Source organism: Paludibaculum fermentans (assembly GCF_015277775.1).
GTDB lineage: Bacteria > Acidobacteriota > Terriglobia > Bryobacterales > Bryobacteraceae > Paludibaculum > Paludibaculum fermentans.
On the sequence record NZ_CP063849.1, the window covers coordinates 3,573,636 to 3,631,306 of the forward strand.

At 63.5% G+C, this 57,671-nt stretch carries 46 protein-coding genes (2 of these 46 cut by a window edge); 30 read left to right on the top strand and 16 right to left on the bottom strand.

What is annotated here, in order from left to right; translation table 11 throughout:
• Positions 1–1,461: the 3' portion of an ABC transporter ATP-binding protein gene (locus IRI77_RS13925; protein ID WP_194452648.1), read on the top strand. 276 nt of this gene lie to the left of the window's left edge; 1,461 of the gene's 1,737 nt are visible here — the last part of the coding sequence; the start codon falls outside the window, past its left edge; the stop codon is at positions 1,459–1,461.
• A gap of 123 nt (positions 1,462–1,584) precedes the next feature.
• Positions 1,585–2,379: a sugar phosphate isomerase/epimerase family protein gene (locus tag IRI77_RS13930; protein ID WP_228486735.1), complete on the top strand. Its 795-nt coding sequence runs from the start codon at positions 1,585–1,587 to the stop codon at positions 2,377–2,379.
• 68 nt (positions 2,380–2,447) lie between these two features.
• On the opposite strand, the gene IRI77_RS13935 is transcribed toward IRI77_RS13930, so the two are convergent.
• The 3 genes from IRI77_RS13935 to IRI77_RS13945 all read right to left on the bottom strand — a co-directional run bounded on the left by IRI77_RS13935 (position 2,448) and on the right by IRI77_RS13945 (position 5,230).
• Positions 2,448–3,989 carry a hypothetical protein gene (locus IRI77_RS13935; protein WP_194452650.1) on the bottom strand — a complete coding sequence of 514 codons (1,542 nt, stop codon included), beginning with the start codon at positions 3,987–3,989 and terminating at the stop codon, positions 2,448–2,450.
• 196 nt (positions 3,990–4,185) lie between these two features.
• Positions 4,186–4,560 (bottom strand): PilZ domain-containing protein, encoded by a 375-nt coding sequence (locus IRI77_RS13940; RefSeq protein WP_228486736.1) that lies wholly within the window; start codon positions 4,558–4,560, stop codon positions 4,186–4,188.
• 148 nt (positions 4,561–4,708) lie between these two features.
• Positions 4,709–5,230, bottom strand: coding sequence for a peptide deformylase (locus IRI77_RS13945; RefSeq protein WP_194452652.1), 522 nt, complete (start codon positions 5,228–5,230; stop codon positions 4,709–4,711).
• Between the two features lie 50 nt (positions 5,231–5,280).
• On the opposite strand from IRI77_RS13945, the gene IRI77_RS13950 reads away from it, so the two are divergent.
• From IRI77_RS13950 to IRI77_RS13960, 3 genes are read left to right on the top strand one after another with little or no spacing between them, the layout of a single operon-like run.
• Positions 5,281–6,300, top strand: coding sequence for a GHMP family kinase ATP-binding protein (locus IRI77_RS13950; protein WP_194452653.1), 1,020 nt, complete (start codon positions 5,281–5,283; stop codon positions 6,298–6,300).
• Positions 6,301–6,316: 16 nt separating this feature from the next.
• Positions 6,317–7,210, top strand: a complete 894-nt coding sequence (locus IRI77_RS13955) for a CPBP family intramembrane glutamic endopeptidase (protein WP_194452654.1) — start codon at positions 6,317–6,319, stop codon at positions 7,208–7,210.
• A gap of 4 nt (positions 7,211–7,214) precedes the next feature.
• Entirely contained in the window at positions 7,215–8,030 is an 816-nt protein-coding gene (locus tag IRI77_RS13960) for a DUF2845 domain-containing protein (protein WP_228486737.1), read from the top strand.
• A 38-nt stretch (positions 8,031–8,068) separates the two neighbouring features.
• On the opposite strand, the gene IRI77_RS13965 is transcribed toward IRI77_RS13960, so the two are convergent.
• The 4 genes from IRI77_RS13965 to IRI77_RS13980 are packed head-to-tail and all read right to left on the bottom strand — an operon-like array spanning position 8,069 to position 10,578.
• Positions 8,069–8,275, bottom strand: a complete 207-nt coding sequence (locus IRI77_RS13965; protein WP_228486738.1) for a hypothetical protein — start codon at positions 8,273–8,275, stop codon at positions 8,069–8,071.
• A gap of 50 nt (positions 8,276–8,325) precedes the next feature.
• Positions 8,326–9,444, bottom strand: a complete 1,119-nt coding sequence (locus tag IRI77_RS13970) for a hypothetical protein (protein WP_194452656.1) — start codon at positions 9,442–9,444, stop codon at positions 8,326–8,328.
• Positions 9,428–10,012, bottom strand: a complete 585-nt coding sequence (locus tag IRI77_RS13975; protein WP_194452657.1) for a hypothetical protein — start codon at positions 10,010–10,012, stop codon at positions 9,428–9,430. The genes IRI77_RS13970 and IRI77_RS13975 overlap by 17 nt, the downstream gene beginning before the upstream one ends.
• Positions 10,009–10,578 (bottom strand): RNA polymerase sigma factor, encoded by a 570-nt coding sequence (locus IRI77_RS13980; RefSeq protein WP_194452658.1) that lies wholly within the window; start codon positions 10,576–10,578, stop codon positions 10,009–10,011. The genes IRI77_RS13975 and IRI77_RS13980 overlap by 4 nt, the downstream gene beginning before the upstream one ends.
• Before the next feature lie 231 nt (positions 10,579–10,809).
• Between IRI77_RS13980 and IRI77_RS13985 the strand changes: the two genes are divergently transcribed.
• Both IRI77_RS13985 and IRI77_RS13990 read left to right on the top strand, forming a co-directional pair.
• Positions 10,810–11,973: a pyridoxal phosphate-dependent aminotransferase gene (locus IRI77_RS13985; protein WP_194452659.1), complete on the top strand. Its 1,164-nt coding sequence runs from the start codon at positions 10,810–10,812 to the stop codon at positions 11,971–11,973.
• 186 nt (positions 11,974–12,159) lie between these two features.
• The gene (locus IRI77_RS13990; protein ID WP_194452660.1) at positions 12,160–12,543 is read left to right on the top strand and encodes a helix-turn-helix transcriptional regulator; all 384 of its coding nucleotides are present in this window, start codon (positions 12,160–12,162) and stop codon (positions 12,541–12,543) included.
• A gap of 63 nt (positions 12,544–12,606) precedes the next feature.
• On the opposite strand, the gene IRI77_RS13995 is transcribed toward IRI77_RS13990, so the two are convergent.
• The 4 genes from IRI77_RS13995 to IRI77_RS14010 form a co-directional block, all read right to left on the bottom strand.
• Positions 12,607–14,430, bottom strand: a complete 1,824-nt coding sequence (locus IRI77_RS13995; RefSeq protein WP_194452661.1) for a glycosyl transferase family protein — start codon at positions 14,428–14,430, stop codon at positions 12,607–12,609.
• Between the two features lie 69 nt (positions 14,431–14,499).
• Entirely contained in the window at positions 14,500–14,727 is a 228-nt protein-coding gene (locus IRI77_RS14000; RefSeq protein ID WP_194452662.1) for a hypothetical protein, read from the bottom strand.
• Between the two features lie 98 nt (positions 14,728–14,825).
• Positions 14,826–15,050: a hypothetical protein gene (locus IRI77_RS14005; RefSeq protein ID WP_194452663.1), complete on the bottom strand. Its 225-nt coding sequence runs from the start codon at positions 15,048–15,050 to the stop codon at positions 14,826–14,828.
• A gap of 156 nt (positions 15,051–15,206) precedes the next feature.
• Positions 15,207–15,779, bottom strand: a complete 573-nt coding sequence (locus IRI77_RS14010; protein WP_228486739.1) for a helix-turn-helix domain-containing protein — start codon at positions 15,777–15,779, stop codon at positions 15,207–15,209.
• Positions 15,780–15,972: 193 nt separating this feature from the next.
• On the opposite strand from IRI77_RS14010, the gene IRI77_RS14015 reads away from it, so the two are divergent.
• The 9 genes from IRI77_RS14015 to IRI77_RS14055 all read left to right on the top strand — a co-directional run bounded on the left by IRI77_RS14015 (position 15,973) and on the right by IRI77_RS14055 (position 22,878).
• Positions 15,973–16,596, top strand: a complete 624-nt coding sequence (locus IRI77_RS14015; protein WP_194452664.1) for a sigma-70 family RNA polymerase sigma factor — start codon at positions 15,973–15,975, stop codon at positions 16,594–16,596.
• A gap of 135 nt (positions 16,597–16,731) precedes the next feature.
• Positions 16,732–17,751: a PhoH family protein gene (locus IRI77_RS14020; RefSeq protein ID WP_194452665.1), complete on the top strand. Its 1,020-nt coding sequence runs from the start codon at positions 16,732–16,734 to the stop codon at positions 17,749–17,751.
• Positions 17,748–18,206, top strand: coding sequence for an rRNA maturation RNase YbeY (gene ybeY / locus IRI77_RS14025; protein ID WP_194452666.1), 459 nt, complete (start codon positions 17,748–17,750; stop codon positions 18,204–18,206). Before IRI77_RS14020 ends, ybeY begins: the two co-directional genes overlap by 4 nt.
• Positions 18,203–19,465: a hemolysin family protein gene (locus tag IRI77_RS14030; protein WP_194452667.1), complete on the top strand. Its 1,263-nt coding sequence runs from the start codon at positions 18,203–18,205 to the stop codon at positions 19,463–19,465. Before ybeY ends, IRI77_RS14030 begins: the two co-directional genes overlap by 4 nt.
• Positions 19,466–19,496: 31 nt before the next feature.
• The gene (gene era / locus IRI77_RS14035) at positions 19,497–20,465 is read left to right on the top strand and encodes a GTPase Era (RefSeq protein WP_194452668.1); all 969 of its coding nucleotides are present in this window, start codon (positions 19,497–19,499) and stop codon (positions 20,463–20,465) included.
• Positions 20,466–20,469: 4 nt separating this feature from the next.
• The gene (locus tag IRI77_RS14040) at positions 20,470–20,763 is read left to right on the top strand and encodes a BON domain-containing protein (RefSeq protein ID WP_194452669.1); all 294 of its coding nucleotides are present in this window, start codon (positions 20,470–20,472) and stop codon (positions 20,761–20,763) included.
• Between the two features lies 1 nt (position 20,764).
• Entirely contained in the window at positions 20,765–21,562 is a 798-nt protein-coding gene (tsaA, locus tag IRI77_RS14045) for a tRNA (N6-threonylcarbamoyladenosine(37)-N6)-methyltransferase TrmO (RefSeq protein ID WP_194452670.1), read from the top strand.
• A gap of 27 nt (positions 21,563–21,589) precedes the next feature.
• Positions 21,590–22,372 (top strand): helix-turn-helix transcriptional regulator, encoded by a 783-nt coding sequence (locus IRI77_RS14050; RefSeq protein WP_194452671.1) that lies wholly within the window; start codon positions 21,590–21,592, stop codon positions 22,370–22,372.
• Positions 22,373–22,425: 53 nt separating this feature from the next.
• The gene (locus IRI77_RS14055; RefSeq protein ID WP_194452672.1) at positions 22,426–22,878 is read left to right on the top strand and encodes a DUF6265 family protein; all 453 of its coding nucleotides are present in this window, start codon (positions 22,426–22,428) and stop codon (positions 22,876–22,878) included.
• Between the two features lie 225 nt (positions 22,879–23,103).
• On the opposite strand, the gene IRI77_RS14060 is transcribed toward IRI77_RS14055, so the two are convergent.
• Positions 23,104–24,546, bottom strand: a complete 1,443-nt coding sequence (locus IRI77_RS14060; RefSeq protein WP_194452673.1) for a DUF1501 domain-containing protein — start codon at positions 24,544–24,546, stop codon at positions 23,104–23,106.
• Between the two features lie 5 nt (positions 24,547–24,551).
• Positions 24,552–27,071: a PSD1 and planctomycete cytochrome C domain-containing protein gene (locus IRI77_RS14065; RefSeq protein ID WP_194452674.1), complete on the bottom strand. Its 2,520-nt coding sequence runs from the start codon at positions 27,069–27,071 to the stop codon at positions 24,552–24,554.
• Between the two features lie 64 nt (positions 27,072–27,135).
• Here IRI77_RS14065 and IRI77_RS14070 point away from each other — a divergent pair, with 64 nt between their 5' ends.
• Genes IRI77_RS14070 through IRI77_RS14100 form a run of 7 tightly spaced genes read left to right on the top strand, consistent with a single transcriptional unit; the run spans position 27,136 to position 35,350 of the window.
• Positions 27,136–28,494, top strand: coding sequence for an alpha/beta hydrolase family protein (locus IRI77_RS14070; protein WP_194452675.1), 1,359 nt, complete (start codon positions 27,136–27,138; stop codon positions 28,492–28,494).
• A 2-nt stretch (positions 28,495–28,496) separates the two neighbouring features.
• The gene (locus IRI77_RS14075; protein ID WP_194452676.1) at positions 28,497–30,572 is read left to right on the top strand and encodes a M1 family metallopeptidase; all 2,076 of its coding nucleotides are present in this window, start codon (positions 28,497–28,499) and stop codon (positions 30,570–30,572) included.
• Between the two features lie 11 nt (positions 30,573–30,583).
• Positions 30,584–31,549, top strand: coding sequence for a hypothetical protein (locus IRI77_RS14080; protein ID WP_194452677.1), 966 nt, complete (start codon positions 30,584–30,586; stop codon positions 31,547–31,549).
• Positions 31,550–31,567: 18 nt separating this feature from the next.
• Positions 31,568–32,590: a S66 peptidase family protein gene (locus IRI77_RS14085; RefSeq protein WP_194452678.1), complete on the top strand. Its 1,023-nt coding sequence runs from the start codon at positions 31,568–31,570 to the stop codon at positions 32,588–32,590.
• A gap of 6 nt (positions 32,591–32,596) precedes the next feature.
• Positions 32,597–33,430, top strand: coding sequence for an alpha/beta hydrolase (locus IRI77_RS14090; protein WP_194452679.1), 834 nt, complete (start codon positions 32,597–32,599; stop codon positions 33,428–33,430).
• A gap of 49 nt (positions 33,431–33,479) precedes the next feature.
• On the top strand, positions 33,480–34,631 hold the full coding sequence (locus tag IRI77_RS14095) for a hypothetical protein (RefSeq protein WP_194452680.1): 1,152 nt from the start codon (positions 33,480–33,482) through the stop codon (positions 34,629–34,631).
• Positions 34,628–35,350, top strand: a complete 723-nt coding sequence (locus IRI77_RS14100; RefSeq protein ID WP_194452681.1) for a hypothetical protein — start codon at positions 34,628–34,630, stop codon at positions 35,348–35,350. Before IRI77_RS14095 ends, IRI77_RS14100 begins: the two co-directional genes overlap by 4 nt.
• On the opposite strand, the gene IRI77_RS14105 is transcribed toward IRI77_RS14100, so the two are convergent.
• A complete protein-coding gene (locus IRI77_RS14105) occupies positions 35,322–36,002 on the bottom strand; it encodes an SEC-C metal-binding domain-containing protein (RefSeq protein WP_194452682.1) in 681 nt (226 codons plus the stop codon). The two genes, IRI77_RS14100 and IRI77_RS14105, sit on opposite strands and share 29 nt — an antisense overlap.
• 238 nt (positions 36,003–36,240) lie before the next feature.
• Here IRI77_RS14105 and IRI77_RS14110 point away from each other — a divergent pair, with 238 nt between their 5' ends.
• Entirely contained in the window at positions 36,241–41,199 is a 4,959-nt protein-coding gene (locus IRI77_RS14110; protein WP_194452683.1) for a choice-of-anchor C family protein, read from the top strand.
• A 6-nt stretch (positions 41,200–41,205) separates the two neighbouring features.
• Here IRI77_RS14110 and IRI77_RS14115 read toward each other — a convergent pair whose 3' ends face one another.
• Together IRI77_RS14115 and IRI77_RS14120 are read right to left on the bottom strand one after the other, a co-directional pair.
• Positions 41,206–42,171, bottom strand: a complete 966-nt coding sequence (locus tag IRI77_RS14115) for a sigma-54 interaction domain-containing protein (RefSeq protein WP_194452684.1) — start codon at positions 42,169–42,171, stop codon at positions 41,206–41,208.
• A gap of 374 nt (positions 42,172–42,545) precedes the next feature.
• Positions 42,546–44,315: a S8 family peptidase gene (locus IRI77_RS14120; RefSeq protein ID WP_194452685.1), complete on the bottom strand. Its 1,770-nt coding sequence runs from the start codon at positions 44,313–44,315 to the stop codon at positions 42,546–42,548.
• 524 nt (positions 44,316–44,839) lie between these two features.
• Here IRI77_RS14120 and IRI77_RS14125 point away from each other — a divergent pair.
• The 6 genes from IRI77_RS14125 to IRI77_RS14150 form a co-directional block, all read left to right on the top strand.
• Positions 44,840–47,284, top strand: coding sequence for a diguanylate cyclase (locus IRI77_RS14125; protein ID WP_194452686.1), 2,445 nt, complete (start codon positions 44,840–44,842; stop codon positions 47,282–47,284).
• Between the two features lie 91 nt (positions 47,285–47,375).
• A complete protein-coding gene (locus IRI77_RS14130) occupies positions 47,376–47,984 on the top strand; it encodes a site-2 protease family protein (RefSeq protein WP_194452687.1) in 609 nt (202 codons plus the stop codon).
• A 7-nt stretch (positions 47,985–47,991) separates the two neighbouring features.
• Positions 47,992–49,908, top strand: coding sequence for a CocE/NonD family hydrolase (locus IRI77_RS14135; protein WP_194452688.1), 1,917 nt, complete (start codon positions 47,992–47,994; stop codon positions 49,906–49,908).
• A gap of 124 nt (positions 49,909–50,032) precedes the next feature.
• A complete protein-coding gene (locus IRI77_RS14140) occupies positions 50,033–52,783 on the top strand; it encodes an InlB B-repeat-containing protein (protein WP_194452689.1) in 2,751 nt (916 codons plus the stop codon).
• A 690-nt stretch (positions 52,784–53,473) separates the two neighbouring features.
• Positions 53,474–55,954 carry an InlB B-repeat-containing protein gene (locus IRI77_RS14145; protein ID WP_194452690.1) on the top strand — a complete coding sequence of 827 codons (2,481 nt, stop codon included), beginning with the start codon at positions 53,474–53,476 and terminating at the stop codon, positions 55,952–55,954.
• A gap of 131 nt (positions 55,955–56,085) precedes the next feature.
• On the top strand, positions 56,086–57,671 hold the 5' portion of the coding sequence (locus tag IRI77_RS14150) for an InlB B-repeat-containing protein (RefSeq protein WP_194452691.1). Its footprint extends 1,099 nt past the window's final position; only the first 1,586 of its 2,685 coding nucleotides appear in the window; the start codon lies at positions 56,086–56,088; its stop codon lies beyond the right edge, outside the window.

Sequence of the window (57,671 nt, forward strand, 5' to 3'; positions counted from 1 at the left end):
CGGAACGACATCTTCCGCAACCTCGTCCGGCTGAACCACGATTTCTACTCGCGCTACCGCACGGGCGACGTGATGGCGCGCGCCACCAACGACCTGAACGCGGTGCGCATGATGCTGGGTCCGGCGGTGATGTACTGGGCCGAGACCTCGCTCACGTTCATCCTGGCGCTGAGCATCATGTTCACGGTGGACTGGCAACTGACGCTGTGGGCGCTGACGCCCGCTCCGGTCGTGTCCGTGGTCGTCATGGTGTTCGGCAAACGGATCCACGACCGCTTCGAGGCCATTCAGGAGCTCTTCTCCGACATCAGCAGCCGCGTGCAGGAGAACCTGGCCGGCGTGCGCGTGATCCGCGCCTATGTCCAGGAAGACGCCGAGATCGCTCGATTCGAGGAGCTGAACAAGCGCTTCATCGCCCAGAACCTGAAGCTGGCCACGCTCTCGGGCCTGTTCATGCCGCTGCTGCAGGCCCTGATCGGCCTGACCTTCATGTTGGTGCTGGGCGTGGGCGGGCTGCGGTTGATGCAGGGCAAGATCTCGCTGGGCAGCTTCGTCATGTTCAACACCTTCATGGGCATGCTGGTATGGCCCATGATCGCCTTCGGCTGGGTGGTGAACCTGATGCAGCGCGGCAAAGCGTCGATGAGCCGCATCCAGGAATATCTGCAGCAGGAACCTTCGATCACGGCTCCGGCGCACCCCAAGGCCATGCCGGAGACGGCGGACATCGAGTTCCAGGCGGCCGGCCTCAGCTTTGAAGGACGCGCGGTCCTGGACGGTCTCGCGCTTCAGATCCCGGCCGGGCAGACCATCGCGATTGTCGGCCGGACGGGCAGCGGCAAGAGTTCATTGGTGCAACTGATCCCGCGGATCTACGACGTCACCTCGGGCGCCGTGCTGATCGGCGGCGTGGATGTGCGCGAACTGGATCCGGCGGACCTGCGCCGGCAGATCGGGTTCGTCCCGCAGGAGACATTCCTGTTCAGTTCCACCATCGCGGAGAATATCGCGTTCGGCGTCGAGTCGGCGACCGATGAGGAAGTGCGCGAGGCGGCCGCCATCGCCGGGCTGGCGCATGACATCGAGGAGTTCCCGGACGGGTTCCAAACCAAGGTGGGCGAGCGCGGCATCACGCTCTCGGGCGGCCAGAAGCAGCGCACCGCCATTGCGCGTGCCCTGCTGCGAAAGCCGAAGATCCTGATCCTCGACGATGCGCTGTCCGCCGTCGACACGATCACGGAAGAGCGGATCCTGCACGGCCTGCGCAACCAGAGCGGCAGCCGCACGACGATTCTCATCTCGCACCGTGTCTCCACCGTGCGCGATGCCGACTGCATCTACGTGCTGGACGAAGGACGCGTTGTCGAACGCGGCACTCACGCGGAGCTCATTGCGACCGGCGGCTACTACGCCGAACTGCACCAGAAGCAGTTGCTGGAAGAAGAGCTCGAGCAGATCTGACGCGCGGCACGCCATTCGAATTCTGTGTCGACCGGCAATACCGGACTTCCTTAACTGATATATCATCGGAGCATGTTCTCCGAATCCAGCCGTCGATCTTTTCTTCAGGGAGTTCCTGCCGCCATGGCCGCGGCTTCCGCAGTCCCCGTCTTGAATGCCGCCGTTGACCCCGTCCCCGGCGATGTCCGACTTGGTGTGGCCAGCTACTCCTTCCGTGAATTCAGCCGCTCCCTCGCGATCAAGGGCACGAAGGCGCTGAATACGCCCTACCTCTGCATCAAGGAGTTTCACGCGCTCTACCGCTCCACCCCCGAGGAACTGGACAAGGCCAAGGCCGACTTCCAGAAGGCTGGCCTGACGCTCACCGGCGGCGGCACGGTCTACATGCTGAAGGACGACATGGCCGACATCAAGACGTACTTCGAGTACGCCAAGCGGCTGGGCATGCCCATGATGAACATCGGCGCCACGGCCAAGTCGCTGCCGATGATTGAGAAGACCCTGAAGGATTACGACATCCAGATCGCGGTCCACAACCATGGTCCGGAGGACAAGCACTTCCCCGCCCCGTCCGACGCGCTGAAGCTGATGAAGGACATGGATCCGCGCATGGGCGTCTGCATCGACGTGGGCCACACCACCCGCACGGGCAAGAATGTCATTGAAGAGATCCAGGCCGCCGGACCGCGCCTGCTGGACATGCACATCAAGGATCTGCGCGACCTGATGAACCGCGACAGCCAGGTGGATGTAGGCGACGGCCAGATGCCGATCGTCGGCATTTTCAAACAACTGAAGAAGATGAACTACAAGGGCATCGTGCATCTCGAGTACGAGATCAATGCCGACAACCCGCTGCCCGGCATGCAGAAGAGCTTCGCCTACATGCGCGGCGTCAACGCAGCCCTGCGGGCGTAGCCGGAGCGTTCCCAATCAAGACCGGAGCCATCGCCGTAGCTCCGGTCTTTTGCTGTCCGGACCCGCCGCTACTTCTTCTTCGGCCGGCTGGACGGCGCGAACCAGCCCGTCGACGGGGCACCGATCCACGCGGCGGCCATCTCCACCCTGGCGATGATCTGGATCTCCGTGTCGGGCACCTTCTCCAGCAGCGGCTCGGCCGCCAGGCCCAGTGAGCGCGCGGCGCGGTGGAACAGCAGTTTGAAGAGCTGGGTCGAGGTCCAGACCGCCTTCGTATAGGGGTTAGGGTCGTCCGGATTCGCCTCCTGCTTGTAGACCACACGCGCGTCCGCAATGCCCTTCTCCAGCGCCTTCAACGCCAACTCCGGATCCTGGATCTTCGCGGCCGACACCGCCACCGCGCCCCAGCCATTCGCCCGCCAGTCCGGCGTCTTGATCGCTTCGAGCGTCTCCACGCACTTGCCCAGCAGGCTGTGCGCTTCGGCCGGATCCTTGGAGCCCGCCATCATGGCCACCATCTCGATCACCCGCGCCTGCAGTTGCGGTGAAGGCAGTTGCGCGGCCGCCTCCAGGGTCCTCGCCGGATCCTTATTGATGGAGCGCATGGCTTCGGTCATCTTCTGCGTCTCGAAGGCCAGTACCCCGGCGCGCTGTTCGATCTCCGCCTGCGACTGGCCGGGCCGGATGGTGCCGCGCGTCGTCACCGTCTCCCCCTGCCCGGCTTCGATGGACGCCTTGCCGCGCGGATAGCGTTCCAACACGGCCTGCAAGCCTGGCCGCCGCGCAATCTCCTTGGCCCAGGCGGGATCGACGTCCGCGATGAGATCCAGCGCATTGAAGATCTCGACGTCCTTCGGATCTGTGAGCGTCACCGTACCGCTGGGGGCCACCATGGTCTGGCTGTGGGGTTCCGGCAGCCCTTTGCCATCGAGCACCGCCTTGCCCAGCAGCCGCACGGCCTGCTGAAAGGTCTGCTCCGGCATCTCCTTCCGGAAAGTGCGGATGAAGCGCTCGAACGGCTCAGTCTGCGGACGCTGCTGGAAGCCGACCAGCGCCTGGGAGAACAGCAACTGGCGGCGGTCGTCGCCCGGCGGTTGGGCCTGGACCACGAGTGCGATGGCGTCGAAGGGATACGCTCCGCCCACTACCATCTGGTCGAGGAACTCAGCGGCCCGTTCGAGACGCTTCTTCGCCAGCAACTGGCGTGTGATCTCGATGAGCGCGCCGGAACGCGGATCCACCTCGCCGGCAGCCGGAGGTGTCATGGCGGTGATGAGCTGGATGGCGCGCTCCACCTCCACCTTGGCGACGTGTCCGGCCAGCATCGACTGGAACTCTTCGCGTAGACGATATCCGGACTGCGTGGGCAGCAGCGCGCTGGCCGCAAACGCCTGCTCATAGAATTCGAGCGCCTTTTTCGGGTCATTTCTCGAGGTGACGATGCCCAATTGCAGCAGCGCCCCGGCCTGGAAATCGGGCGGCGCGGCGGCAATCATGCCGGCGGCGGTTTCGAGGTAGAGCCTGGCCTTCGAGGAGAGTTCAGAGGGCTCCGGCGGACCAGCCCAGGCAGCGGAACAGACGGCCGCGGCGAGACAGAGGCATAGCTTCATGGCTACTCCAATCACCTGCTGACAGGACCCGGATCGGCCCCGTGAGCGGAAAGGAGTGGCACACGAGCTGCCGCGCGCAAACGCCCCGGCGGGACATTGCACGGCCAGCACCAAACCCGAATCCTCCGCTCAGCTCTCTAAGACGGAGTTTCAGACCAGATTGTTCCTGTTGTAGCGGAAGAATGAAGGAGGGCCGTCAACTCATTGCACTGAAGGGACCTGCTTTGGAGCGCGGAGTCGTCTTCTTTGACAAGGAACGTGGATCCAGAAGGTGCAGGGGCTTGAAGCTGTTCCTCGACCACTTGCAGCCGGCTTCGAACTGGATGCCGACGAAGTAGCCGATTTCGCGGAACTGGCAGTAGCGAACCAGGCCGGCAAACTCACCCTTGGGATAGGAGATGCGAACCAATGTTCCGATAGGGATCTGCATGTCCAACTGGATACAGGCTCCCGACAGGGAGATGTCCTCCAGGTTGGCCACCGCCCGCCTGCTGCGGTTGGCTCTGTCCCTCCACCGGACATCCACCAGGTCCGCACACAGCATTCTCGGTTCTGCGCGCCGCTCAATCATACAGTTAATTGATCGGCATCCCCCGGCATTTGATGCATGCGGAATGCCTGTACAATTTCGCCCTAATTGGGTCTAGGTAAAGGAGCTAAGGTAGTGCCCATACAACCCCAACCAGCTCCATAGTAATCCCAAGGTACTGCATTTGGTACTACAAAATCGATCCGGACCCGTACCCCTGGTACTGCCTCGCCCATTCCTCGCGCGTGGCCAGCGGATGCGGCCCCTCCGCCCGGTCCACCGCCAGGATTCCATCCAGGTGATCCATCTCATGTTGGATGAGCTCAGAGAGCGCGCCCTCCGCCTCCAGTTCGACCCACGCGCCGGCTGCATCCTGATACCGGATGCGGATCCGCTGATGCCGCCGCAAATGCACCATCAGGTCAGGAAACGAGAAGCAGTCGTCCCACAGCGGGAACCTCTCCGGGCTCTGCCAGGAGTACTCGGGATTGATCAGTTCGTACCGTACGCCCTCCACCTTAAGGAAGATGAGACGGAGGGCGGAACCGATCTGAATCGCGCTGATGCCCCGTCCAAAACCGTGGGTGCGCCGGAACTCGGCCAGCGTGTCTTCCAGATCCAGCAGCACCTCCTGGGACTGGGCGGGCTCGGCTGGAGTGGAGATCGTACGCAGAAGGGGATCGCCCAACTGCAGAATGCGGCGAACTGGCATATTACTTATGGTAGTGCTGCCGGAGCAGGGGATCGGCTAAGCTAGACCTGATGCAAGTCTTCGCAAAATCACCCTGCCGTGTGGATCTGGCCGGTGGCACCCTCGACATTTGGCCGCTGTACCTGTACCACCCGAATGCCGTCACCCTGAATTTCGCGGTGAGCGTGTACACCAGTTGCCGGATCATGCCGCATGAGGGGAACGCGATCACGTTGCGCTCGCAGGACCAGAACATGGAAGAGACGTTTGACTCGCTCTCCACGCTTCTGGCCGCGCCCAAAGTCCGGAACGTCCTCGCCGCCAACGTGGTGAAGCACTTCAAACCCGCCGGCGGCCTGGTGGTGGAGACGAACTCGGAGTCGCCCCAGGGCGCCGGGATCTCCGGCTCCTCCGCGCTGCTCATCTCGACGGTAAGCGCCTTCAACAAGTTCTGCGGCACCCGGCACAACATCGAACGGGTTCGCGAGATCGCCCAAAACATCGAGGCCCAGGTGGTCAACGTCCCCACCGGCTGCCAGGATTATTACCCTGCGATGTACGGTGGCGTCAGCGCGATCGACCTGACGGTGGCCGGCATCCAGCGCAGTTCGATGCCCGTGGATCTGGCCGAGTTGAACAGCCGGTTTGTGCTGGCCTACACCGGCAAGCCGCGCAACTCAGGCATCAACAACTGGGAAGTGATGAAGCTCCACATCGACGGCGATAAGAAAGTGCTCAAGAACTTCGAGCGCATCGCCGAGATTGCCCACGGGATGCGCGGCGCCCTGCACAGTAAGGATTGGAACGAAACGGCGCGCCTGCTGCGCGAAGAGTGGTCGCACCGCAAGAAGAACGCCCCCTCCATCTCGACGCCCCTGATCGACCACCTGATCGCCTCGACGAAGAAGGCCGGCGCCAAGGCGGCCAAGGTGTGCGGCGCGGGCGGCGGCGGCTGCGTGGTGTTCCTGTGTGAACCGGATGCCCGCGAGCGCGTGGCCCAAGCCATCGAGACCGAAGGCGCCGGCCAGGGCGTGAAGGTGCTGCCGGTGGAGGTGGCGCCGAAAGGCGTCGTCGTAAAGACCCTGTCCTAAGCGGACAAAGGCGCGGATGCCGGACGCAACTCCTTATTCCAAGCCGGGGCTGTTCGGACTGCTGCTGCGCGGCGGCCTGTTTCTGCTGTTCATCCGCTATGCCGGCGGACTGATCGGCTGGCTGCTGAGCGGCTCCAGCATCCTGGTGGCCGCGGCCATGAGCCTGTTCATCGCCGCTACGCTCGCCAGCCTGTTCGTCGTCCGCACCTTCGAGCGCGGCCGACTGGAAGACATCGGCATGGCCTGGAGCCCGTCCAGCCTGCGCCACCTCTGGCTCGGCGTGGGCGGCGGCATCGTGGCGGCCCTGGTCACACTCGTTGTGCCGGTCGGGATCCGCATGGCGTCCATCGAACCGTCCACCGATCCCGCCAACGCTTTCACTCCGGGGAAACTTCTTCTCGTCTCGGTCGTCCTACTGTTCGGGGCCGTCGGAGAAGAGATGATGTTCCGCGGATACGCCTTCCAGATTCTGCTGCGCGCTTACGGCCCGTGGTGGGTGATTCCGCCCTTCGGCGTCCTCTTTGCGTTGGCGCACCTCGAAAACATGGGGACCAACCCGCTGGGCATCCTCAACACCGGACTGTGGGGCATCCTCTTCGGCTATGCCTTCTACCGCAGCGGCGACCTCTGGCTGCCCATCGGCCTGCACTTCGGCTGGAACTGGACGCTGCCCCTGTTCGGCGTGAACCTGAGCGGGTTTACCATGGGACTGTCGGGCTACACTCTGCGCTGGAAGGCCGGACCGCTCTGGAGCGGCGGCGACTACGGCGCCGAAGGCAGCATCCTGGCAACGATCAGCGTCCTGCTGCTGGGCGTCTGGCTGTGGCGGGCTTCCCTGGAGCGGCAGACGGCTCCGCTGGTGGACGCAGTGCCGCCAGAGCCGGAATCCGGCCCGGGAAAGGAGTTGTGAGGACATGAAGCGCTTCCCGCTCCTGATGGTGCTGCTGGGCATCAGTTCCTGTCTTGCGCCCGCGCAGACCGGCAAGGCGGACCCGATCCGCAAGCTCACCGACGAGGAGAAGGTGGAGCTGATCCGCGGCCTCACCGCCGAGTACGCCACCGTCAAAGCCTACCTGCCCCGGTCCAAGAAGGCGGTACCCTTCCCCAGCGACGGCAAGTACGACAAAAAGGAATGGCTGGCCATCGGGGACGAGTATGGGCCCGTGGCGCGCGTCGGCGAACTGGTGCAGGTCACGAAAATCGACTTCGACGACAACAAGCTGATTCTCCAGATCAACAACGGCCTGAACGTGAAAGGCAAGTGGTACGAGCGCATCGAGGGTGGCGTGGGCGGCGGGCAATCGACCGTACCCATGAGCCGCAACCAGTCGCGCAGCGCCGGCACCACCATTGCGGTGGTCTTTCCCGGCCGCATGCCGGCCGTGAAGCCGGCCGAAATCAAGACCATGCTCGCGCCGGTGCTGGATTTCGAGAAGCGCAGCGCCACGGAGAACTACTTCGAAACCCTGCCGCCGGAGATCCAGGAGGCGATCAAGGCCAAGCGGGCCGAGATCGGCATGAACCGGGATCAGGTGAAGATGGCCATGGGACAGCCGCGCGACCGCATCCGCGAGAGCAAGGACGGCCTGGAGTCAGAGGACTGGATCTATGGCTACCCGCCCGGCAAGATCACCTTTGTGACCTTCGCCAACGGCAAGGTGACCAAGGTAAAGGACAGCTACGCCGGCTTGGGCGGAGCCACGGCGCCGCAACCGAAACCGCAGCAGTAGAGCCGCGAGCGTGAGCGCGCCCCCATCCGCCGGCAGCTTCAGCTCTGCAGCGCCACAAACTCGAAGTTGAGGGGATCCAGGCCTCTGGATTTGAGCTGCTTCACGCACTCGACAACATTGCGGCCCGCCGCCTCAATCCGCTTCAGCGGCAAAGTCTCGGGCGTGTATAGTTCAAGCGCGATCCAAAGTCCGGCAAAATTGCGGCGCTCGACCAGCGACAACCGGTCGGGCGAACGGCCAATCAACCCAGATATATCCATCTGCTAGAAGCTTAGCGCAATGAGCGAAGTGAAGATTAGCGCAGCGACCGCAGTTGCTGAACCACGGCATCCAGGCCCTTGCGGCGGTAGAGTTCCGCCAGGCGGCGCTCTTCTCCGGAAGCAGGCAGCGCGGCCGCCAGTCTGGGATCCTTCAGCGCGGCGTAGGAGGGCACCCACAGGTCGCCATCCGAGAACTCCACCGCGGTTGGGAAGGCCGTCAGGCTGTTCACCGGTTTCGCGAAGCGGAGCGTATTCTCTTTGCGGATGGTCGAGTGCTGCCCAGGCGGCAGGTTCAGGTCGGCCGGCAGCGTCCCGGCCATGAATTCCCTGCCCTGTTCGTCCTTGGCCAGCCAGCCGAGCTCGACGAAGCGGATGGCCCGCTTGGCCTTGCTTTGCAGTTCGATGCGCGGAGCGCGCGCCTCGGTCCCGGTCATGCGGACGTCTCCCGACAGCAGTTCCACCGGCGAGTCAGGGAATTGCAGGAACGCGAACTCGACACTGCGGCCCGCTTCCACATTGGTGGAGGGCATGGCGCGGGCCACCTGCATCCCCATGACGAGGTTGTCGGAGGGCCGGGCCAGCACGGACAGCAGTTGCTTGCGCAGATTCTCGGGACCGCCCTGGTTCAGGGCCGCCAGCATCGCCTTGCGGTCGCGCCGGGCGCTGAGTTCCCACGAGAGCATGTCGCGCCGCGCGTTCAGCCGGTTGGGTCCATAGAACGTCAGGTCTTCGAACAGAACTCCGTCCAGGCCCACCTGGACCAGGACGCCCGTGCCTGTGTTGAGAGGCCGCATTAGGCGCAAATCCACACGGATCGGGAAACTTTCGCCGGGCTGGACATCCAGGCTCGGCACCGTCACGGACGCCTTGCCGCCCGGAGTGACCTCCTGGGCCAGCACCAGCAGCGAGACGCCGCGGATGGCGCGGGACGAGGAGTTCTTGAACACCAGCGTCGAATGGAGATCCACCAGCATGGCGCCGCCGCGGGCCGTCGCTCTTGTCCGGCCCCAATCGGCCGAAACCCACGACAGCGGTCCGTCGCCCGGCAGGTTCACCTGGAACGAGTTGCTGGGGTCAACGGGCACCTCCGGCCCCTGCGCGTAAAGCGCGGCCGCCATGCCCAGAACGAGCAGGATACTATTGCGCGGAGACATGGTGGATGGTCACCTGACCGGTTTCAGAGTCGACAAAGCTGGCCCGCGCGCCGCCGTCCCAACTGACGGTGGTCACGGCAGGCTGTTTCGAATGATTCAGTAAAGTCAGCGCGGCGCCATGGTTCTGCAGCGCCAGCCCGTCCGGGCGGGCTTCGGAGAGCACGGCGGCAGCGGGATCCGCGATGGGCCGCAGATTGGCGGGATTCCTCAGCCACCAGCCGGCTGCCGCCACAAACGAGAGGGAGGCAAGAACAACCGCCAGGCGCCAACCGGCCGCTTCGGGCACCGGCGCGGGTTCCAGCACAACGGGACGGCCGACAATCGCGCCGGCCGAGAGGCCCAGGCGGATATTCGCGCTCATCTCCGCTTCCAGGAGGCTCCAATCGAGGTCTTCCGGCAGCTCATCGGCCCGGTCATGCAATTCCTGTCGCGCCGACCGCAGGACGGCTACCTCGGAGGCACACTGCGCACATCCATATAGATGGATACGCACTTGCAGCGCCGGCCAGAAGTTCAGATCGTTTCCGGCGAAAAGCGCGAGTTGTTCCGGCCCAGGATGGCTCTTCATGGGCGTTTCAACTCCTGTCGATTCCGCTCCAGATACTTCCGGAGCTTGGTTCGGGCATTGGCAATGTGGGACCGCACGGTCGCCTTGCCGCAGTTCAACCGCCGGGCCACTTCCTCGGCCGGCAAGTCCTCGACGTCGCGCAGGATAATGGCGGCCCGCTCCCGCGCCGTGAGGCGGCTCAGGCCCTCTGCCAGGTAGTCCTGATGCTCCGTGCGCAGGACCAGCGATTCCGGGCTGCGTTCCGGAGCCGTCGTGATCGGATCGGCGATTTCATCGATCTCGGTGAAGCTCGCCCGCCCCTGGCGGCGCAGGAAGTCGATGGCCGTGTTCGAGGCGATGCGCGACAGCCAGTGGGCCGCTTTCTCCAGGTCCTTCAACTGGTCCTGGCGCTGCAGAGCCTTGATAAACGCTTCCTGTGTAAGGTCTTGCGCGTCGGCCACGTTGCCGACGATGCGGTAGATGATCAGGAAAACGCGGCGCATGTTGGCCTGAACGAACTGGTCCTGCTTTTCCCGCCATTCCGGGGAAACCGCCGGACACAAAGGCAGTTCTCGTGGCTCGTTCATTGCCAGACCAAGACTGAGGGCCGGTATCTGCATGGGCTCCGCTGAAATGTCTGACGCTGGGAGCCCGCCGGCCGTGCAAGTCTTTCTATCGGCGCTATTCTGTGATTGTATGAGACCGGCCACGCCGAGGGAAGCGCCCAGTTTGACGCGCCTCGATCCGCCGGGTCCGGATTCTATCTATACTTTTTCGCTTCTCCGGCCCCCGTCCGGCCGGACAAGAAAGGCGCCTTCATGAAGTTAGCAGCAAGCATGACGCGGATCGGCATCGAAACCGCGTTCGAAGTACTTGTGCGCGCCCGGGGCCTCGAAGCCCAGGGCAAACACATCATCCATCTGGAAATAGGGGAGCCTGATTTCGCCACCCCCAGCCACATCGTCGAAGCGGCCAAACAGGCGCTGGACGAGGGGTGGACCCACTACGGCCCCACGCAGGGCCAGCCCGAATTGCGCACCGCCATCGCCAGCTATGTTTCCCGTACCCGCGGGATCGAGGTCGGCCCCGAACGCGTCTGCGTCGTGCCCGGCGGAAAGCCGATTATCTTCTTTCCAATGATGGCTTTAATCGACCCGGGCGACGAGGTGATCTACCCCAACCCCTCGTTCCCCATCTACGAGTCGATGATCAACTACCTGGGCGGCGTCGCCGTGCCGATGCCCCTCGTCGAAAGCCGCGGCTTCAGCTTCAACCTGGACCTCTTCCGGGAGAAACTGTCCGATCGCACGAAAATGGTGATCCTGAATTCGCCCGCCAACCCGACCGGCGGTGTGATCCCCAAGGAAGACATCGCCGCCATCGCCGAAATGCTGCGCGACCGGGACGTCATCGTGCTCTCGGACGAGATCTATAGCCGCATGAGCTACGGGCGGGAAGTTGTCTCCATCTCGACGTTCCCCGGCATGCTGGAGAAGACCATCATCCTCGACGGTTTCTCCAAGACCTACGCCATGACCGGTTGGCGCATGGGGTATGGGGTGATGCCGCCGATGCTGGTCGACGCCGTGAACAAACTCATGGTGAACTCCAATTCCTGTACCGCCAGCTTCACCCAGCGCGCCGGCATCGCCGCCTTGAACGGACCCCAGGAACCCGCCGAGGAGATGATCGCCGAGTTCCGCCGCCGCCGCGACGTCTTCGTCCAGGAGCTGAATACGATCCCCGGTTTCCGCTGTCCGATGCCGGAAGGAGCCTTCTACGCCTTCCCCAACATCGAGGGCACCGGCTGGAAATCCAAGCCGCTGGCCGACGCCCTGCTCGAACAAGAGGGGGTCGCCTGCCTGAGCGGAACGGCCTTTGGGGCCTTCGGGGAGGGTTACATCCGGTTCAGCTACGCCAACTCAATGGATAACCTCAGAGAGGCTGCGGATAAAATTCGCCGTTTCTTTGCCTCCACTTAGGCGAAGATACGCGAATTCACATGTTAAACATGTCCCAAACCGAGACATTTCTGCGCTAATACATGCGTGGAACTCCTCGGATTGGTCCTCATCGGCCTTGACGGTCAAATTTCGGCTATGAATTCGCTGGCGCGGGACCTGCTTGCCACGCCGGACGGGATTTACATCGAAAGAAGAATTCTCAGCTTGCCTGACTCGGAAGATCGGGCGGGCGGTTTGGTGCAGATCGAACGGTCCGCCGGCCAGGCTCCGTTACTGGCGTGGGCGACACCATTGGTCAATGGTTCGCCTACGCCTACCTATCGGGCCGTGGCCATCGTCGATCCTGCCCGGCGGCAGCTCACTGCGTCCGCCGCGCTGGAAGCCACCTTCCGCTTCACGAAAGCGGAGATGCGGTTGGCTGAGCAGATGATGAATGGCAAGTCGCCCGCGGAAGCAGCGCAGGCGCTTGGCATCACCATTCATACTGTGCGCACTTATCTGAAGCGCCTCTATCATAAGGCGGGCGTGCGGACACAGGCGACGCTGGTGCGGAGACTCCTGCAGGCGGCTCAAGCCCTGCCCTCCTAACCGGCGCGGTCCCATATCCTTCTCCACCCGGTAAGGTATCGGCGCGCCCCCGTCAGGCCGTGCCTACAGGAACTCCTTGTGCAGCGTCTTGAGCGCCGTCGGGGTGACCAGGTGAAACCGGATCTGCAGACGCGTAAAGCGCTGTAGCGACACATGCATTTCGTCATTCGGAATGCGCGGGGAAGCGACGTCCAGGGCACCGTCCTGAATCCGGAAAGGCAGTACGCCCCAGTCCCGCATCACCTTCTGCGGCAGCGACCGGGCGACCCGGGGTGTGAGCGTGGGGGCGTGGATCTCCGCCAGCGGCAGGCATTGTTGAATGCCCAGCACCTGGTACAGCCGGGCCTCCGTCAGTAACCCGAGTTCCACCAGGTAGTTACCCAGCAGCGTGCCAGACGGGCGCGTGGTCAGGGCCATGTTGATATCCGCCTGCGAACAATCGCCCATGCTCACCAGCAGCTCCCCCAGCCGCCGCTTGTGCGGCATCAGCGCCTCCCTGCTGGGGTAGAAGTGCTCCGTCTTCAGCCAGCGCAGCGGCTCGCTCGTCCAGTAGTGCCGCACCCACAACCTCAGCGCCGACACCGTCGCGCCCGTATTAATCCAGTTGCCCCACAGCATCCTGGCCGGCACGCCCAGCGCGAATCCGAAGCCATAAATGCGCGCGACGGCCGCCATGCGGACCGTCAACCGGGCCACCAGCAGCGACGCGTTCACCATCAACAGGCCCAGCATGCCCGGCGTGGAATGCACCAGCAGCCGCAAGGGCCACGCCCGATGGGCCAGCGTGTTGCCGCACCACGAGGCGACACCGTAGGCCAGCAGCAGATTGCACAGCAGGCTCAACGGGTTACCCCAGATTCCCTTGCGATCGCGCCACAGAAACCAGCGTTGCGTCCACTTGCCGGGCAGGTCCCTTCCCCACCCGAAGCGCTCCCACGATTGCAGCGCGTTGCCGGTCACCCAGCGGCAGCGCTGGCGCATCGCCTGGGCCGAGCTGCGGGGGAAGTACTCCCTGGTGGCTAGGAGAGTACCACTGGCCTGCTCCAGGGGCAGCATGACCTGCCTGCAACCCAACCGGAACATGCGTAGCCCGTTGTCGTAATCCTCCGTCAGGGAAGTGGGGTTGAAGATGCAGTTCTGGCTCGCCTCCGCCAGTTTGTCCAGCGCCTCCCGCCGGAAAGCGGTTCCCACGCCACATCCGGGCAGGAATCCGCCCAACATGACGCGCGTCTCCAGATCTTTCCCCTGGCTTTCAGCGAAATCGTCGCAGTAGACGCCGTGCGTCCACTCAAGCACTCCGGTGGGCAGCGCCAGCACCGGCACCTGGATCATGTCGTATGTGGCGGAGTACTGGCCGATGCGGCGGAACGACTGGGGATGAATGAGATCCTCGGCGTCGTGCATCACCACCAGGTCGAACCGGCAGTCCTGCTGATCCTCGTGCAGCAGCATTCGCTGCCGGATCCAGTTGAGGCAATCCGCCTTGGAAGTCGGACCGTCGTGCGGGACCTCGGCCAGGTGAACCCGATGGTGCCGCGCGGCGAGGGCCAGGACGGCCGCGCGTGTGGCGGCGTCGTTCCTGTACACCCCGACAAACACCTCGTAGTTCCGGTAGTCGATCGCCGACAGGTTGTGGTCCAGCATCGGACCAATCACTTCGGCTTCCTGCCACAGGGGAATGTAAACGGCGATGGACGGATCAGCGGGAACAGGGGGGACCAGCGGGGCGGAGCGCAGCAACTTGCGCCACAGCCAGCAGGCATCCAGGACGAGATCGTCCAGCCCACTGGCGAGCAGATACAGGCCAAGCGGAAGCAGAGTGGCGGCGGCGAGACGGGCCAGACCCTGGTCTACAGAGCTAAGCCACACGTTCAGAATCTCAGGCACTTCTCCCAACTAGTGCCGGAAGGGCCCGAAATCTCTTACCTATTTCGCAACCGCCACTTCGAAAAAGAGCTACTTGGCGGCCGGGGCGCCTTCCAAGGTCTTCTTCTCGTGATAGTACTTGCCTACTTCTGTCAGGGCGGGAGCGTCCTTGGTGGGCTTCGCACCCTTCTCATGACAGGTTGCGCAGGGCTTCTTTTCCTTCTTTTGGTAAACCGGAGTAGCGGAAGAGACGCCCATGGTGGCAAAGATGGCGGCCACAAGCGTGGCAGCCGGCAGAATCAGACGGAGTGCTTTCATTTCAATCTCCTAAGTATGGCCGCGGCAAGCGGTCCACGCGGATTTTAACATTTCGCCCAAGGCCGATCCAGCCGGCCTCACACACCAGACCAGGCCCGTTACTTCTTCGGTGCACCCTCGAGGGTCTTCTTTTCCTTGTAGAATTTTCCAACTTCGTTCAGAAGCGGCGCTTCCTTCGTCGGAGCCTTGCCCTTCTCGTGGCACGTAACGCAGGGCTTCTTTTCCTTGCCGGCCATCTCCTTCGTCGCGAAAGAAATGCCACTGGTGGCGAGGAACGCGGCCACAAGCGTGGCGGCGGGTAGAATCAACCGAATAGCCTTCATAGACCTGAATCTCCTTAATAGTGCCGCTGGTCGCAGCACCCCCAATATATCACCGCTTTACAAGACGCGAACCGGGGTCAACCGGTTCCTAATGTGGATTGGGGGCGCTGGGCATCCCTTGAATTCGGTATGAATGATTTCTCTACAGTTGGCCACCTACAGCCGCGGCGGGGTCGTCACCACGATCGCCGTAGCCGGCGCCGTGCCCAGCGCCCGGTATCCATGCGGCTGCGACCCGTCGAAGTAGGCACTGTCGCCCTGCTTCATCTGGATCTCTTCCTCCGCATACGTGATCGCCAAGGAGCCATTCAGCACGTACAGGAACTCCGCCCCGTCGTGCACATGGTCGATGACATGCTCCCGCTCGCGCGGTTCAATCGTCGCCAGATAGGCCTGCAGGCTCTTCTCCTGCGTTGAGAAGGCAAGGCACTCGAAGAACCACGCCGGCGAGGGAGCATCCGCCCGGTCAGGGAACCGCATCCGCTCACCAGCCCGGATCACCGAGCACAGCGACCGCTTCGTCCGATTCGTAAAAAAATGGTCCAGCCCCACATCGAAGACCATGGCAATGCGCGCCAGGGTCGGCAGCGTCGGCACCAGCTTGCCGTTCTCCAACTGCGAAAGCATGGAGGCCGACAAGCCCGTATGCTTGCCCAGATCCACGAGACCGATCTTCTTCCTCAGGCGCAGGTGCCGCAGCTTGCGGCCCAGATCGTAAGAGGAGAGCACCCGTTGAACCGTTTCGGGCCCCGTCTCAGTGGATGCTGAATCTTGTTTTATCGGAACTGAATCCTCGACCACTCTGTTTATTTCCACTGAAGTTCATTTTAGCGATACACACAATCACACCGCAACTCCTGTTAGCTTGGAGTTGGTGGCCGGGCCGCAGTCCAGCTCGAACCCACCAGATTGAGGGCCCAGCTTGGATCGAATCTACAATCCCGTCTTTGCCGGCGTTCCTGACAGCACACTGGTCGCTCTCGCCCAGCGCGGCGACAACCAGGCCTTCACCGAACTAATTGAGAGGCACACCCCCCTTGCCAAGCGCATGGCGTTCTCGGTCCTGCGCGACGAAACGAATGCCGAGGACGAGGTCCAGAACGCGTTCTGGAAGGCCTACGAACATATCGGGCAGTTTCAGCAGGATGCGAAGTTTTCCACGTGGCTTTCGCGCATCGTGGTGAACGAATGCCTGATGCGCCTGCGCAAGGAACGCCGCATGCGGGTAATGTACCTGGACGACGGGCTCGACGGCGAGGAGACGGTGACCCTCGATTTGCCCGACCAAGCCCTGACGCCGGAGTCGGCGCTGGCCAAAACCGAGATCGGCGCGGTCCTGCGCGAGGAAATCCGCAAAATCCCCACGCTCCTGCGGGATGTCTTTATCCTGCGGGAAGTGCAGGAGTTATCCATGGATGAAGTAGCCGGGAAACTGGGCATCACGGTCGCCGCGGCCAAGAGCCGGCTGCTGCGCGCCCGGCAGGAACTGCGCGTCCGCCTCCACCGCCACTGCGGCCGCCAGGGCGCCGCCACTCTGACGGCTTAGCCGCCTGGAAGTAACTGATAATTCACCATCCGGCGGAGTTTCCTGCCCGCACAGTCATTCCTTGAATTACTGGATAGTGCTATATTGGGGCAGAATGCCAGTCCGGGCCTTGCGCGGAAGCTTCCGCATCCTTCGATGAAAGCCCGCGTCCCCCTCATCCGCGGCCTCGAGTCCTTCTTCGGTACCCGAGACGAGAACATTCGTCTGCTGGAGTCGGGCCTCTCCGTCACCACGCGCCTCACCCACGATGCGTTCGAGATCGATGGCGACGACGCGCAGGTGGCCCGCGCCGAGCAGATCATCAAAGAGTACGTCGCCCTGATGGAGGGCGGCACCAAACTCTCGGGCGAGGACGTCAACAGCTTCCTCAAGATCCTGGTCTCCGACTCGACGGCCAGCCTCAAAATGCTGTCCGACAGCGGCAAGTCCCGCAATTTCGGCAAGAAGCGCATCAACCCCAAGACCCCCAACCAGCGCGCCTATCTGGACATGATCGAACGCAATGACCTTGTGTTCGGCATCGGTCCGGCGGGCACCGGCAAGACCTACCTTGCCGTGGCGATGGCGGTCTCGGCCCTGCTCAACAAACAGGTGACGCGCATCATACTCACTCGTCCGGCGGTGGAAGCAGGCGAACGCCTGGGCTTTCTGCCCGGCACCCTCCAGGAAAAGATAGACCCCTATCTTCGCCCGCTGTACGATGCCCTCTTCGACATGCTGGACACGGAACGCGTGGAGAAGTCGCTGGAGCGCAACGTGATTGAAGTTGCTCCGCTGGCCTTCATGCGCGGCCGTACCCTAAACGACAGTTTCATCATTCTCGACGAAGCCCAGAACTGCACCGCGGAACAGATGAAGATGTTTCTGACGCGGCAGGGTTTCAATTCCAAGATGGTTGTGACCGGTGACTTGACGCAAATCGACCTTCCCCCGGGACGCCGCTGCGGGCTGAGCGAGGCCCTGGAAGTGCTCCGCGGCCTGGAAGGCGCCGGTTTCCTGTATTTCGACGAGCGCGACGTGGTGCGGAACCCCTTGGTGCAGCGCATCGTAAAAGCTTACGAAAAATTCGGTGAACAGAATGGCACGGGCCGTCAATTGTCCCTGAAGCTGGCTGACGGTCAGGTGCCGCCCGAAGAGCCGAAGCCCGGCGCATGAGCCCTGAGCCTTTATTGATCTTCGAGACGCGGGCGCGCGGCCTCCAACGCCGTGCACTCCAGAAGTACGCTTGGGAACTGCTGGAGAATCTCGCTCCCGGCCGCTCGTATTGCGCCCTGGTCACCGGCGACGAGGAACTGCGGCGGCTCAACCACGAGTTTCGCGGCCAGGATTACGCCACCGACGTCCTCTCCTTCCCTTCCGACAGTCCGGCCGGGCCGCTGGGCGACATCGCCATCTCCGCCGATCGCGCCGCCGCCCAGGCCGCCGAACACGGCCACGACACGCCCACCGAGATCCGCATCCTGCTGCTGCACGGCCTGCTCCACCTGCTGGGCCACGACCATGAGACCGACAAAGGCCAGATGCGCCGCCTCGAAGCCAAGTGGCGGCAAAAGCTCGGTCTGCCCACGGGCCTGATCGAACGCGCCAGCCGCCAGAGGGCAAAGCAGTGATCTTCCTGCTGGCGTTCATCCTCTCCTGCGCGCTCTGCCTGGTGAGCTTCATCCAGGTGCTCTACCTGGAATCGCTCCGCCTGCGTACTCGCGAATTTGAGTCGCTGGGCTACTTCAAAGAGACGTTGCAGGCGAAACTCGGCTACGAGACCGAGCAGGGCGCTTTCGTCTACTCTCTGATCAAGCACAGCCTGCTGGTCTTCTCCGGTTCGGCCTTCGTAGCCGCCGCCGCCACACGCGGCGAGGACTGGAAAGGCCTGCTGGAAGGCTTTGTGGTCGGCTGGCTGGTGATGATGATCGCCAGCTACATCATTCCGCAGGCGCTTTACCGCCGCTCCTCCGGCCACTGGGCCCTGCCGCTGGTGCCGCTGCTGTTGTTCCTGGCCCTGCTGTTCAAACCGCTGACGGCGTTCCTGGGGTTCCTGCAGTCCGTCTTCGAGTTGAGCGAGCCCGACTCCAACGAAGAGAAGCAGGACCCGTCCGAAGAGATTGAGGCGCTCATCTCCGCCGGCGAAGAAGAAGGCATCATCGAGAAGGAAGACTCCCGCCTCATCCAGAATGTCGTCGCGTTCGGCGACAAGCGGGTGTTGGAAGTGATGACGCCGCGCCGCGAGATTGTCGCCATCGAGGCGTCGGAACCCCTGCAGGCCCTCCGCAAACTGGTCAAGGAACAGCAGTTCTCGCGCATCCCGGTCTTCGAAGGCGACATCGACCACATCATCGGCTTCGTGCACGTGCGCGACCTGTATGAGCTGGACGACGAGCAGCGCAAGACGAAGACCCTGCGCGATCTCATCCGCGAGCTCCAACCCGTGCCCGAGATGAAGCCGGTGCCCAAACTGCTGCGCGAGATGCAGGAGCGCGGCATCCACATCGTCTATGTCGTGGACGAGTACGGCAGCGTCGCCGGCCTGGCCACCATGGAAGACCTCGTCGAAGAGGTCTTCGGCGAGATCCGCGACGAGCACGAACCGCAACACGACGTGGAGCGCGGCAACGATGGCTCCATCACCGTCTCCGGCTCGTTCGACGTCGATCACCTGCAGGAATACTTCGGCTACCGCCCCGGCGAGGGCATCCAGTCGACCACCGTGGGCGGCCTGGCCAGCGAATGGTACGGAGCCGTACCCGCGGTCGGCACTATAGTGGAACAGGACGGTCTGAAGATCGAAATCCTGGCCGCGGACGATTTCCGGGTCGACAAAGTCAGGATCCGGGCCGCTGATCCGGTGACGGATCCCGAAGTGGAAACCGCCTGAAACAGCCTCCCGTGCGCGAGGCAGAGATTGCATGAGTAAGAACAGAAGTAAGAGCAAACAGAAACACCGTTCCGGCTTCGTGTCGATCCTGGGCCGGCCGAATGCCGGCAAGTCGACGCTGCTGAATGCCCTGCTGGGCACAAAACTTTCGATTGTCGCCGACAAGCCGCAGACCACCCGCACCACGGTGCAGGGGGTGATGACGCTGCCCGAGGCGCAGATCGTCTTCGTCGACACTCCGGGCATTCACGAGGCGGACACCATCTTCAACCGCCGCATGATGGAATCCATCAAAGAGGCGCTGGAAGAGCGCGACCTGCTGCTGTACCTCATCGACGGTACGCGGCGCCCGGGCCCCGAAGACGAGAAGTCGCTGGAACTGATCAAGGACACCAACACCAAGGTGTTCGCCCTGTTCAACAAGATCGACCTGATCGAAAAGAAGAACGACCTGCTGCCGGTGATCGAGGCCTACAGCAAGCTGCGCGAGTTCACCGAATACTTCCCCATCTCCGCCGAGACCGGCGAGGGGCTGGAAGCGCTGCAGGCCGCCATTCTCGAGCAGATGCCCGTCGGCCCGGCCTACTATCCGGAAGACTACATCACCGATCAGCCGGAGCGCTTCATGGCCTCCGAGATCATTCGCGAGAAGATCCTGCTCACCACCCGGCAGGAGGTGCCTCACTCCGTCGCGGTGCTGGTGGACGAGTGGAAGGAAGAGGGCCGACTGACCCGCATCTCCGCCACCATCCACGTGGAACGGCCCGGGCAGAAGGCCATCATCCTGGGCGCGCGCGGAGCGCTCATGAAGGAGATCGCCACCGAAGCGCGTCTCGAGATTGAGAAACTGCTCGAGAAAAAGGTCTTCCTCACGCTGTTCGTCAAAGTGAATCCGAAGTGGCGCGAAAACGAATCGTTCCTGAAGGAGCTCGACTGGCGCGCAATGATCGGAGGAGAGGCCTCCACCTCTCCGGTTTCAGAGGATAATGAGGGGGAGTAGCGACATGCGAATCCTATCCCTGTTTCTCGTCTTTTTCTTCCTCTTCCAGTCGGTCGCCGTCTTTGCTGACGACAAGGTCAACGACGACACCATCTACAATGCAGTCCTTCGCAAACTGGCGAACGATCCTGATGTGAAGGGCGGCACGCTGACTGTGGAAGTGAAGCAAGGGACTGTGACCATCAAAGGCTCAGTGGAGAACGACAAGCTAAAGGCCAAGGCCGAGCGCATCACCAAAAAGGTAAAGGGTGTCAAAGGCGTGGTCAACGAGCTGGTCATCAAACCCCGCGGAGCTTAGCGTGAGTGCTGAGTTCGCCGTCCGCCCCGTGGGCTATGTCCGGTCTGAAGTCCTGGACAGGAAAGCCATGCCCACCTGGGGCGCCTCGGCCGCCGTCGAAATCCTGCCGGAATACGCCGATGCCCTGCTGAAGATCGAGAAGCACTCGCATCTCTGGATCTTCGGCTGGCTGGGCCAGGGCCGGGAGGAACGGCACGTCCTGCAGGTGATCCCGCGCGGCTGCCTCGATCGCAGCCCCAGCGGCCTGCACGGCGTCTTTGCCGTGCGCTCGCCCGCGCGGCCCAATCCCATCGGCCTGACCGCCGCCCGCGTGATCGCCATCGATGGCCTGACGCTCCGGCTCGACCGGCTCGACTTCATGGATGGCACGCCGGTGCTGGACATCAAGCCTTATCTCGCCACGCGCGACCTCATCTTCTCGGCCAACTACGGCCAGTTGGGCCAGGCCCGCACCCGCGCAGACCTGCGCGATTCCCTGATGACCCAGGCCGTCCAGTTTCACGGGCAGCGCAAAGGCGACCTGGCGCTGGCGGTGCGGATCATCGAACACTACCGGGCGACCCGCTTCGAATTGAGCGATCCGGGCCAGTATCCCGTCACCGCACCCATCGACCGGCCTGTCCTCCTGGACGGACTCATGGGCATCACCCGCTCGACGCCCGGCCGCGGCAGCCTGCAGTTTGGACCCTCGGGTTCGGTCCAGGTGGGCGGTGTCTCCTACCGTCTGATCGTCCCGGAGACAGCCGACGCGGACACGGTGCTGAATGCGCCCGAGGAAACGCTGTTCGCCGCTTCATGACCCGATTTTCCAGTTAATATTCAGTTGATGCGCTACGAAGAGCACCGGCCCAGCCCGGCTCTGTCTGCCGCCGTGGACTGCTACTGGAGCCTGGAAGGATCCGGCGACGGGTCCGTGCAACCCATCCTGCCCGACGGGCATTGCGAAGCCGTCTTTCATCTCGCCGACCCTCCGCAGCGTCTCCTGAGCGGTGGAACGGCCGCCCGGCAACCCCGCGGACTCTGGATCGGCCAGATGGAATCGAGCGTCCTGTTACAACCCGGTCCGCGCCTGAGGGTCTTCGGCATCCGCTTCCGGCCGGCCGGAGCCTGGATGCTCACCGGCTGGCATCAGGCCGAAACTACAGGCCACATCCTGCCGCTCGACGATGTCTGGGGGGCTCAACTCGGCGAGCTACTCGGCAATGCGCGCGGCACGGCGGAACGGATCGCGGTCGCGGATCGTTTCCTGCCGGCTCGCCTGCGCAAACCGGTCCCGGCGATGGTGGAGGCGGCGCTGCGGCAACCGCGTCTGCGTGTGGAGGAGATCGCCCGGCAGGCCGGCTGCAGCCGCAGGCAGTTGGAACGGCTCTTCCAGGCTCAAGTCGGACTGTCGCCGAAGAGCTGGACCCGGATCCGCCGGATGCAGCACAGCCTGCACCTGCGGCGGCTGCATCCGGGGTGGAACTGGGCGCGCATCGCAGCCGAAGCGGGTTACTTCGACCAGGCCCACATGAACAGCGATTATCTGTCCCTGGCGGGCGCGCCTCCTGCCCGGCTGGTAGAGAGCCTCCCCGGTATGGGAGAACATCTCGCGCGGCCGGACCGCTGAAAATGTCGCATTTTTCCAATGCGGCCCACGCGCGGGCCGCTAGACTACTGCTTATGCGAAAACTGCTGCTGCTTCTGCTGCCCGCCGCGCTCTTCGGAGCGGACGCGAATCAACTCGACTGGATGGCCGGCTGCTGGAGTTCGCAGGGCGGCCCTGTCCGGGTCGACGAGCAATGGACCCTGCCCGTGGGCGGCATGATGTTGGGGTTATCGCGAACCGTGAAGCAGGACAAGACCGTGTTTCACGAGTTTATGCGGATCGAAACCAAACAGGGTGCGGTCACTTATACGCCGCGCATCGGCTCTGCCCAGGCGCCGGTGGCGTTTACACTGATCAAACAATCCGGGGATGAAGTGGTGTTTGAAAACCTGGCCCACGATTTCCCCCAGCGGATCCTCTACCGCCGGACCCCCGATGGCCTGTTTGCCCGGATCGAAGGCGCCCGCAACGGCAAACAACAGGCCGTCGACTTCCCCATGCAGCGCACGCGCTGCGAAGCCCGTTAGCCCAGCCCCAGAACCCTGGAGATGACCCAGCCACTCAGCAATCCGCCGATGGCCGAGACAATCACGAGGTCCCGAATCATCTCTTTCATGGTGCTCATTTCCTTACTCCCTCTTGACGCTCACTTAGATATGCGCGTTCCAAAAGAGAAACAGATCAGGGCTCATGAAAAAATATTTACAGGCGCGAACTGACTAGCGCTTGCAGCGGAATCGGGCGCCGGAAGGCTATGCCAACATCTTCTTGACCACCTCGCCCTCCACGTCCGTGAGCCGGAAATCGCGGCCCATGTGTCGGTAGGTGAGCTTGGTGTGGTCAAAGCCCAGGCGGTTCATGATCGTCGCTTGCAGATCGTGGACGTGGACCTTGTCCTCCACGATATTGAAGCCGATGTCGTCGGTCTTGCCGATCACCTGCCCGCCCTTGATGCCGCCTCCGGCCATGAACATCGAGTAGGCCAGCGGATGGTGGTCACGTCCGGCGTTCTCCGGATCCTGGGTATTGCGGATCTCCACCATTGGCGTGCGTCCGAATTCCCCGCCCCACACGATCAGCGTCGAGTCCAGCAACCCGCGCTGCTTCAGGTCCTTGATGAGCGCCGCCGTGGGCTTGTCCGAGATGTCGCAGTTCTTCTTGAGGTCGCGGTTCAGGTAGGTGTGCTGATCCCACGATGCGTGCATCATCAGCACGAAGCGCACGCCGCGCTCCACCAGGCGCCGCGCCATCAGGCAGTTGGTGCCGAACTGCTTGGTCTTGGGATCGTCGATGCCGTACATCTCGCGGATGTGGGCCGGCTCCTGGGAAAGGTCAGCCATCTCCGGAGCCGCGCTCTGCATGCGGTAGCCCAGCTCATAGCTGGCGATGCGCGAGGCGATCTCCGGATCGCCCGTCTCTTCCATGTGCTCCTGGTTCAGGTCGCGGATGGCGTCCAGTGTGGCCCGTTGCGTCTGGGCCGCCACGCCCTCCGGATTCGACAGGTACAGCACCGGATCGCCTGAGTTGCGCAGCACGGTGCCCTGGTAGTGCGAGGGCAGGAAGCCGCTGGAGAAGTTCGACGCGCCGCCGCTGGTTCCGACACCCGAGGTGAGCACCACGAAACCCGGCAGGTTCTTCGACTCGCTGCCCAGGCCGTAGAGCGACCACGCCCCAATGGTGGGCCGGCCGATCTGGATGGAGCCCGTGAACAGCAGCAACTGGCCCGGATGATGGTTGAACGCGTCGGTGTACATCGACCGCACCAGGCAGATGTCGTCGGCGCAGGAAGCGATGTTCGGGATGTAGTCGGAGTACTCGATGCCCGACTGGCCGTAGGGCTTGAACGTGCGCGGGCTCGCCAGCACCTTGGCGTCTTTCTTGATGAACGCCAGGCGGAGCTGCGAGGTGAGCGACTCCGGCAGCGTCTGGCCGCTGATCTTCTGCAGGCCCGGTTTGGGATCGAACAGATCCATCTGGCTGGGCGCGCCTTCCATGAACATGAAGATGACGTTCTTGGCCTTGGCGGGCAGCGGAGGCAGCTTGGGCAGCAGCGGGTTGTCAGCCGGACCCGAGGCCGCGCGGCCTTCCGCGCCCAGCAGGTGGGCCAGGCCCATCGTTCCAATGCCGCAGCCGACTTCCCTCAGGAATCGCCGGCGGTCGCGCAGGGCTCGAAAGTCGTTTTCGTCGCGAATCATGGTGGCTACTCCCTGGTAATGAACTCTTCGAGATTCAGCACGGCCCGGGCGGCGGTGGTCCAGGCGGCGTTCTGCGGTTTCAGCGGCAGCAGGGCCGCGGCCTGCGCCTGATCCTTGGCCAGCGAGGTGGCCTGCTGGTCGACCAGCTTCTGGACGCGCTCCCGTTCGCGGGCGGAAGGATCGCGGCCCAGAGTGAGCGCGAACAGGTAGTCGATGCGTTTCTCGGGCTGCGCTTCCTGGTTGACCCGCAGGGCCAGCGCCTGGGCGGCCTCGTAGAAGACGGGGTCGTTCATCAGGTTCAGCGCCTGCAGCGGCGAGTTCGACTGGCGGCGGCGCGAGCACGAGACGTTCGAATCCGGCCGGTCGAAATTCATCAGCATCGGGTAAGGAGTCGTGCGCTGGAAGTGGATGTACAGGCCGCGCCGGTAGCGCTTCGCGTCCTCATCGTTCACCCATTTCACGCTGCCGGCATAGCCGAGCTCGGCTACACCCTTGGGCTGCGGCGGATGCACGCTGGGTCCGCCGATGTCGGGATTCAGCAGGCCGCTGGCCGCCAGGGCGGAGTCGCGAATGCTCTCCGCTTCCAGCCGCACGCGGGACTGCCGGGCGAGCAGGATGTTCTCGGGATCCTTCTCCTTCAACTCGGGCCGCACGCGCGAGCTCTGCCGGTAAGTGGCCGAGGTGACGATGGTGCGCAGCGCGTGTTTGACGCTCCAGCCGTTGTCGCGGAAGTCGCTGGCCAGCCAGTCGAGCAGTTCAGGATGCGACGGCTTGTCGCCCTGGGTGCCAAAGTCTTCTGATGTCTTCACCAGGCCGCGGCCGAAGACATCCTGCCAGAGCCGGTTGACGGTGACGCGCGCAGTGAGCGGATTCTCCTTCGAGACCAGCCAGCGAGCCAGGGTGAGGCGGTTCCTGGGCGCGCCGGCGGGCATCGGCGGCAGCGCGGCCAGCGTCCCGGGCTCCACTTCGACGCCGGGCGAGCGGTAGTCGCCCTTGATGGCGACGTGCGCGGGCTGCGGCGCGGCCAGTTCGGCCATCACATTGGCTTCGGTCAGCTTGGGCTGGCGTTCGTCCAGCCGGGCGATGCGGCGGCGCAGGTCGCGGATCCCCATCAGGCGATCGCGATCGCGATCCTTCAGCGGCCCGGTGTTGGCGATGAACCAGTGGAAGACGGCATCGGCATCGCGCTCGCTGCGCTGGGCCGGAGGAGTCTTGAGGATCTCCTGGAAGCGGTCGAACATGGTGATGACGGCCGAGAGCGAGAAGTCCCATTCGAGATCCTTGCCAGGGTTGTCCATGGCGGCCCGCATGTAGTTTTCCCACTCGGTCTGGAGCTCGTCGACGTCATAGATCTTCTTCAGTGACGCCACCTCTTCGAGGTAAGCCGGACGCGAGCGCATCCACGAGCCCAGCTCTCCGGGCATGGGCGCGTCGATGTCCACCTCATCGGCGCGGTTGAAGAAGGCGAACATCGAGTAATACTCTTTTTGGCTGATGGCGTCGTACTTGTGGTCGTGGCACTGGGCGCAGCCCATCGTCAGGCCCAGCCAGACCGTGCTGGCCGTATTGGTGCGGTTGATCAACTGGTCGAAACGGTTCTCCTTGCGATCGACGCCGCCCTCGCGATTGGTGAGCGAGTTGCGCTGGAAGCCGGTGGCGACCAGTTGCTCAGTTTGCGGGCGGGGCAGCAGATCGCCGGCCAGTTGCTCGATGGTGAACTGGTCGAACGGCGTATCGCGGTTGAAGGAGTCGATTACATAGTTCCGCCAGCGCCAGGCGTAGGGGCGGACCACGTCCTTCTCATAGCCATCGCTGTCGGCATAGCGAGCGAGGTCGAGCCAATGCTTTGCGCGTTCTTCCCCGTAGTGGGAGGAGGCCAGCAGGCGGTCCACCTGGCGCTCGTAGGCGTCGGGGCGATTGTCGGCCAGGAACTCCTTCACCTCTTCCGGCGTAGGAGGCAGGCCGGTGAGGTCTAGCGACACGCGGCGCAGCAGGCTTGTTTTGGAAGCTTCGGGCGAGGGCGTGAGGTTCTCAGCCTCCAGGCGGGCCAACACGAAGCTATCTATCGGGTTGCGGGCCCAGGTCCGGTTGCGGACATCCGGCAGGTCGGGATGGCGGATGGGCTGGTACGCCCAATGAGCGGGCCGGGCTGCTTTCGCGGTTTTCGCCGTGCGCGGCCACTCGGCGCCGGCGTCGATCCACGACTTCACGATGGCCACTTCGGCTTCGGTCAGGGGCGCGCCCACGGGCGGCATCATGAAGCCCTTCTTGGTACTCGCAATACGCTGGAAAAGCTTGGATTCGCCGCTCTTTCCGGCCACGATGACAGGACCCGAGTAGCCCCCCGCCATGGCCGCGTCGCCGTCATCCAAACGCACGCCGTTCTGCGCTGTTTTGCCGTTATGGCACATCAGGCATTTGCGGGCGAAGACCGGCTGTATGTCCGCTGAGAAATCGGGCTTCGTCTGGGCAGACGCAGCACCAGCCGCCACAATGGCGGCCCATAGAATTCGGGCGCCCCTCATATGCTCTGTATTCTATACCCGGAGCGCTTGAAGATCAGGCCCTGGGCAAAGCTATGATGACTTCATGTGTCTCTTCCGACATGCGGCTCTGATAGTCCTCACCTGCCTCGCGGCAGTGGGGCAGACGGGCATCGAGGGCAGTTGGGAGGGGCCGGTCCAAACGCAACGCGGCCAGGTCCGCCTGCGGGTGCATGTCACGAAAGCGGCCGATGGTTCGCTCAGCGCGAAGATGGATGTCCCCGAACAGGGCGCCTTCGGCCTGGCGCTGAACTCCGTCACGTTCGCCGAGGGCGTTTTTCATTGGGAGATGAAAGCGATCAACGCCAGCTTCGACGGGAAAATGGCGGAGGCCGGCAGTGAGATCTCCGGCACTTTCAAGCAGGGGTCGGAGCAGCCTCTAGCGATGAAGCGGATCCAGGCTCCGGCCGGCCGTCCGCAGGACCCCAAACCGCCGCTTCCTTATAAGAGCGAGGACGTCGCGTTCCCCAGCAAGGCGGAAGGCGTGACGCTGGCCGGAACGCTCACCCTGCCGCAGGGCAAGGGCCCGTTTCCGGCGGCGATCCTGATCACCGGCTCCGGCCCGCAGGATCGGGACGAAGCCCTGATGGGCCACCGGCCTTTCCTGGTGCTGTCGGACTACCTGACGCGCCACGGCATTGCGGTGCTGCGTTACGACGACCGCGGCGTGGGCAAGTCCACCGGCACGTTCGCGAATTCGACGACCACCGACTTTTCCCGCGACGCGGAGGGCGCTCTCGACTACCTGCGCAAGCGGCCGGAGCTCAACCCGGCCCGCATCGGCCTGGTGGGCCACAGCGAAGGCGGCATCATCGCCCCGATGGTGGCTGCCCGGCGGCCCGAAGCGGCGTTTGTCGTCCTGATGGCGGGCACGGGCGTGCCCGGCGCGGAAGTGATGCTCCTGCAGGCCGAGCGGCTCAACGCAGCGGCCGGCGTCGCCAAGGAAGTGACTGACCAGAACACAGCGCTGCAGAAGAAAATCTTTGCCATCCTGCGGGAGGAGAAGGACGACCAGGCCGCCCAGGACAAGCTGAAGGAAGCGCTGGCCGGCATTCCCGGCGTGGAGGCCCAGGCCCGCGGCTTCCTCTCCCCCTGGATGCGGGAGTTCGCCTCCTACGACCCCGCCCCTACCCTGCAAAAGTTGCGCTGCCCCGTGCTGGTTCTGAACGGAGAGAAGGACCTGCAGGTCATTGCGGACCAGAACGTGCCGCCGATCGAAGCGGCGCTCAAGAAGGGCGGCAACAAGGACTTCCGCATCGTCCGCCTGCCCGGGCTCAATCATCTGTTCCAGAATGCGAAGACGGGCCTGGTGCAGGAGTACGGCCAGATCGACGAAACGCTGGCGCCCGTCTTTTTGGAGACAATGACCACCTGGATTCGCCGGCATACCGGCCTGGAGAAATAGTCATGAGAACCGTCCTTGCGTTGCTCGCCTGCGCCGCCTGCGCTCACGGCGCAATGAGCAAGCACGTGGCCAGTTACGACATCAAGGCCACGCTCGACACCAAGTCGCACATCATCACGGGCCGCGAGGTGCTGACGTGGGTGAACGACTCGCCGGACACCGTCCCCACGCTGCGGTTCCACCTCTATATGAACGCGTTCGGCAACTCGAAGAGCACGTTCTTCCAGGAGTCGGGCGGGCAGTTGCGGGGCGACAAGTTCAAGGGCGATGAGTGGGGCTGGGTCGACATCCGGAAGATGGAGCAAGGCGGCGCCGATCTCACCAGCGCGATCCGGTTCGTTCATCCCGACGACAACAACGCGGACGACCGCACGGTCATCGAAGTCCTGCTGCCGAAGCCGGTGAAGCCGGGCGAGACGATCCAGGTCTCCATCGCGTTTGAGACCAAGATGCCCATGGTCTTCGCCAGGACCGGCTTCCACAAGGACTTCTACCTGGGCGGCCAGTGGTTCCCGAAGATCGGCGTATGGGAGACCGCGGGTTTCCGCTACTCCACCGAAGGCGCCTGGAATTGCCATCAGTTCCACGCCAACAGCGAATTCTTCGCCAACTTCGGCCGGTATCATGTCGAGCTCACCGTCCCGTCGGAGTTTGTGGTGGGCGCCACCGGCGAGTTGAAGGGCAAAACGGACAGCCGCGGCCGCAGCACCTATACGTTTGAGCAGGAAGACGTCACCGATTTCGCCTGGACCGCGCAGCCGACTTACCTGCGGGAAGAGCGCATGTTCCTCGCCGACAAGGAGACCACGCCGCAGGAGGTGGCCGCCGTCGCGAAGCTGCACGGAATTCCCGAGAGCGAGGCGCGCCTCAGCGACGTAAAAATGATCGCGCTGGTCCAACCCGAGCATCGCGAGCAGATGGAGCGGCACTTCGCCTCGCTGCGGGCGGCGTTGAAGTGGTTTGGCCTCTGGTATGGCCGCTACCCGTATAAGACGATTACCGTGGTCGATCCGCCGGCCAACGCGGGCGGCGCAGGCGGCATGGAGTATCCCACCTTCATTACCGCCGGGACGTCGTGGAAGCTGCCGCCGGAGTCCCACATCCTGGAAGAGGTGACCGTCCACGAGTTCGGGCATCAGTTCTGGATGCAACTGGTGGCGACGAACGAATTCGAGGAGTCCCCGCTGGACGAGGGCTTCAATACCTACTCGACCTCGAAGGTGGTGGACAAGGTCTATGGCGGACTGGGCGAACTCCCCATCCGTCTGCTGGGGGTGAATATGTGGAAGTTGATGAACTTCCCGGGCATTAGCGACAGCACCCTGAACCGCGCGCAGTTCCTGGTTTTTCCCGCTGGCGACAACATGTTGCGTCCCGCCTGGCAGTATTACGACTCCACCAGCTACGGCATCAACTCGTATTACAAGATGGGCGTGACACTGGACACGCTGGAAGCACACCTGGGGCACGACACGATGGCCCGCGTGATGCGCACCTACCATCAGCGCTGGCGCTTCCGCCATCCCACGGCGCGCGATTTCCAGAAGATAGCCAACGAAGTGTCAGGGGAGAACCTGGACTGGTTCTTCGACCAGTTCTTCTTCGGCAACCGGCAGTTGGACTACAGCGTGGGCGACGTCCTCAGCAAGGAGCTCCGGACGCCCATCGGCGCGCTGGAGAAGAGCGGCAAGCGCGTAGTGGTCAACCGCAAGGAGGCCGACGCTCAGGATGACAGGAACGACGACAACAAGGCGTACAAGAAGCAGTACGAGTGCACGGTGAAGATCAGGCGGTTGGGCGACGCGACGGTGCCGGTGGACGTGTGGATTCACTTCAAGGACGGCGGCACGGAAAAGCGCACCTGGGACGGGCAGTACCGCTGGGTGAAGTACACGTTTCTGCGCGGCACTGAGATCGACTGGGTGCAGGTGGATCCGGAGCGCAAGTACAAGTTGGACGTCAGCTACGCCAACAACAGCTGGCAGGAGGATTACAACAAGCGGCTCAGCACCAGTTGGACGATGCAACTCCTGTTCTGGATCCAGAACCTCTCGCTGTGGATGACTTCGTTCGCGTAAGGAGAGACGCCATGACGGTATTTCAAGCAATTCGTGGCGCCGCCGGGCGCGTTTCCCTGCGCAAGCGGATGATGGTGGGCTACTGGTTCTTTCACACGATGATGGCCGCGTTCGTGGCGGTGCCGCTGATGGGCGTCGCCATCTCGAACCTGGGCCATAGCCGCTACGGCGCCGAACTGATGCGGGGCTTCGACATCAGTTGGCTGTTGGAGGTCTATTTCTATCTGCAGGGCGGCCCGATCGGCGCCATTGTGCCCACGGTGGTCCTGGCCGTGCTGCTGCTGTTCCTGGGCAGCATCTTCCTGGCCGGCGGCGCGGTGAAAATGCTGGTCTACGATGGCCCGGACTATTCGCCGCGCATGTTTTACGAAGGCTGCGGGCGCTACTTCTGGCGCTTCCTGCGGCTCGCACTTTACTCGATCTTCTTCTATGCCATCGCCATTCTTGTCTCGCGGCTGCTGCGCAAGCTGGTGGAAAAGGCGTGGGGCGAAGGAATGGAAGATCACCAGGCGACCATCGCCGGCTGGGTGGTGAGCGGATTCGTCCTGCTGCTGTACGCCCTGGTGAGCACGGCGATGGACTATGCCAAGGTCCGGCTGGTGGTGGACGACAGCCGCAAGAGCCTGCGCGCAGCGTTCGGCTCGATGCGCCTGGTGTTGACGCACCTGGGCAAGACCATGGGCGTCTGGCTGGTGCTCACGGTCCTGCTGGCTCTCTTCGCCGGGCTGTACCTGCCCGTGTCGAACTGGCTGCAGGGCGGCGGGGCCGCGAAGATCCTGACTCTCATCGTCCTCCAGCAACTCTACGTCTTCAGCCGCGTCTGGCTGCGCATGATGGCCTGGGGTTCGGCTGCGGAATTGGATCCGTTCGTGCGGCCCAAGCCGCTGCCTCCGCCGGAACCGGTCTATGTGCCGGTGGCTGTTGAGCCGGAGCCGCCGGAGTTCTCGGCCGGCGCCGAAGCCGAACCGGAAGTCTAGAATAGAAGCTCCATGAGCATGAGACGACGCTCCTTTCTCGGGGCGCTGCCGGTCGCGGCGGCGGCTGCCCCCAGTGCCCTGCCCCTGCTGCGGCCCAAGGTCCTGAAGCCCGGCGACATGGTGGGGCTGATCACTCCATCGACCTATGTCTCCGATCCGGATCGCCTGCTGCTGGCGCGGCGGACGATTGAGTACTTCGGGTTGAAGGCGAAGTTCGGCCGGGCCGTGGGCAAGCGCGAGGGTTATCTGGGCGGACCCATCCAGGACCGCGTGGACGACATCCACCGCATGTTCCAGGATCCGGAGGTCAAAGCGATCTTCTGCATCCGCGGCGGCTATGGCGCGGCGATGCTGCTGGACCGCCTGGACTACGACCTGATCCGGCGGAATCCGAAGATCTTCCTGGGCTACAGCGACATCACGGCGCTGCACCTGGGGATCCATAAGAAGTGCGGACTGGTGACCTTTCACGGCCCGGTGACGCTGTCGAAGTTCACCGACTATACGCAGGCCAACTTCCGCAAGGCGCTGTTCGAAACGAAGCCGATGGGTAAGCTGACGAATCCGCCGGAGAGCAATACGCTACGGCCGCGGCATTTCACGCGCACGATGCAGGGCGGCAAGGCGAGCGGTCCGCTGGTGGGCGGCAACCTGTCGCTGATCTGCTCCACCATGGGGACGCCCTTCGAGATCGAGACCGAGGGGAAGGTGCTGTTCATCGAGGACGTCGACGAGCAGCCTTACAGCATGGATCGCATGCTGACGCACCTGCGGCTGGCGGGCAAGTTCAGCAAGATTAAGGGATTGGTGATCGGCGAGTGCGCCGACTGCTCGCCGCGCGACTACAAGCCGTCGTTCGACTCCACTTTCTCGCTGGGCGAAGTTTTGGATAACATTCTGGGGGATCTGAAGGTGCCCGTGGTGACCGGCCTGACCATCGGCCACACCGAGGATCAGTTGACGCTGCCGCTGGGCATCTCGGCTACCTTGGATGCCGACGAAGCGAGCCTGACGATCGACGAACCGGCTTTGACCGAATAGGACTTTATGCGATTTGCACTATTGCTCTCGTTTGTATGCTGCGCCGCCTTTGCGCAGGGACCCAAGACGGAACTGCTCTACCCCAATGGCGCGCCCGGCGCCATTGGGACCGAGGCGCTGGACCAGCCCTCCTTGACGGCGTACCTGGCTCCGAATCCGAATGGCGCCGCCGTGATGGTGTGCCCGGGCGGCGGGTATGGCGGGCTTTCGATGGAGAAGGAAGGCTCAGCCGTCGCGGAGTGGTTCAACTCCTTCGGCGTTTCGGCGTTTGTCCTGAAATACCGGCTGGGGCCGCGCTATCACCACCCGGTGATGCTGGATGACGCGCGCAAGGGCATCTCGATGATCCGCACGCGGGCGAAGGAGTTCGGCGTGGATCCCAACAAGATCGGTGTGATGGGCTTCTCGGCCGGCGGCCACCTGGCCTCGTCGCTGTCCACGCATTTCCAGGAAGGGGAACGGCCCGATTTCGCGGTGCTGGTGTATCCGGTGATTTCGTTCACCACGCGCTACACGCACAGCGGGTCGATGTTCAACCTGCTGGGAAATCCGCCCGACCCGGCTTTGGTGTGGGATCTTTCGAGCGAACTGAAGGTGACGGCGCAGACGCCGCCGACGTTCCTGTTCCATACCAGCGGGGACACCACCGTGCCGCCCGAGAACAGTATTCTCTACTACATGGCACTGCGTTCGGCGGGGGTTCCGGCGGAGTTGCACATCTACCAGAACGGTCCGCACGGCGTAGGTTTGGCGAAGCAGGATCCGGTTCTTTCCTCGTGGCCGGGCCGCTTGAAGGACTGGATGATGGTTCGGGGCTTGATCCCGGCGCCCGCGAGATAGAAGATAATGGCGTAACGCGGCTTTCACTTGAGCCGTCAAGGGAGGTGGGATGTCGCGCGCCTGGATTCTCGCTATTTGTCTGGCGCTGGCTGCCGGTGCCCAAGAGCAGCAGCAGCCGGATCCACAGACCACCCAACGGCCCGTGCGCCCCGACGTCAAGGAAGACGATCCCGGCCGGCCAGTTTTGCGTCGAGGCGGTGCGGCGAAGAAGCACGAAGAGGTGGCGCCGCCCGAGTCCACTTCCACCAATCCGGCTCCGGCCGCGCCAGCGCCCACAGCCGCCCGGCCCCCCGTGCGGGAAGTGGAAGTCGGCGAGGATGGGACGACGGAACGCGTGGTGACGGACCGCACCCGCCGCAGCACGGCGGATGAACTGGTGGAACGCGCCCGGGAAGCGGCCTTCGACTTCGACAAGAACCTGCCGAACTTCCTGTGCGACCAGTTGACCAACCGCTACCGCAGCAGGACCTTGAAGCCGGACTGGAAGTATCAGGACCGCGTCCAGGTGGAGTTGGTCTACGCCAACAACCGTGAGGATTACCGGAATATCCGCATCAACGGCAAGGCGGTCAAGAAAGGCAGCCCGGAGGATTCCGGCACCTGGTCATCGGGCGAGTTCGGGACCATCCTGATCGACGTCTTCCACCCCAACACGCGGGCCGTGTTCAAAGTGCGCGGCAGCTCGTTGGCGGCCGGCGTCGACGCCAAAGTCTACGACTACTCGGTGCTGCAGGAAAACTCGCACTGGCAGGTGCGCTTCGGCCGCACGGTGAAGCCGGCCTACAAGGGCGCGGTGTGGATCGACCCAAAGACGGCGCGCGTGCTGCGGATCGAGATGAACACGCGGCGGCTGCCGTCTGATTATGAGATCGACACGGTGGAGACCGTGGTCGACTACGGCTGGGTGAACATCAGCGGGCAGCGCTTTCTGCTGCCGGTGAAGAGTGAAAACCTGGCCTGCTTCCGCGGCGGCTTTGACTGCGTGCGCAACGAGATCGAGTTCCGGAACTACCGCAAGTTCGCGGTCGAATCGCAGATCATCACCACCGATAGCGACATCTCGTTCCCCGAAGCCGAGGATCCGAAGAAAGAGAAGTCCGGCACGGCTCCGCCTTCCATCACTCCGGAGACGCCCAAGCCGAAGACGGATCCGAAGAAGCAGTTGATCAGCTTGTCGAACGGCATGCCGCAGCCGCAATGACTTCGGCCGTCCTGCTCCTGTTGGCGATGACAGCGGCCGATCCCGGCATTGAGAAGACGCGCACCTACGCCATGGAGTGGCTGAAGCAACTGCCCGACTTTCTGTGCGAGCAGTCCGCCCAACGGATGAAAGGCACCGGCCGGCGGGACGACTGGCATCTGGTGGATGTCATCGATACGGAAGTGAGCTACTCCGGCGGCAGGGAGCGCTACCGGCTGCTGAGGAAGAACGGCACGCCCGTGACCGGCGACCGCATGGTGGGCACGCGCAACATGGGATCGTCGGGCGAGTTCGCGACAGCGCTGCGCTATCTGTTCTCCCAGGACGTGGCGGCGGAGTTCAAATTCAAGGGCACCGACAAGGTGCGGAAGTTGAAACTGCTGCGCTTCCAGTACGAGGTGAAGCGCGAGAATTCACACTGGTCCATCGGGATCCAGTCGATGTATTCGCCTGGATACACGGGTAGCGTCTGGGTAGAAGAAGAGACGGGCCGGATCCACCGTCTAACTATGGAGACCAAGGACTTTCCGCCCGAATTCCCTGTGCGGTCGTCGTTTTTCCAACTCGACTACACAGAGGCCGTGATCGGGGGACAGTCCTCGCTCATGCCCAGCCTCAGCGTGCTGGAGGCCTGCGACCGGCTAGGTTTTTGCGACCGGAAAGAGATCCGGTTCACGAATTACCGCAAGTTCACCGCGGAATCCCAGTTGGTGCCGTAGGCGAAGGGTCCGGATGCGGCGCCGCGGTGACCACCGCGGGGGCATTGCGGCCGCAGCAGCGCTTGTATTTCTCGCCGGAGCCACAGGGACACGGGGCGTTGCGCGGAGTGGCTGACTCGGAATTGGGTTCGACCGTTCGATTCGGCCGCAACTCGACTACCTGGGCCGGCGCCTTCTTCGACGCCGCTTCGCGCAGTTTGCGCAGGCCCTGGCAGGCGCGCTCGTACTGGCGTTCGAATTTGGCTTCGTACGTCAAAAACCGGTTGAAGGCAGCCTCGGCGTGAAGCGCTTCGAAGGCGAGGGCCTGGAGCAACTGGGGTGAGGCGTCGGGGCGGGTCTCGGATAGCTTTGCGATGCGTTCGCAGAGGAGCAGTTCCTGGTGCAGGCGGACGCGGCGCAGGCGCCATTCGGCGTCGGCCATCTCGCGGACATAGCGCGCGGACGAGAGGTCGTCGACGGCGAAGTGGCAGGAGAGCTCCGCCAGCAGGTCAGCAAATTCGGCCGGATCGTCGCCGGGCAGCAGCACGGATTGCGAGCGGAATCCGTAGCGAAGGTTGTTGCGGGAAGAGCGCGCCTTGCCCTCTTCCGAGCGGGGTCCCGTGGAGCGAAGCGCGTTGGCGCGGTTCGCGTCGAGCTGAGCATTCGTAGCCATCTTTCAGTCCTCAATCTGTCCCATCAAAACTTCGGGCGGTTTTTGCCACCCTTATTTTCATTATCCGGACGCCCCGCCAAGCTTTTCCCGCCAAGCGATTGATTCAGAAGGAGTAAATTGTTGAAATGGCAATCCGGCGGATCCGCGGTTCATGCTGCCGCCGGAAGCCGGCCGCGGATTGGCCTTGATTCGGATAATCAGACCTGCTATCACACAGCGGGAATCCCGGAGACGATCCATGCCCAACTGTCTGCACTTTGTGCCGCGGGCTTGCGTTTTGACTCTGCTGCTGGCCGCACCCGCTCTCGCCCTCACCCTTAACCGCGCCGCGACACTGGCAGCCAAGCCGGCCGACTGCGCGAGCTACCCGCCCACCGTCACGCGTTTCGCGACAACGGACCCGCTGGTGGCGCTGGCCTTCACGGTAACCGGGCAGAAGGCCGGTGATGTCGCCGCGGTGGACTATGTCATGCCGAACGGCACGGTCTACGCAGCGGCCAGCGGTCCCTGGCCCGCGCTGACGGCGGCCAATGCCCAGGCGGACGGGTACTGTTTCATGGACACGTCCCTGCTGGTGGCCGGGGCGCCCGCAGCCTCGGCCACGGGTACCTGGCTGGCGAAGATCACAATCAACGGCGTGCCGTTGGTTACGTTGGCTTTCGTGATGGGGGGCACGGCGCCGGCAACGTCGCTGGTCAACGGAGGCTTCGAGCAGCCGGCCTCTTCCGGCTCAAGCACGGCGGCAGCGGGTTCATCCGGCATCACGGGATGGATGGTGACGCACGGCAACGTCGACTCCGGCGGCTCCGCCGTCCGCTGCTCCGAGGGCAGCCAATGTCTCCACATGGGCGGCGGCACGCTTACTGGCGGGGTCTGGCAGGCGGTGGCGACGACAGCCGGAACCCCGTATACGGTGCTCTTCGATCTGGCCGGCAACCCGGATGGCGCACCCGCGGTGAAACACCTGCGCGTCATTGCCGCCGGTTACTCCAGGGACTACAGCTTCGACACGGCCGGGAAGTCGTGGAGCGCGATGGGCTGGCAGACCGGACAGTTCAGTTTTGTCGCGGCCAGCGCGGTCACGACGATCGAGTTTTACGGTACGGATCCGCCGACGCCGTTTGGTCCGATGCTCGATAACGTCCGCCTCACGGCCGACTCCGGCTCCAGCCCGTTGACGGGCAACCTGCTGCAGAACGGCGACGCGGAAGCCGGCCCGAGCGGCACGGATGCCGGGCTTGCCTCGATTCCCGGCTGGACGACCGATGGCGACGTGGCGGTCACACCGTATCAATATTCCGGCGGAGTGCTGACCGACACCTCAACCGCCCCGGCCGACAAAGGACATAACTATTTCGCGGGCGGCTACAGCGCGACGTCGAAGATTACGCAGACGGTGAGTCTCTCGGCCAGCGCGGCCAATATCGACGCCGGGACGCAGGGTTTCACGCTGGACGGGTGGCTGGGGGGCTACGGCGGCCAGGACGACAGCGCGGTGCTGCGGGTCGTCTTCCAGAACAGCCTGGGCGGCACCCTGGGCAGCCTGCCCCTCGGGCCCGTGCTGGCGGCAGACCGGGGTGGTGTCAGCGGACTGATCCACAAGACGGCGACAGGCAAGGTATCGGTGGGCGCGCGCAAGGCCATCGTCAGCCTGGAGTTTACCCGCCAGGGCGGCAGCTACAACGACGGCGCGGCGGACTCGCTCTATTTCGGGCTGACGGCCGGGGGCGAATGCACTTACGTGCTGGACAGAAACTCACAAACAGTGGGCGCGGCGGCGGCTTCGATCTCCGTGGCCGTGCAGACGGGCTCCGCGTGCAAGTGGACCGCGTCGAGCAGTGCGAGTTGGATCCAGGTCGGGTCCGGATCGTCCGGAACGGGCAACGGGACGGTTTCACTGCAGGTGGCCGCCAATGCGGACGCGGCGGCGCGGACCGGCAGCGTGACCATTGCCGGGAATGCCTTCACGGTCTCGCAGGCAGCGGCGGCCGCCGTGTGTGCGTACTCGATTGACCCTCCGGGACGGCTGTTTCCGGCGGAGGGCGCCAAGGGCGTGGTCAGCGTCACTACGGCCGCGGGCTGCAACTGGACCGCCACCACCCAGGCGGACTGGGTGAGTCTCCTGGGCAGTGGAGGCGCGGGTTCCGGGCGTATCGAGTACCGGGTGTCGCCCAACACCAGCGCCACGCCGCGGGCGGCGACGTTGACCGTCGCCGGGGAGAGGCACTCCGTCAGCCAGGCGGCGCAAGCGGCTCCCAACTCTCCTTTGATCACCTCGCTGGTGAACTGGGCGGATGATTCCGGCGAATTTGCTCCGGGCACGTGGCTGGTCATCCAGGGCAACAACCTGGCATCGGCGGCCGGCAGCTATTCGACCAGCCTGCCGCCGTACAGTTTGAACGGCGCGTCGGTTGAGTTCACGGACGGAACCACGGCGTTCCCGGCGCCCATGCTCTCTACCGCGCCTGATTCGCTGATTGTGCTGATCCCCTATGAGTTGGAGGAGCCGGCCATGCAGGTGGTGGTGACGAGCGAGTCCGGCAGCAGCGCGCCCAGCCTGATCGAACTGCAGAGCGCCGCGCCGCGCGTGGCTGCTCCGCGGGGCGAGGGGATGGTACCGGCGACGGCCTACCACTCCGATTCGTCGCAGGTGACAGCAGGAACTCCGGCAGTGGCGGGCGAGTCCATCCTGGTGATTGTGGCCGGACTGGGCCGCATGACGCCCAGCCTGGCGCCGGGCGCGGGCGGAGGAGACGGGTCAGATGGCAACCCCAGCAATCGGGCCACGGTCCCGGTGACTGCCTATCTGGGCGGGCAGTTTGCGCCGGTGCAGTACGCCGGCGTACTACCGGGGTCGACGGAAGGGCAGATGATCCTCCTGAAGATTCCCGATCATCTGCCCACCGGCGAGCACGAGCTGGTGATCGCCGCCGGCGGCTACGAGTCAGCGGGTGGCGTCACACTTCCGGTTTCCGCCGACAGTTGGGCGAGCGGCGCGGCGGCGATGCTGAACGCGAACGAAGGAGCGGTTTCCTATGGGGGTCTGACGCTGGCCGTGCCGGCCAATTCGCTCACCACCGGCGCGACGGTGGTTGTTTCGCGGAATCTGCAACTGAGGGAGGCCGGCAAGCCGGTCTTCACCATTGCGGGGCTTCCAGCAGAGTTCGGCCCGGCGACCCTGACCGTGGATGTAGCCGCGAGTGAAGGCGCGCCATGCCTGGTGCGGCTGCGCAATCTGGCGGACGAGGCGGCCGGTGCGATTTCCCTGCCGGCTACGGTGACCGGGGGCCGGGTGAGTGTGGAGCTGCCCGCGTCCGCGGGCTCCGCCACCGCCAAAGCGAAGTCGAGGGAGGGGTATCAGGCATACCCCACCAAGACCATTCGGATCCAGGTGGACGAAAACGCGATGACCGAGATCAGCCCCAGCGGGCGGATGTGGGTGCGCTACTCCGACGCCATCCTGCAGCCGAAGGCGGTCATCCTGGCGAAGCTCATGGACGATATAGACAGCTACCTGACGGGCACCCTGGGCATGAGTTGGGATCTCTCCGCCCGGCCGCAGCTTCCTGAAAAGAAACGAAGTTGGCCGCTGATTGCCGATATCTATCCCTTCACGGGCAGCGATGCGGATAAATGGGCCTCGGAGGGGTCGATTTCACTGGTGAGCGGGAAGGCCACCCAAGGCGTGGACATCAACGAGAAAAGGGTGCGCAACGACGCCGATTTCCCTGAGATCCGGCCGACGCTGGCGCACGAGATGTTCCACGTGATCCAGAACCTCTACGACACGCGGACGGCCTATGACATCCGTCACCAGTTCATGAATACGTGGCTGTGGTATGAAGAAGCGGCCTCCACGTGGCTGGAGCGGCGCTTCGCGCCCGCGGACTTCATTCCCAGCACAGTGAAACTGAAGCCGGGCACCAACGATCAGTCGGACAACTTCACGTTCCTGAAGAGCCCCATGGGCCTGGTCAACACGCCGAGCTACGGCTATGGCTCATCCATGTTCCTGGAGACCCTGCACACCAGTGAAGGGCCGGCGGTGGTGAGCAAGATCCTGAACGACATCTCAGCAGGTACCGGAGTCTCTTCCTACACGCCTCTGGAGGCGATGCGCAGGCAGTTGGGGGACGACCGACTATCGGGCCGGTGGATTCAGTTCTGCCGGGCGTGGATGGGTTCCAAGGTCTACCCGGGAGTGTCTTACCCGCCGCCCGGCGACATCCTGGCCGGGACGTTTTCAGAGTACAAACCCTACTGGTCCACAAAGCCGGGCGGGACGGAGAGCATCAGTTGGAAAGCGCCGCCGCTGTCGGCGCAGATGTTCTCTCCCACTTTCATGGAAAACTGGCCGGACAACACGCCCCTCAAAGTGACGCTGATCGCACCGCCGGGCGCGGAGATGGTGGTCTATTCCCTGCACCAGGGGCGGGCCGGCGACGTCACGATGGACCTCGAGGCCGAAGGGGTGACGCAATACACGTTCCAGAAGGGGGAACTGGTCACGAAGAAGAACTCCTCAAGGCCAATGATCATGGTGGTGAACGGCAATGTACCCACTTACCACGATGTGACCGTGAGCGGGAGCGCGTACGGCTACTCCGCCACGGTGACCAACAAGGCCTTGGACGAGGCCACCTACAAACTGGAGTTCTCGGTGGGGGGCGAAACCGCGTCTTTCGTCTGCGATCTGCCGGTGCGCAAGAACTCCGACTTCAACAAGTACCCCAGATTCAAGGCGGTGGTCAGCATCGACGGTCCGGGGGCGTTCTACGCCGGGCAACTGAACCCGGCCCGGGCGGCGGAGTTTTGCGAACCGGTGTTCACCGTGACTGGCGACAAGTTCACGATCCGCGCACAGGTGCTGGACTTCAACGTGGACGGGTATCTGCCGCTGGATTTCTGTGATGCGTATGAGGATGTCTGTTCGCACCACGAGTATGCGCCCGGCGGGGAGATGACGGGCATCGGAGCGAACTCGACGGATTTGAGTAAGAACTGGAAGGTGGAGCAGAAGAAAGAGGTGACGAACTTCACCGCGAGTGAATACCCGGAAGGCTACACCACGTCGCACCAGTTCTACATCAATATGAATACGACGCGCAGGGTGATGAGCACGGGGGTTCCGTTTGCCACGTATGTCACTACGTGGAACGTGGATGGATTCGGCGCGATCCGGATTCTGAGGAAGTGACGGAGGTCAGGCGGAGGGCATGTAGACTTTGAGCTTGCGGCTCAAGGTGCGGGAGGAGATGCCCAGGATCGAGGCGGCCTTTTCCTGGTGCCAGTTGGTCTCCGTGAGGGTTTTCAGGATGAGGCTGCGCTCCATGGCTTCCAGCAGGCCGCCGCCCTGGTCGGCGTCGGGATCGGGGCCGGAGACCGCGGCGGAGAGATTGCGCAGCGAGTGATCCAGGATCAACCTGCTGCCGGCGGCGCGGATCTCGTCCGGCAGATCGTCGAACGTCACCTGGCCGCCCGTGGCAACGGCGCCGGCCGAGATGATGGCGTTGCGCAGTTCGCGGACGTTGCCCGGCCAGTCCCAGTGATGGATGGCGTGCAGGGCAGCCGGGGAGAACATGGCGTCGGGGCAGTGGCGCTGGCGAAAGAACTCGAGCAGGGCGCCGACATCCTCGGGCCGGCTTCTCAAGGGCGGCACGGTGAGCCGCAATTGGGCCAGGCGGTGGTAGAGGTCCTTGCGGAAGCGGCCCTCGGCGACCATTTTGGCGAGGTCCTGATTGGTCGCGGTGAGGATGCGGACGTTCACCTTGACCTTCTTGGTGCCGCCCAGCCGGTAGTACTCACCGGAGTCCAGTACGCGCAGGAGCTTCACCTGGAGGCGGAGATCGAGTTCCCCGATCTCGTCGAGGAAGAGGGTCCCGCCGTCGGCGATTTCGAAGAGCCCCTCCTTGGCCTGGTCGGCTCCGGAGAAGGCGCCTTTATGGAAACCGAAGAGTTCGCTCTCCATGAGGGTATCGGGCAGGGCTCCGCAACTGACATCGACCCAGACCAGATTGGAGCGGTTGGAGTAGTGGCAGAGGGCGCGGGCCACGATCTCCTTGCCGGTACCGCTTTCCCCGCAGATGAGGACACTGGCGTCAGTGAGCGCAAAGCGGCGCACGCGGTCCATCAGGGCTAGCATTTCCTGGCTGGCGAAGACCGCATCCATGCCAAGAAATGACTCCCTCTGAACCGTGGGGACAGTACACATGCTTTCACAGGGTACTGGGAATCCACCGCGTCTACAATTTAGCGGGAGTCCTAGCTGTCATACGGAATGTACCGAGATCAGAATGAGACAGTTACCCCTATCGTGACCTAAGCGAATCTACGTAACAAGAAGTTCAAAGTCGTGCTGTTTCAGTCGATAAGGCAGGGATCGGGTTACTGAACCGAGGCAGGGATAGTCCCCATCTGGGCGTATACGGAGCGAAGGGAAGCCTCATTTAGATACAAAAAGGGCCGGCATCCCGCTGAGGAGTTGCCGGCCTGTGGAGTGAGGATTATGGACTTCGATTCGATGCCCGGCCTGGGGTGTGACCGTTAGTTGTCCCCGGCGGCCGAAGTGGATTCCGAGAAGGGGTTGGCGGTGCCCCACACGACTCCGGTACCCCAGACGACGCCTGTACCCGTGGGTGCGCCGGTGCCCCACACGACTCCGGTGCCCCAGACCACGCCGGTGGTGCTGACCGTGGTGCCCCAGACGACACCTGTACCCCAGACGACTCCGGTGCCCCAGACCACGCCGAGACCGGAGGTATCGGAGGAGTCGTAACTGAACACAACGGTACCGCCCTGGTTGACGGCCTTGGGTGATTTGGCCGTCTGGTTGGTCGCGATCCGGTCGCCGCTGCTGAGGGCGGCCACGATATCGAGATAGCCGGCGCCTACGGTGAAGGCGTCGGCCCGCATCGTATAGGACTGCCCGGTGGTGGGGTCGACCGCGGTGCTGGTGGAGGGGAACGATTTGCTGGCGGTCTTCATCAGGCGCGCTTTGACCTGATCCGGAGTGAGGGTGGAATCCTTTTGCAGGAGCAGGGCGGCGGCGCCGCTGACCATGGGCGCGGCCATGCTGGTGCCGCTGAGGGTGAAGTAAGCGTCATACGGCACGCCGCGGAACCAGTCGCCCGGGATGGTGTTGCCCGGATAGTGAGACTGGAAGTAGCCGGTGTTGGGCTTGATGGAAATGACGCGGTTGCCCGGGGCCACCAGGTCTGGCTTGACGATCTGGTCGAGCAGGGTTGGGCCCTTGGAGCTGAAGGAGGTCATCTGGTCGTCTGACTTGGAAGGCGTCTGCTTGTCGTTCATCGCCCCCACGGTGATCACGAAGGGATCGTTACCCGGGGAGGTGATGGTGGAGTAGCCCTGGGTCTTCATGGAGTTGTCGCGGCCGTTGTTGCCGGCGGCCACCACGACGACGATGCCGGCCTTCCAGGCGCGTTCGACTGCCTGGCAGAGGGGGTCGAGCTTATAGGACTCCACGATGACGCGGCCCAGGGAGAGGTTGATGACGCGGATGTTGTAGGTCTTCCTGACCGAGATCGCGTAATCGATGGCGGAGATGACGGAGCTGTCGCGGCCGGTGCCGGTGCTGTCGAGGGCGCGGAGGGCGATGATGTTCGAGGCCGGGGCGACGCCCGGGATGCCGTTGTAGAGCAAGGACTGTGCCTTGGCCGCGCAGAAGCCGTTGCCGCCGACGATGCCGGCCACATGCGTGCCGTGGCCGAAGGGGTCCCAGGAGTTGGGCTCCCAAGTGACGAAATCCTTGTTGTGCACGATGCGCGAGCCGAGGCAGAGGCTATTCAGGAGATCGCGCTGCTCAGAGCCCACGCCGCTGTCGATGATGGCGACGCCGATGCCGCGTCCATCATAGCCGAAGGCCTGCGCCGTGACCGCTCCGACGGTGGATACGGTGTAGTCCAGCAGTCCGGTGGCATGCAGTTCGCGATCGGGGGTGATGTAGGCAACGTTCGGGTTCTCGGCCAGCCGCAGGGCCTGGTTGCGGGTCATGCGCAGGTGGCCGGTGCGGCCTTCGCGCAGCATGCGGCGGACTTCGGCGCCGGCGATCTGGGCCTGGGCGACATCTTCGTCGGTGACGTCACCGGCGTACTGCACGATCATGTCCTGGAGTTCGGAATCGGCATCGGCAATGCGTCCCTGGGAGCCCTGGCGGCCCCAGGCCAGAGGCGTGCGGGTGTCATCGGAGAGTTTGGAGGCGGGGGTGAGGGCGCGGCCACCGCGGAGTTCACTATCCTGCGGGGCGGCTACGACAACCAGCAGCGACTGGACCGCGAGTGCGGCTAAGACTAACATGCATCGAACTGCGGACCTGGCATTGATGATCATGAAGTTGCTTTCTTTGAAATGCGAGCGACAGTATTCCATAGGCAACTTGCAGGCCATTCCGGTATCACCCTATGTAACTGAAAAATCAGGCTCCGGGTGGAGCAGGCGGACCGGTGCCGGACATTTTGTCGGACACAGGCGCCGGGTGCCGGACGAAGTGTCTGGATTTGTCGCGGCGGGGCGGAGGCAGGTCCGGGCGGACGAGGCCTGAAGCGCCGGCAGGTGAGGGCGGCGGGACTGATTGAGCGAGCAGGGGTTGCGGCTCGCGGAGCGGGGCCGGAGGCAGGCCGGGCTTGCGAGAGCGTGCCAACGGGCCTCCAACTGCAGGATTATTCAGCGGGCGGTGCCCGGAACCAGAGCCGACAATGTCAGCTAGCCAACAGATTCTTAGGGGTTTCCCCTATGCAGACTCTTCGATTAACGGTCGAACAGTAAGGCAGGCGCCGGTGTCTCTACATGTCGATTGAGGCCGGCGCCCGCAAGGATCGCGAATGACCACGCAAGCGAAAATCTACATCGGAGCCGTGCTTGCCGCGGGCTGCGTAGTGATCGTGCAGGCACTCGCGACCTGGCAGCCCGACAATCTGATCCGGCTGGCCGTGTACGTGGCGATCACCCTGGTGGCGTCCGGCATGAAGCTGCGGTTGCCGGGCGTGACGGGGACGATCTCGCTGCATTTCCTATTCCTGCTGATCGGCATCGTCAACCGCGCCCTGCCGGAGGTCCTGATTGCTGGCGCGGGCGCGACGCTGGTGCAGTGTTTCTGGAATGCGAAGAAGCGGCCGACGGCGATCCAACTCGCATTCAATGTGTGCGCGACGGCGGTGGCGGTGGGTGCGACGGATTTCATCTACCACCTGGAGGCATTCCAGGATCCCAATCTCTGGGCGGTCCGCCTGGGCTCCACTTCGGTGGTCTTCTTTTTCGCCAACACGGCTCCGGTGGCGTTGGTGATTGGACTGACGGAGCAGCGCTCGCCGGCTTCCATCTGGCGGGAGTGCTACTTCTGGTGCTTTCCTTATTATCTGGTGGGCGCGACGCTGGCGGCCTCGTTTGGCTTCCTGAGCCGGTCGATGGGCGAGTTTACGGCTCTGCTGGGCCTGCCGGTGGTGTATGTCGTTTTCCGCGCTTACGGGCTCTACCTGGAGAAGCTGGAAGCGGAGAAGGACCATGCGAAGCAGATGGCTTCGCTGCACTTACGCACGATTGAGGCGCTGGCGCTGGCGATTGACGCCAAGGACCATTCCACGCACGGGCATCTGCACAGGGTGCAGATCTACTCGACGGAGCTCGGGCGGGAGATGGGGCTGGGCGAACCGGACCTGGAAGCGCTGCACGCGGCGGCGCTGTTGCACGACATCGGCAAGCTGGCCGTGCCGGAGCACATCATTTCCAAACCGGGGAAGCTGACGTTCGAGGAGTTCGAGAAGATGAAGGTCCACCCGGAGGTGGGGGCGGACATCCTGGAGCGGGTGAAGTTTCCATACCCGGTGGTACCGATTGTGCGGTCGCACCACGAGAAGTGGGATGGCACGGGTTATCCCTATGGACTGAAGGGGGAAGAGATTCCGCTGGCGGCGCGGATCCTGGCCACGGTCGATTGCCTGGATGCCTTGGCGAGCGAGCGGCAGTACCGGCGGGCGCTGCCCCTGGGTGAGGCGCTGAAGGTGGTGGTCTCGGAATCGGGCAAGAGTTACGACCCGCAGGTGGTGGCGCTGCTGGTCCAGCGGATGGACGAGTTGGAGGCGAAGGTCCAACGCACGGCGCGCATCGAAGAGACCGAGCGCGATCCGGTGGAGGCGAGCCTGGAGCCGGGCGAGACGTTGTTGGACGGGCAGGAGGTGTCCGGCACGGCCATGGTGCCCAACGGGCGCCAGCAGGACTTCCTGGCTTCGATTGCGGCGGCGCGGCAGGAGGCTCAATCGCTGTACGAACTCGCGCAGAACCTGGGCAATTCGCTGAGCCTGAAAGAGACGATGTCGGTGATGGCCGGACGCCTGAAGAGGATGGTCCCCTATGACGGGATGGCCGTGTATGTGCGGCGGGGCGATGTACTGAAGCCGGAGTATGTGGGCGGCGAGGACTCGAGGATCTTCGGAGCGCTGGCGATCCCGATGGGGCAGGGGTTGTCGGGCTGGGTAGCGCAGAACCGCAAGCCGATCCTGAATGGGAATCCGTCGGTGGAGCCGGGCTATCTGAACGATCCCAAGGTATTCAGCATCCTGAACTCGGCCCTGGCCGTGCCGCTGGAGACGGCGGAAGGCGTGATGGGCGTGCTGGCTCTGTACAAATCCGGGCGGGATGCCTTCTCAAAGGACCACCTGCGGGTCTTGATGGCCGTGAGTTCGAAGATTTCGATCGCCGTCGAGAATGCCATCAAGTATAAGGAAGCTGAATCGTCGGCCACGACGGATTACCTCACGGCGCTGCCGAACGCACGGTCGCTGTTCGTGCATCTCGACCAGGAGATGACGCGGGTGGCGCAATCGAAGGCCGGCCTCGCCGTGCTGGTTTGCGACATCGATGGGTTCAAGCAGGTGAACGACTTGTACGGGCACTTGGCGGGCAACGAGGTGTTGAGCCGGGTGGCGGCGCGATTCCGTGCGATGTGCCGCGATACGGACTATGTGGCGCGCATGGGCGGTGACGAGTTTGTGGTGGTCGCGCCGGGCTTGTCGGCGGAGGCGGCAGTCAAGAAGATTGTCGCGCTGGACCAGGCGACAGCGGCGGCCGGGGCCGAGGCCTGCGGCTGCAAGTTCATCGGCCTGAGCGTGGGGGTGTCGTTCTTTCCGGCCGATGGGCAGAATGCGGAGGAACTGCTGGCGGAAGCGGATCGCCGGATGTACCGCGCCAAGCAGGCCCGCAAGAAGCTGCGAGCGGAAGGCGCCAGCCCGGAGACGATTGTGCCCAGCATGGCGCGTCACGCGATTCATTAGAAGCCACGCTGTCACCACAAGCCCGACAATTCAGTTCCTCAGCGCCAGGGCGGCGCGCTGAAGGGGACGCGGCGTGTAGCATGGATAGGAGATGCCCACTAACATCGTCCAAGCCCTGCTGGATGTCCTCATCTTCTGGCTGCTCACCACGCCTCATGAATTCGCGCACGCGTGGGTGGCCGACCGGCTTGGCGACGACACTCCGCGCCTGGAAGGCCGGGTGACGCTGAATCCGCTGGCGCATGTCGACTGGATCGGCACGGTCCTGGTGCCGCTGATTTCTTCGATTTTCGGCGGTGTCTTCTTTGGCTGGGGCCGGGCCGTGAATACGAATCCGAATAAGCTGCGCGGGGGCTACAACGGCCTGCTGATTGTGGCGCTGGCCGGACCGGGCAGCAATGTCATTTTTGCCCTGGTGCTGGCGCTGATTGGTTCGTTCTGGCATGCGGGCACGGAGATCCTGTTCCGGGCCGCCTACCTGAGCCTGTTCCTGGCGCTATTCAACCTGATTCCGATTCCGCCGCTGGACGGGTCGAAGTTTTTGCTGGCGGCCAGGATCCCCACCTTTTGGTATATCGAATTGAGCCGTTTTGGGTTTATTTTATTGCTGGTGCTGATGTCTTCGACCGGGTTGGGCCGGTGGATGTCGGAGACCAGCATGATGAGTGCGTTGCGAATGTTCGCATTGTTCAGAGCCTAGAGGAGCCATGAGACTGAGAAGTATCCTTCTGATTGCGGCGCTGCCGCTGGTGTTGATGGGGCAGGCGCGGCGGAATACACCGCCCGCGGAGACGCCGGCCGCGGCGGGCAGCACGCCTGAGCAGCGGGAAGCGTATATCCGCGAGCACTACACGAAGGCGGAGTATCTGGTGCCGATGCGGGACGGAGTGAAGCTGTTCACCTCCGTCTATACACCGAAGGACCACAGCCAGAAGTATCCGATCCTGCTCATGCGGACTCCTTATACAGTTGGGCCGTACGGATCTGAGAACTACACCAGGCGGCTGGGGCCGGCCAGCGAGAAGTTCATGCACGAGGGCTTCATCTTCGTGGGACAGGATGTGCGCGGCAAGGGGAAGAGCGAAGGGAAGTACATGGACATCCGTCCGGTGAATCCCAACAAGCGCGGCCCGAAGGACGTGGACGAGCCCAGCGACACGTACGACACCATTGAGTGGCTGGTGAAGAACATCCCGAACAACAATGAGCGGGTGGGGATGTACGGGATTTCGTACCCGGGCTTCTACGCGGCCATGGGGGCGGTGGAGTCGCACCCGGCGCTGAAGGCGACGTCGCCGCAGGCTCCGGTGATCAACTGGTTCATTGGGGACGACTTCCACCACAACGGCGTGCTGTTTCTGGCGCACGCGTTCAACTTCTTCTCAAGCTTCGGCCGCACGCATCCGCCGGACGGCCCGAGCCTGGAGCGGGTGGAGATGAAGACGCCGGACTCCTATGATTTCCACCTGCGCACGGGTGCGCTGGCGAATTATGACGAGAAGTATTTCCACGGGCAGACCGAATTCTGGAAAGAGCTGACGCAGAACGATACTTATAACGACTTCTGGAAGTCGCGCGACCTGCGGCAGTATGTGAAGAACCTGAAGCCGGCGATGATGAGCGTGGGCGGGTGGTTCGACGCCGAGGATGTGTTTGGGCCGCTGAATCTTTATAAGACGGCGGAGGCTCAGAATCCGGGCGCGAAGAACATGCTGGTGGAGGGTCCGTGGTCGCATGGCGGCTGGGCCCGCACGGATGGCACGAAGCTGGGCAACATCAGCTTTGCCTCGAATACGTCGAAGTTCTTCCAGGACGAGATCGAGTACCCGTTCTTCCTCTATCACCTGAAAGGGAAGGGCGACGGCGAAAAGCTGCCGGAGGCGTATGTCTTCGAGACGGGCCGCAACGAGTGGCACAAGTTCGACGCGTGGCCGCCCAAGGAAGCCAAATGGAAGACGATGTATTTCCACGCGGGCGGCAAGCTGAATCCGATGCAGCCGGCGGACAAGGCCGAGGCGTTTGACGAGTATGTGAGCGATCCGGCGAAGCCGGTGCCGTTCACCCCCTACATCACTAGCGGCATGTCGTATGCGTATATGACCGACGACCAGCGCTTCGCGGCGGCGCGTCCGGATGTGCTGGTGTATCAGACGGAGCCGCTGGAAGGCGATGTGCGGGTGGCCGGTCCGCTGAAGGCGTCGCTGTTCGTTTCGACGACGGGCACGGATTCAGACTGGGTGGTGAAGCTGATCGACGTCTTCCCGAACGATACAGCGGATCCGCAGCCGAATCCGGAGAACGTGCGGATGGGCGGCTACCAGATGCTGGTGCGCGGCGAGCCGTTCCGGGGCAAGTTCCGGAAGGGGTTCGACAAGCCGGAGCCGTTTGCGCCGGGCAAAGTGACCGAAGTGGCGTTTGAGCTGCCGGACGTTTTCCATACGTTCCGTACCGGGCACCGGATTATGGTGCAGGTGCAGAGTTCGTGGTATCCGCTGGGCGACCGGAATCCGCAGAAATTCATGAAGATTCAGGATGCGAAGGCCGAGGATTTTGTGAAGGCCACGCAGCGGGTCTTCCGGATGAATTCGGCGCCCTCGTCGATCCAGCTTTCGACGATCGAATAGGGAACGGGACAGGCCCCGCGGGCTCCGGCCCAGCGCCCCGCCGGCCGTGGCGAGACGGTATATTGGTTTGTCGGCGCATTGGAGGGTCATATGCGCCGGCAATCAATATTATCGGTGGGGTCTTGTGCGTTCCAAAAATCGTTCCACATTTGCCTTCGGAGTCTTCGGACGGGCGGCCGTCTGGGGTGTGTTTTTATTGTGCGGCAGCGTGCTGCCATTGGCGGCGCAAAACGGGCCGCTGACGTGCTCAGCCAGCACTTCCACAACACGGCCGATCCGGGCCAGCGAGATTGCGGCGCTGGTGGGAGAGATCGAGATCACCTGTACGGGCGGTACACCGACAGCGGCGGGGAATCCGGTGCCGACCGTCGACGTGCAGGTGTACTTCAATACGGACTACACGGGGCGGATTCTTGGCACGTTTACGGAGACGCTGCTGCTGATCGACCGGCCGGCTCCGGCGAGCCAGGTGGCTTGCACGTCGAACCCCAATCAGTGCGGCTGGACCGGCGGCACCAAGGGTCCCAACGTCTTCCCTTCGCAATCCCCGGCGCTGAATGCGGTCGCGTTCTACGGCATTCCGCTGGATCCGCCGGGCAATGGCGGGACGCGGCGCTTCACGATCCGCAACGTGCGCTTGGATGTTTCGGCGATTGCCGTACCCACTCCGCCGGCGGGCGTGCCGATTACGGCTAGCGTGAGCATGACCACCGTGTCGGTGCAGAATCCGAACCTGGTGGTGGGCACAGCCACAGCGGCGGTGACGGTGCAGGTGATGGATGCGACGAGTTCGGCTCCTGTGGACGGCACGACGGGCGCCGGGCTGCCGACCTGCACGGGCGGCACGCAGCAGCGCATTGCGAACCTGCGGGTGACGCCCATCGGTCCCTCGCTGCTGGCGCGGACGATCGCCCCCTTCACGGCGACGGATGTCTCGTCGACTCCGGCGGCGCAGAACCTGGTGAATACGGTGTACAGCTCGGATTCGGATTTCTACAACCCGAACTTTCCGGCCACCGGCAATATGAATATGGCGGGCCTGGCGCAGTATGGGACCCGGATCCAGGCGACGCTCAGCCAGCTGCCTACGGGCGTGACCGTGTGGGTTGGCACCGTGCCGGTGACCTATTCGCAGGGCAACCCGGTGGCCAACGGGGCGGGGCAGCCCCGGGCGCGGCTGGTGACGACGGACCGGTGGACCTTCGCGCCCCAGCCGGCGACGACGATCATCGACGGGATTCCGGTGACGGCCCTGACCGTCACGAACGGCAACGCGACCGCGGTGTGGGAGATCCAATTCGCGGGCAATACTCCGGCGAGCGTGGACTTCCCGGTGTGGATTTCGTACCTGGCGAATACTTCGGCGCTGAACCCGGCGCAGGTGAGGATCCAACTGGCGCCGGTGTCGGCGGACAGGACGTCGAGCGACGATGCGCCGATTCCGCGTTTTGTGGACGACGCCACCACGCAGCCGCTGTTCAGCCTGCAGCCGACGTGCACGAATGGCTCGATTACGGTTGCGCCGTCGATCACCGGCAACGGAGTGCGCTTCAGCGTGGACGGGTATGTCTACACGACCGCGCAGAAGTTCAACTGGAGCGCGGGCAGTACGCACGTGCTAAGCGTCAGTTCCCCGACGGCGGGCGCCAACACGAGGGTGATCGCACTGGGCTGGAGCGATGCGGGCGCGCTGACGCATACGATCAGTGCTCCGGGAGTGCCCACTACTTATACCGCGTTGTTCAAGACACAGCACAAGCTGACGGCGACGGCCACTCCGGCGCAGTTTGGCGGCGTGTCGGCGAATCCGGCGTCTCCGGACGGATTCTATGACGCGAACACCAACGTCCAGGTGACGGCCACGGCCAACTCGGGCTACAAGTTCCTGGGGTTCAAGGGAAGCCTGACGGGCGCCACGAATCCGCAGACGCTACAGATCACGGCGCCAGCGACGGTGACCGCGGAGTTTGCGGTGATTGCTCCGCTGACGTCCACCATCAGCGTGACTCCTTCCACGGGCACGGGCTCGAGCCCGACGTTCCAGGCTGTCTACCAGGGCGCGCTGGGCTACCAGTCGCTGAAATGGGTCCAGATGCTGGTGGCCACGGCGACGGACGGCGGCGGCCAACCTTACTGCCTGATGCATTACGACGTAAAGGGCCAGGCGTTCTGGCTGTATTCCGACACCTACGGGTTCTTCGCGGGTCCGATTCCGGCGGGGACACACTCGGCTGACCTGGCGGGTACGGACTGCGCGTTGAGCACGCTGCAATCCACAGTGTCGGGCAACGGGCTGACGCTGCAGTTAAACCTGCGCACGGAGTTCAAGATTGCCGGCAGCCGGAACATCTACCTGCGCGCGTATGACGACGCGGGGACGGACACCGGGTGGGTGCAGCGGGGTACGTGGACGCAGCAGGCTTCGCCCACGCAGCAGTTTGGGGTGACGCAGGCGACGCCGACGGGCTCGTCCCAGACGTTCACGCTGGACTATGTGGATCCGGCCGGCTTCACCGGGATCTCGAAGGGTTGGTATCAGTTCCTGATCGCGGCGGACAGTACGGGCGGCGGGCTGCCGTTCTGCTATGTGCACTATGACCGGGCGGGCAACGGGTTCTGGGTGTATTCGGGCGACGTCGGGTTCTTCGTCGGGCCGGTGGCGCCGGGCGCGGCGTCGAACCTGCTGACCAGTTCGGCCTGCTCGCTGGATGTGGCCAATGCCACGGCTACGCAGTTGGCGGACCGGCTGCAGGAGAAGGTTCCGGTGGTGTTGAAGGCGCCGATGAGTGGCACGAAGAAGATGTTCATGCGGTCGCAGGATGTGTTGGGCCGCGACTCCGGGTGGGTGCAGGTGGGGACTTACCAGGTTCCCTAAGCGAGTAGATTGAGGGTCCGTCCAGGGGGGCGGATTTCCGGATCGAGAGCAGAATGCGTCTCAACCGGGAATCCTGCCCCCTTTTCTTTTTGACGAATCGGCAATTCACAGGCCGCCCATCGGTACGAGGATATCCAGGATGATTGCGTTATGGGCGGGCTGTCGGAGTAGTCGATAGAGATGCCACGGATTCGCCGCATGTGGCTGAATGGCGCTCAGTTACAACGAAGTGAATCAGGCGGGACTGGAATTCACAATTATGAGAGAGGTACGCGCAGCGCATTAAACCGCCTTGCCATTCGGAAAAATTGGCCTCTCCTGGGAGCGGAGATTCAGCCCCGAGGGGTATATTAGTTCTTCGGTCATCCGCCAATCGGCGGACTTACGGTTTTTCATTTCCTGTGGGGGGATATGCCGACACGAATTCCGATCCCTGGTGCGCGCCTGGCGTGGGCACCCGGATTCACCAGTGTTTTGTTTCTTTTGATGGCGAGTTCGCTGCCAGCCAGATCGCAAACTTTTCCGCTTTCCTGTTGGAGCTCAGTGGGACCGGCACGGACGATTCGTGCGACGGAGATCACGGCTGCGGTGGCCGATGTTATTGTGACGTGCCAGAACGGAACGCCTACGGCGGCGGGGGCACCGGTTCCCACTGTAGATTTCCAACTTTATTTCAATACTGATGTCACGGTGCGGACGTCGGGCGCTGTCGCGGAGGCGCTGCTACTGGTGGACGATCCGGCTCCCCAGAACCAGCAGGCCTGTCCGGGCGATCCGGTTTCGTGCGGCTGGACCGGGGGCGCGAAGGGCGCGAATGTGTTCCAGGGGAAAGTACTGGGGCGGAGTGCGATTGCGTTCCAAGGGATCCCGTTGGATCCGCCGGGCGACGGGAAGTCGCGCACCTTCCGGATGACGAATTTGCGGGTGGACGCGTCGGGGCTGAACCTGCAGGTGCTCTCGGGCGGGCAGGTACAGGCATCGGTGACGATGACTCCGTCCAGCGGCTCCTCGAGCACCCTTCTGGCGGGTCAAACGCAGCGCCCGATGGAGACAACGGTACTGGAAGCGACTGGACAAATTCCGCTGGACCCTAGGCAGGGTCTCTGGATCCAGAACTGCAGCAGCCTGTCACAGAGGGCGTTGGCGGCGCTGCAGTTCACGGCTAGCCTGGGCGCTACCTTCCGAACCAGGACGAGTGCGGCTTTTGTGGATACAGAGACTTCCGCGCCGCCGGCAGCACAGAATGTCCCGGGACACCTGTACGGGTCGGAATCCTTGTTTTTTGCCCCCGCGTACCCGGCGGTGAACAGGCTGAATGTAGCGGGGCTGGCGGATTCCGGCACTCGATTGAGGGCGGTCTTTTCTGATCTGCCGGCCGGCGTCACGATTTACGTTTCGACCGTGCCGGTGACCTATACGAACGGGGTTCCAGCGGTGAACGGAGCCGGGCAATTCCAGGCGCGGCTGGTGGCCTCGGAGAACGGGGCGTTTGCGCCGATGCCGCCCACGACGACCATTGGCGGGATTCCGGCCGCCGCGCTGGTTGTGAACCAGGGCACCTCCGTAGCGGCCTGGGAGGTGCTGGCGACGAGCGGATTGGCGGGGGAGACGGCTCAATTCGCGGTGTGGCTTTCCTTCGCGGCGAACAACACTTCAACCGGCGTGGGGACGGTGCGACTGCAACTGGGGCCTGTATCCAATGTGCGGTCGGCGGATGATGTGGCGGCCATTCCGCGGTTCTCGGACGATGGGACGGCGGTTCCCTTGTTCAATGTCGCGCCGACGTGCGCGGGCGGGCCGTATGTGGTCATGCCGTTGCCACCCGTATTCATGTCCGTCGAGGTGGACGGGATCCGCTACAACAACAATGCATATTTCAACTGGCAACCGGGCAGCACGCATACGTTGAAGGGGATTCTTCCCACGCAGTCGTCGGACTGGACGAGGCGCCAGTGGATCCAGTGGAGCGACGGAGGAGCGATGACGCACACGATTACTGTGCCCGCCACGCCCACCACTTACATTGCTGAGGTCAAGACAGCTTACCGGCTGGATCTTGCAGCCGTCCCTGCCGGCGGGGGCAAGATTCAGACCAGCCCAACTTCCCCTGACGGGTTTTACCCATCTGCCTGGAACGTCCCGGTCCAGTTGCAGGCGGTAGCGAATCCGGGCTATACCTTTGCCGGCTTCACGGGCGACCTGAGTGGAACGCAGAATCCGCAACCGTTGGATACGATGTCGGCGCACAAGGTGACGGCGGTGTTTGCCAGGAACGGAAAGACACCGGTCATCCCCAGCCTGACTCCCGTCTATTCGGGTGGGCCCTGGACAGTGCTGAAGGCATCCTTCCAGGCGGCACAGGGTTACCAGTCGATCAGTAGCGCGCAGGTATTGTCGGCGGCCGCACCGGATGGCGGTGGCGCGCCATTCTGCTTTATTCACTACGACGCGGTGGGCGGCGCTTTCTGGCTTTACTCCGATGTGTACGGGTTCTTTATGGGACCCGTGAAGCCGGGCGTGGCTTCCAGCGAGTTGCAGGGGTCGGCTTGCGCGCTGAACACGGCGCAGTCCAGCATCCAGGCGAGCGGGCAAACGTTGGAACTGAGTCTAGCCGTCACCTCCAAGCTCGCGGCCGAGCGAAATGTGTACCTGCGCGCCATGGAGACCGATTCCTCCGACACCGGTTGGGTGTGGCAGGGCCGGTGGAGCCAGCAGGCACCGCTTGAGGCCGGGCTCAGCGTGTACCCGAATTTCGGGGTGAATTCCATGGAGAACTTTGCGCTCTACATCTATGGGGCGATCAGCCTGGGCGAGTTCGACAAGGGTTGGGCCCAGTTCCTGGTGGCTGCGGACAGTACGGGCGGCGGGCAGCCGTTCTGCTTCGTCCACTACGACAAAGCGGGCGGGCATCTGTGGATGTACTCCTCGGACGTGGGGTTCTTCCTGGGTCCGGCGACTCCGGGTGCGCCGTCGAGCCTACTGGACAGTTCGGCGTGCCAGGTGGAACCGGTAGGGGCCTGGGTCCAGAAGGAGAGCTCTGCGTTGAGACTGGGGCTGCCGATCACGATGAAAGCGACCATGAGCGGGCCGAAGAAGTTGTATATGCGGACGATGGATGCGATGGGGATCGACTCAGGCTGGCGGCAGGTGGGGACGTACCTGGTGCCGTAGGGGGCGCGGCGGATCGGCGTGGGCTCAACGCCCCTAGATTGATTATTCGCTTGAGTAAAAGGCAGCTATTCATGATTACTGGACAGAGGTTTGTTCGACGGCCAGGCAGAGGGTGGGCGGGGATCCTTGGCTTGCTGCTGGCCACGGCGGCGACGGCGTTCGGACAGTCGACGCCGCTGCAGTGCATCGCCAATTCGGCGACCACACCGCCACTGCGCGCTTCCGAGATTTCCGCGCGACTCGGGGAGATTGTGCTGAACTGCTCGGGCGGGACGCCCACACCGCCCGGGCAGGCAGTGCCTACGATGGACTTCCAGGTGTACTTCAATGCGAACTACACGGGGCGGACCGCGGGGGCTTTCACGGAGTCGCTGCTGCTGATCGATGAGCCCGGGCCGTTGGCGCAGGTTCCTTGCACGGGCGATCCCAGCAGTTGCGGCTGGACGGGCGGCAGTCCGGGGGTGAATGTCTTCCAGGGCAAGGTGCTGGCTCCGAATGCCATCGCGTTCTATGGAGTCCCGGTGGATCCTCCGGGCGATTTCAAGCAGAGGGTATTCCGATTCACGAATCTACGGATCAACGCCTCGGCGCTGCCGGTTTTAACAGCCGCCACCGCGACCATCACGGCTTCGGGGCTAACCGTGAAGCAGGGTGCGGAGATGATCATCGGCTATACCCAGACGGCCATGCGGGCCGGCGTGCGGAATGCGGCCGGCGACACGACGGTGAACAGCCCAACGGGGATCGAGTTCCCGAACTGCACCACGGTGACCAAGCAGCGCTTTGCGAACCTGCGCTTTTCCGAGCTGTTTGGGACAGCGCTGCAGGCGCCGAACTGGACCTACGATCCGGTGACCGGCGCCGCGGGCACGCCGAACCGGCAGGCTACGATAGGGACGCTCTACAACACGGAATCGGGTTTCTATAATCCAAACTTTCCCGCGACCAACAACCTCAATAAGGCCGGGTTGACGGACTCAGGGATACGCATGCAGGCGAACTTCAGCGGGCTGCCGGCCGGGGCGACGATTTACATTTCGACCGTGGCTGTCACGTATACCGATGGCGTGCCGGCTCCGAGTTCGGGTTCTGTTGAGCAGGCGCGGCTGATCACGAGTGCCACGGGCGCGTTTGCACCGGTGGCGGCGAGCGAAACCCTGGATGGAATCCCGGTGGCGGCGTTGCCGATCACGCAGGGATCGGCGACCGCGGTCTGGGAGGTTGTGAAAGGGAATCCCGGCTCGATCGGGGACTTCGATTTCCCGGTGTGGGTTTCGTTCCCGGGCAATAGTGTGGGGTTGGGCACGGCCAGCGTCACCATGCGACTGGGTCCGGTTTCGAGTGAGGCGGGCGCGAGCGACACGGCCTGGATGCCACGGTTTGCGGACTCGTCGACCACGTTGCCGCTGATGACGACGTTGAACATGTGTCCGGCGACGCAGTACCTGGTGACCACTTCGCCGGCGTTTCTGCCCGTAACGGTGGACGGGCAGAGCTACACATCGCCGAAGGCATTTCCCTGGCAGCCCGGCAGCACGCATACGATCAGCGTGGGTGCGGCGGTGCCTGTGGGTGTTGGAATGCGGCGGAGTTTCCTGGGCTGGAGCGACGGCGGAGCGCTGACGCACAGCATTACGGTGCCGCCGACTCCAACCACCTTCACAGCGGGATTCAAGTTGCAGTATTTGCTGGACCTGACGGTGACGCCTGCGGCGGG

Excerpts from the sequence above, each read along its gene's own strand:
- IRI77_RS14095 (WP_194452680.1), top strand. The coding sequence starts at position 33,480 with ATGTCGCGCGCCTGGATTCTCGCTATTTGTCTGGCGCTGGCTGCCGGT.
- IRI77_RS14130 (WP_194452687.1), top strand. The coding sequence starts at position 47,376 with ATGCCCACTAACATCGTCCAAGCCCTGCTGGATGTCCTCATCTTCTGG.
- IRI77_RS13930 (WP_228486735.1), top strand. The coding sequence starts at position 1,585 with ATGGCCGCGGCTTCCGCAGTCCCCGTCTTGAATGCCGCCGTTGACCCC.
- IRI77_RS14000 (WP_194452662.1), bottom strand. The coding sequence starts at position 14,727 with ATGAAAGCACTCCGTCTGATTCTGCCGGCTGCCACGCTTGTGGCCGCC.
- IRI77_RS14050 (WP_194452671.1), top strand. The coding sequence starts at position 21,590 with ATGCGCTACGAAGAGCACCGGCCCAGCCCGGCTCTGTCTGCCGCCGTG.
- IRI77_RS14055 (WP_194452672.1), top strand. The coding sequence starts at position 22,426 with ATGCGAAAACTGCTGCTGCTTCTGCTGCCCGCCGCGCTCTTCGGAGCG.
- IRI77_RS13945 (WP_194452652.1), bottom strand. The coding sequence starts at position 5,230 with ATGCCAGTTCGCCGCATTCTGCAGTTGGGCGATCCCCTTCTGCGTACG.
- IRI77_RS13980 (WP_194452658.1), bottom strand. The coding sequence starts at position 10,578 with ATGAACGAGCCACGAGAACTGCCTTTGTGTCCGGCGGTTTCCCCGGAA.
- IRI77_RS14005 (WP_194452663.1), bottom strand. The coding sequence starts at position 15,050 with ATGAAGGCTATTCGGTTGATTCTACCCGCCGCCACGCTTGTGGCCGCG.
- IRI77_RS14085 (WP_194452678.1), top strand. The coding sequence starts at position 31,568 with ATGAGACGACGCTCCTTTCTCGGGGCGCTGCCGGTCGCGGCGGCGGCT.
- IRI77_RS14100 (WP_194452681.1), top strand. The coding sequence starts at position 34,628 with ATGACTTCGGCCGTCCTGCTCCTGTTGGCGATGACAGCGGCCGATCCC.
- IRI77_RS14115 (WP_194452684.1), bottom strand. The coding sequence starts at position 42,171 with ATGGATGCGGTCTTCGCCAGCCAGGAAATGCTAGCCCTGATGGACCGC.
- IRI77_RS13935 (WP_194452650.1), bottom strand. The coding sequence starts at position 3,989 with ATGAAGCTATGCCTCTGTCTCGCCGCGGCCGTCTGTTCCGCTGCCTGG.
- IRI77_RS13940 (WP_228486736.1), bottom strand. The coding sequence starts at position 4,560 with ATGATTGAGCGGCGCGCAGAACCGAGAATGCTGTGTGCGGACCTGGTG.
- IRI77_RS13960 (WP_228486737.1), top strand. The coding sequence starts at position 7,215 with ATGAAGCGCTTCCCGCTCCTGATGGTGCTGCTGGGCATCAGTTCCTGT.
- IRI77_RS14125 (WP_194452686.1), top strand. The coding sequence starts at position 44,840 with ATGACCACGCAAGCGAAAATCTACATCGGAGCCGTGCTTGCCGCGGGC.
- IRI77_RS14135 (WP_194452688.1), top strand. The coding sequence starts at position 47,992 with ATGAGACTGAGAAGTATCCTTCTGATTGCGGCGCTGCCGCTGGTGTTG.
- IRI77_RS14080 (WP_194452677.1), top strand. The coding sequence starts at position 30,584 with ATGACGGTATTTCAAGCAATTCGTGGCGCCGCCGGGCGCGTTTCCCTG.
- IRI77_RS14105 (WP_194452682.1), bottom strand. The coding sequence starts at position 36,002 with ATGGCTACGAATGCTCAGCTCGACGCGAACCGCGCCAACGCGCTTCGC.
- IRI77_RS14065 (WP_194452674.1), bottom strand. The coding sequence starts at position 27,071 with ATGAGGGGCGCCCGAATTCTATGGGCCGCCATTGTGGCGGCTGGTGCT.
- IRI77_RS14020 (WP_194452665.1), top strand. The coding sequence starts at position 16,732 with ATGAAAGCCCGCGTCCCCCTCATCCGCGGCCTCGAGTCCTTCTTCGGT.
- IRI77_RS13975 (WP_194452657.1), bottom strand. The coding sequence starts at position 10,012 with ATGAAGAGCCATCCTGGGCCGGAACAACTCGCGCTTTTCGCCGGAAAC.
- IRI77_RS14120 (WP_194452685.1), bottom strand. The coding sequence starts at position 44,315 with ATGTTAGTCTTAGCCGCACTCGCGGTCCAGTCGCTGCTGGTTGTCGTA.
- ybeY (WP_194452666.1), top strand. The coding sequence starts at position 17,748 with ATGAGCCCTGAGCCTTTATTGATCTTCGAGACGCGGGCGCGCGGCCTC.
- IRI77_RS13950 (WP_194452653.1), top strand. The coding sequence starts at position 5,281 with ATGCAAGTCTTCGCAAAATCACCCTGCCGTGTGGATCTGGCCGGTGGC.
- IRI77_RS14060 (WP_194452673.1), bottom strand. The coding sequence starts at position 24,546 with ATGATTCGCGACGAAAACGACTTTCGAGCCCTGCGCGACCGCCGGCGA.
- IRI77_RS14070 (WP_194452675.1), top strand. The coding sequence starts at position 27,136 with ATGTGTCTCTTCCGACATGCGGCTCTGATAGTCCTCACCTGCCTCGCG.
- IRI77_RS13985 (WP_194452659.1), top strand. The coding sequence starts at position 10,810 with ATGAAGTTAGCAGCAAGCATGACGCGGATCGGCATCGAAACCGCGTTC.
- IRI77_RS14110 (WP_194452683.1), top strand. The coding sequence starts at position 36,241 with ATGCCCAACTGTCTGCACTTTGTGCCGCGGGCTTGCGTTTTGACTCTG.
- IRI77_RS13970 (WP_194452656.1), bottom strand. The coding sequence starts at position 9,444 with ATGTCTCCGCGCAATAGTATCCTGCTCGTTCTGGGCATGGCGGCCGCG.
- era (WP_194452668.1), top strand. The coding sequence starts at position 19,497 with ATGAGTAAGAACAGAAGTAAGAGCAAACAGAAACACCGTTCCGGCTTC.
- IRI77_RS14075 (WP_194452676.1), top strand. The coding sequence starts at position 28,497 with ATGAGAACCGTCCTTGCGTTGCTCGCCTGCGCCGCCTGCGCTCACGGC.
- IRI77_RS14090 (WP_194452679.1), top strand. The coding sequence starts at position 32,597 with ATGCGATTTGCACTATTGCTCTCGTTTGTATGCTGCGCCGCCTTTGCG.
- IRI77_RS14040 (WP_194452669.1), top strand. The coding sequence starts at position 20,470 with ATGCGAATCCTATCCCTGTTTCTCGTCTTTTTCTTCCTCTTCCAGTCG.
- IRI77_RS13955 (WP_194452654.1), top strand. The coding sequence starts at position 6,317 with ATGCCGGACGCAACTCCTTATTCCAAGCCGGGGCTGTTCGGACTGCTG.